Source organism: Streptomyces sp. NPDC088733 (genome assembly GCF_044751185.1).
In the GTDB taxonomy this organism is placed as follows: Bacteria; Actinomycetota; Actinomycetes; order Streptomycetales; family Streptomycetaceae; genus Actinacidiphila.
On the sequence record NZ_JBIVLH010000002.1, the window covers coordinates 568124 to 625794 of the forward strand.

A 57671-nucleotide genomic window follows, 5' to 3' on the forward strand; every position below is an offset into this window, starting at 1 on the left:
CCCGGCTGGCCGCGCTGGAGTCGACCGAGGCGTTCAACCTGTACGGTCCCACCGAGGCCACCGTCGACGCCCTCGTCGCCCGCGTCGCCGGCAGCGGCCGCCCGGTCGTCGGCCGCGCGGTCCACAACGCGCGGGCGTACGTCCTGGACGGCTCGCTGCGCCTGGTGCCGCCCGGCGTCACCGGCGAGCTGTACCTGTCCGGCGCCGGCCTCGCCCGCGGCTACCTCGGCCGCCCCGACCTGACGGCCGAGCGCTTCGTCGCCGACCCGTACGGCCCGCCGGGCGCCCGGATGTACCGCACCGGCGACCTCGCGCGGTGGACCGAGGAGGGGCAGCTGGAGTACACCGGCCGTTCCGACGACCAGGTCAAGATCCGCGGCTACCGGATCGAACTCGCCGAGGTCGAGCGGGCCCTGGCCGGACACGACGCGGTCGGCCAGGTCGTCGTCACCGCCCGCGAGGACCGTCCGCGGGTCCGGCAGCTGGTCGGCTACGTCGTCCCCGCCGAGGGCCGCGGCGCCGATCCCGCCGCCCTGCGGGCCCATGTGGCGGCGACGCTGCCCGAGTACATGGTCCCGGCGGCCGTGGTCGTGCTGGACGCCCTGCCGCTGCTGTCCAACGGCAAGCTGGACCGCAAGGCGCTGCCCGCCCCGGACTTCACCGCCGGCACGGGCGGCCGCAAGCCGCAGACCGGCACCGAACGCACCCTGTGCGGGATCGTCGCCGAGGTGCTGGGCCTGCCGGCCGGGGCCGTCGGCACCGACGACGACTTCTTCGCCCTGGGCGGCGACAGCATCGTCGCCATGCAGTTCGTCAGCCGGGCCCGCGCGGCCGGGCTGCGGATCACCCCGCGCCAGGTGTTCCAGCTCCGCGACGCGGCCTCGCTGGCGGAGGCCGCGATCCCGCTCGCCGGGGACGAGTCGGCCCGCACGCACGACGACGGCACGGGCCTGGTCCCGCTCACCCCGATCATGCACGCCCTGGGCGAGCGCGGCGGCCCCATCTGGGGCTACCACCAGGCCGCCCTGCTGCGGACCCCGGCGGACCTGGACGAGAAGGGGCTGCTGGCCGTGCTGCGGGCCGTCGCCGACCGGCACGACATGCTGCGCGCCCGGCTGGAGCGCACCCGCACCGAGTCGTGCTCCACGGGCGGGGCCGATGAGCGGTGGGCGCTGCGCGTGCCCGCGCCCGGCAGCGTGGACGTGGCGTCCTGGCTCGCCCGCGCCGACGTCGCCGGGGCGGACGACACGGGGCTGCGCGAGGCGATCGCCGCCCACGCGGTCACCGCCCGGGCCGGACTCGACCCGGACACCGGCGACATGGTGCGCGCGGTGTGGTTCGACGCCGGGCCGGGACAGCCGGGCCGCCTGCTGCTGCTCCTCCACCACCTCGTGGTCGACGGTGTGACCTGGCGCATCCTGCTCCCCGACCTCGCTGCCGCCTGGGAGGCCGTGGCCGCGGGCCGCACCCCCGACCTGGCGCCGGTGGACATCTCCTTCCGCCGCTGGTCGGAACTGCTCGCCGCCCGCGCCCAGGACCCGTCCCGCGAGGACGAACTGCCCTGGTGGGCCTCGGTCCTCGCGGACGGCGCGGGGCTGCCGCTGGCCCGCCCGCTCGACACCGCACGGGACACCGTCGAGAGCACCCGCTACCTGTCCCTGACCCTGCCCGCCGACGTCACCGAACCGCTGCTCGGCCGGGTGCCCGCCGCGTACGGGGCGAGCGTCAACGACGTCCTGCTGACCGCGTTCGCGCAGGCCGTGGCGGACTGGCGGACCCGCGTCCTGGGCGCGGCGCCCGGCAGCGCGGTCCTGGTCGACGTCGAAGGGCACGGCCGCGAGGAGGAACTGGCCGGCAACGCCGACCTGTCCCGCACCGTCGGCTGGTTCACCAGCGTCGTCCCCGTCCGCCTCGACCCGGGCGCGGCGGGGCTCGACCCGGAGGAGTCCGTCGCCCGGGTCCGCGAGCACCTGACCGCCCTCCCGGCCGCGGGCGTCGGGCACGGCCTGCTGCGGCACCTCAACCCGGTCACGGGTCCCGAGCTGGCACGCCTGGCCGAACCGCAGATCGAGTTCAACTACATGGGCCGCTTCGACGTCCCCGAGGCCGCCGACTGGTCGTACGCCCCCGAGGGCGACGCCGCCGATCTCGACGCCGACCCCGGGATGCCCATGTCCCACGCCCTCACCCTCAACGCCCTGACCGAGGACCGCCCCGGCGGCCCCGAGCTGGGCGCCCACTGGGCCTACGCCGGCGAACTCCTCACGGAGGAGGCCGTCCTGGATCTGGCACACACCTGGTTCCGGGCTCTCCGGGCCCTGGTCACACGGAAGGAATCCACCCGATGAGCAGCAACCCCTTCGAGAACGCCGACGGCGTCTACTCCGTCCTGGTCAACGCCGAGGGCCAGCACAGCCTGTGGCCCGACTTCGTCGACGTCCCCGCGGGCTGGACGGTCGCCCACGGACCGGCGGCCCGGCAGGAGTGCCTGGAGTACGTCGAGACCCACTGGACGGACCTGCGCCCGAAGAGCCTCGTCGAGGGAGCCTGACCGCACACGCCCGGACGCGAGGGGCCGGCCCGCACCGCGCGGGCCGGCCCCTCGCGTTCCCGGCCCACCCCTGTTCTGGACGGATGTTCAATCGTCTCGACCTCGACGTGCTGCCGCCGGGCCCCCGATGGCCCGCCCGGCTGCGGCTCCGGGTCGACGGTGAGGACGTCGGTGGCGGAGGCGGTCGGCGAGGGAGGCCGCGGTCCGCTCGTGGACGAGGCCCCGCCCGCCGACGGGCGCAGTCCGCTCCGGGCCACCGCAGAGGGGCGACGGGTCGTCCTCGGGGAACCCGCCTGCACGGGCGGATGCTGCGGCCCGCTGTCGGTGCTCGTGCGGCGTCACGACGGCCTCGTCGAGTGGTCCGACTGGCAGGTGCCCGCCGGTCAGGTGCGCCCTCCGGCGTTCCACTTCGATGCCGAGGAATACGACCGCGAGCTGACCCGGGCCTCGGCCGGCCGCCGCTGACGTCCCGTCAAGCACCTTGGCCCGCCCGGTCGGACGGCCGGTGGCGGGGCACGGAAAAACCAGTGGAACGGCGCCCCCCTGCGCCACTACCGTGCTGCCGACCCCGTCGTCGAGGCAAGGACGTCCCGTTGTACACCGTGTGAGACCTCCCGAGCGCTGATCTGTCGCGCGTCGCGCATGCCGTGCGCCGCGCTGCTTCCTGCTGCGGTCTTCTCACTGAAACCGGTGTACTTCTGTGCTCCAGAACTGGGTGGTCATGCCCACCTGCCTGCCGACCGTCCTCCGCCGTTGCCACACCTGCACGTCCGGACGCTTCCGGGCGAACGGCAAGTTCCGTGTCAACGCCAACCACAAACTCATCGACGCCTGGCTGCTCGTGCTCTGCACCGAGTGCGGGGACACCGTGAAGCTCACGGTCCTGGAGCGTGTGAACGTACGCTCCGTACGGCCCGCGCTGCTGGACCGGATGCACAACAACGACCCCGCCCTGGCGGCCGAACTGCTCCAGGACCCGGTCCTGCTGCGCCGCAACCGCGTCGCGCTCGACTGGGAGAGCGCCTGGCGCCTCGACACCGGCGGACCGGACAGCCCGGACCGCGAGGTGATCGACGTCTCGGTCCGTTTCGCGGCACGCATTCCCGTCCGGCCGGTGCGGCTGATCGCCGAGGGCTGCGGTCTGCCGCGGGCCGAGGTCGAACGACTGATCACGGACGGGAGTCTGGTGTCGGCGGTCCGGCTGACCGGCAAGCTCTCCGGCGACTTCAGCTTCTTGCTCAAGCGCCCCGGCGGCCGTACTCCGGATCTCGCTCCCGCGGAGGACTGCTGATGCGCGCCATGACACGTTCGACGGGCGTCCGGCTCGACGGCTGCATGGTCGGGCCGGAATTCACCGCCGGGATCCGCGGGGCGGGCTTCCACCTGCTGCGACGTCGGCTGTACGTCACGACGCTGTACGGGGGGACCGCCGGCCGGCATCCCTGGCTCGAGCAGGACGCGCTCCCGAACCCGGTGGTCTCCACCCGCCGGCGGCGGCACGGGGCCGGGCCCGCCTGGCCTCCGGTCGTCCGGCGGAGGAGGCCGAGCGGTTCCGTCCCGAGCCGGGGGACGGCGACATGGCGATCGGCGGCACGGCGCCCGCTGCCGAGGCGGTGGCGCCGGGTCTGACGGGCGGGTACCGGGCCGGGCTCCGCCCGGTACCGGTCAGCCGTGATGGCCCGTCCTCCCCCCGGCAGCAATGCCGGGGGGACCTCGGCGGGAGCCGCCCCTTCGCCTCGGGGGGCTGCGCCACCGCGTCGTGCGTCGGGGCCCGTTCCGCGAGCCGGGAGGGAGCCGTTCGCCGTAGGGTGAGTGGCGCCCGAAGGAGCAACCGGCCAGGGAGCTACGGATGACGCACTTTCTGATCTCGTTCGACGACGGCACGATGGTCATCCCCGAGGAGGAGTTGCCCGAGGTGGTCAAGGCCTCGCACGCAGTGGTGCGGGCGGCGCGAGAATCGGGCGTGTGGGTCTTCGGCGGTGGGCTGCACACGCAGCGCGCGAGCCACGTGGCCACCGACGGGACCGTCACCGACGGCCCCTACCCGGAGACCAAGGCGGTCCTCGGCGGGTTCTCGGTCATCGATGTGCCCTCGCGTGAGGACGCGCTGAAATGGGCCGCCGAGTTCGCCGCCGCGTGCCGCTGTCCGCAGGAGGTCCGGGAGATCATGTCCGACCCGGAGGCCTGACCGGCGGACGGGGGGCCGGGCGGTGTGCGCCGGGGCGCACACCGCCTGACGGTCACTCAGGAGGCGGGCTGCTCCGCCTTGGTGGCCGGGTCCCCGTCCACCGCCGCCGCGAGCTGCGGCACAAGGCGGTCGAGCACGTAGGGGATGCTGAGCACGGTCGAGAGGGACACGGCGTTGCCGTAGTCGCCGGACTCCTTGACGAAGACCTCGCGGCCCTCCTTCACCACCTTCAGGTCGGCGTACAGCTTGTCCTGGTGCAGCTTGGTGACGGCCGCGGTGGTGTCGGGCACGATCCACACGGCGACGCCCTGGTCGAGGAGGTCGGTGCGCTCCTTGCTGATGTTGGCGCCGAACTGGTCGCCGATCACCTTGTCCAGGTCGGCGGGGAGCTTCAGACCGAGGTCGGCCAGCAGGCGGGAGCGGGCGTCCTGGCTGCCGTAGACGAAGGTGCCCTCGTACGGGGTGGCCATGACCGCGGTGGCCTTGGCGAAGGCGGGGTTGGCCGTCTTGGCGGCGGCGAACTTCGCCTCGACGCCGTCCACGAGCTTCTTGGCCTCGTCGGCCTTGCCGAGCGCCTTGCCGACGGTCTCGGTCTGCTGCTGCCACGGAATGCCGTAGTCGTTGTACTCCTTGGGCTGGGCCACGACCGGGGCGAACTTCGACAGCGTGTCGTACTGGGCCTTGGTCAGGCCGGAGTACAGCGCGAGGATGAGGTCGGGCCTCAGCGCGGCGATCTTCTCGACCTGCGGCCCGGTGCCGGTGTCCTTCAGGACCGTGGGCACGGCGGCCGAGCCGAGCTTGTCCTGGGCCCAGGGGCCGATGGCGCCCTTGTAGCCGCCGATCCACTCGGTGGTGCCGACGGGCACGGTGCCGAGCGCGAGGACGGCGTCCTGGTCGGTGAGGCCCACGGTGACCACGCGCTTGGGCTCGGCCTTGATCGTGGTGCTGCCGTACTTGTGGGTGAGGGTGACGGGGAAGGCAGTGCTCACCGGCGCCTTGGCGGAGCCGGAGGAGTCCGGGGCCGGGGAGCCGGAGGCCGAGTCGGTGGAGCCGCAGGCGGCGACCGCGCCGATGAGCATCATGACGGAGGCGAGCAGTCCGGCGAACCGGGTGGCTCTGGTGGCGCGGGGCATCGCGTGATCCTTCTGTTCGTGTCGATTGGACGTACGGGTCGGACATGGGTCGGGCAAGCGTCGAGCAAGGGCCGGTGGAGGGTTACGGCCGGGCGCCGCTGCGGTGCTCCGCCCAGGCCCGCCACAGGGCGGCGTACGGCCCTCCGGCGGACAGCAGTTCGTCGTGGGTGCCGGTCTCGGCGACACGCCCTTCCTCCATCACCACGACCCGGTCGGCGGAGGCCGCCTGGCTGAGCCGGTGCGCGACGACGAGGGCGGTACGGCCCTCCAGCGCGCGTTCGGCGGCCTCTTCCAGGCGCCCGGCGCCGGCGCTGCCGGCTTCCGCGGTGGCCTCGTCGAGGACGGCGACCGGGGGATCGGCCAGCACCAGGCGGGCGAGGGCGAGTTGCTGCGAGCGGTCCGCGGTCAGCCGGTGGCCGCCCTCGCCGACGACGGTGCCGAGGCCCTCGGGCAGCGCCTCGGCCCAGCCGAGCGCGCCGACCCGCCGCAGGGCTTCGCGCAGTTCGTCGTCGGTGGCGTCCGGCCGGGCCAGGCGCAGGTCCTCGGTGAGCGGGCCGGAGAAGACGTGCACCTCCTGGGTGACCAGGCCCACCGCGGCCGCGCTCTCCGATGGTTCGGTGCCGCCGATGTCGACCCGGCCGGACGACGGCCGGTGGATGCCGACGACGATCTTGGCGAGGGTGGTCTTGCCCGCGCCGCTGGCACCGACGAGGGCGACCTTCTCCTTGGGCCGCAGCACGAGGTCCACGTCGCTCAGCACCGGCCGGCCCGGGACGTAGGCGTGCCCGACGCGCTCCACCGTGACGGTGGGGGGCACGCCCGCGGTGGCGGTGGGCAGTTCATCACGACCGGCGTCCGCGGGCGGCACGGGCTCGTCGACGACGCCGACCAGCCGGGCGAGGCCCGCGGTGGCCGACTGCGCGTCGTCGAGCAGCACCAGCGCGGTGTTCACCGGGCCGAAGAGGCTGTGGAAGTACAGGGCCGCCGCCGTCGCCGTACCGATGGACACGGAGCCGCCGCGCACCAGCAGGAACCCGGTCACCAGCACGGCGGCCAGTCCGGTGTACTCGGCCACGTGCAGCCGGCTGTAGAAGCGCAGCACGAGTTGCACTCCGCGCAGCGTCAGGGCGACCGCCGCGCGGGAACTCTCCGTGACGCGCGCGGTGTGGGCGGTCTCTGCCCGGTAGGCGCGGACCGTGGCGGCGCCGCCGATCGTGTCGAGCAACTGCTGCTGCTGGGCGCCGGTGGCGATGCGCTCCTTGGCGTACAGCGGGCCGGCGTTGCGGACGTACCAGCGGGCGGTGTACGCCTGCACGGGCGCCGCCAGCAGCGCCGCCGCCAGGAACCGCCAGTCCAGGACCGCGAGGGCGGCCAGCGTCAGCACGATCGCCAGCCCTGAGCGGACGAGTTCGGGCAGCGCCGTGCGGATGGCGTCGGCCACCCGCGAGACGTCGCGCGTGACACGGGCGTTGAGGTCGCCGGAGCCTGCCCGCTCCAGCCGGTCCAGCGGGAGCGACAGCGCCCGTTCGACGAAGCGTTCGCGCAGTTCGGCCAGTGCGGTCTCGCCGAGCCGCGACACCAGCGTCATGCCGAGTGCGGTGGCCGTTCCCTGCGCGAGCGCGACCAGGACCAGCAGGACCACGGGCAGCGTCAGTGCGCCCGCGGGGCTCCGCTCGGTCACCAGGTCGACGACGCGGCCCAGCAGGGGCTGTGTCAGCAGCCCCACCGCCGTGGCCGCCACCATCACCGCGGCCCCGCCGGCGGCCAGGGCCCGGTGCGGGCGCAGCAGTTCGCGCACCGCGGCCCGGGTCCTGGCGGGCGTCGCCGTGGGGAGGAGTTCGCGTTCCGGGGACGGGCTCTTCGTCGTCATGCCAGTACCGCCGTCCGGTAGGTCGTGTCGCCGTGCACGAGGTCGCCGTGCCGGCCGTCGGCGGTCACCTGGCCCCCGTCGAGGAGCACGACGCGGTCGGTGACGGACAGCAGCGCGGGGCTGTTGGTGACCACGAGGGTCGTCCGGCCGCGGCGGTGCTCGCGCAGCCCGGCGGCGATGCGGGCCTCGGTGACCGCGTCGACGGCCGTGGTCGGGTCGTGGACGACGAGCACCGGCCGCTCGGCCGCGAGGGCGCGGGCGAGCACGACGCGCTGGCGCTGGCCGCCGGAGAGCGAACGGCCGCCCTCGGTGATCCCGGTGGCGGTGCCCTGGGGGAGGGCCCGGGCGACCTCGTCGGCGCAGGCGGCTGCCAGCGCGCGGTCGGTGTCCCCGGTGCCGCCCAGGTTGTCGGCGAGGGTGCCCTCGAAGAGGTCGGCGTCGTGCGCGGCGACGAGGACCGCGGTGCGCAGGAGGGCCGGGTCGAGGTCCGTCAGGGGTGTGCCGTCCAGTTCGACGACACCGGTCTCGGGGTCCGCGGTGCGACCGAGGCAGTCGAGCAGCGCCTGGGCGGCGGCGGGGTCGGTGCTGGCGACGCCGAGCAGTTCGCCGGGGCGGACGTCGAGGTCCGCCCCGCGGAGCGCGCCGAGGCCGACGCCGCGCAGCCGCAGTGCGCCGCGCACGGGGGCGGGCAGTTCGGCCGGGCCGGCCGGTACCGCGGGTTCCACGGCGAGCACGGCGGCGACGCGGGCGGCGGAGGCCCGGCCTTGGGCGAACTCGGCGTTGACCCAGGCGAACACCTCCAGCGGCCCGAGCAGGAAGAGCGCGAGACCGACGGCGGAGACGAACTGGCCCAGGGTGATGTCGCCGGCCAGGGCGAGCCGTCCGCCGATCAGCGCGACGACGGCGATGAAGACGCCGGTGAGGGTGAGCACCACCCCGCTCTGCCATGCCTCCGCGCGGGCCGCCCGCACCGTGGCGCCCAGCGAGGCGCGGCTGGTGCGCCGGTAGCGTTCGACGGCGGCGGCCTGGGCGCCGATGCCCTTGAGCACCCGCAGTCCCGTCACCAGGTCGGCGGCGACTCCCGAGGCGTGCGCGGCCTGTTCCTGCTCGGCCTCGCTGCGCCGTTCCAGGGGCTTGCTGAGCAAGTGCCCGAGCCAGAGCAGCACCGGTGTGCCGAGGAGCACGACCAGGCCGAGCGGGACGGAGATCCGCAGCAGGGCCACGGCGCTCACCAGGAGTCCGGTGAGCGCCGAAATGCCGGTCATCACGGCCATGTTGACGGCGCCGACGCGCTTGGCGTCCTCCGTCGCGATGTTCGCGAGCTCGCCGGGCAGCCGGCCCTGCTCCGCGCCGCCCGCGGGGTCCAGGACGCGCCGGACGAGGGCGGTCCTGAGCTCGTGCGCGGCCTGTTCCGCGGCCCGTTCACCGGCGCGGGCGCCGAATCGGAAACTGAAGGAGAGCCCGACGTACACCACGGCGAGCACGGCGAGCCAGCCCAGCAGCGCGCCGCTGTCCCCGCCGGCCACGGCCCGGTCGACGACGACGCCGATCAGGACGGGGACCAGCGCCTCCCCGAACTGGTGCCCGGCCCCGAGCACGGCACCGGTCGCGACGTCCCGCCCGCGGCTCCTGACGGTCCGCAGCAGGACGTCACGCCCCGGTGGCACCTTCGTTCGCACTCCGCGCACCCCTCCGGAAACCCGGCCGGTCGCCGACCGGCCCCACCCAGCAATTTAGGTAAGGCTAGTCTAACTAGGAGGGCCGAGGTCAAGCGCGGACAGAGTCACCTGCGCGGAGCCCGGACGGGTATGGGGGGATTACGGCACGCGCGCGGTCCACTCCGCCGTGCCGAACTTCGTCGCGGCGAGCTCCTCGGCGCGGGCGAGTTCCTCTGCGGTGACCTGACCGGTGCTGAGCCCGTAGCGGGTGCGGAAGGAGTCGACCATGCGGTCGATGACCGTCTCGCGGGGCAGGCCGGTCTGCCGCCGCAGCGGGTCGACGCGCTTCTTCGCACTGGCGATGCCCTTGCCGGAGAGCTTCTCGCGGCCGATGCGCAGGACTTCGAGCATCTTGTCGGCGTCGATGTCGTAGGCCATCGTCACGTGGTGCAGCACCGCGCCGGCGCCGCCCTCGGGTCCCACCATGCGCTTCTGCGCGGCACCGGCGATCTTGCCGGCCTCCGTGGCGATGTCGTTGAGCGGCTGGTACCAGGCCTTGATGCCCATGTCGCCGAGCGCCTCCAGCACCCAGTCGTCCAGGTAGGCGTAGGAGTCGGCGAACGACAGCCCCGACACCAGTGACGCGGGCACCGACAGGGAGTACGTGATGGTGTTGCCCGGCTCCACGAACATCGCGCCGCCGCCCGAGATGCGCCGTACCACGGTGATGCCGTGCCGCTCCGCGCCCTCGGGGTCGACCTCGTTGCGCAGCGACTGGAAGCTGCCGATGATGACGGCCGGGGCGCCCCACTCCCACACGCGCAGGGTCGGCGGCCGCCGGCCGGCCGCGACCTCCGCGGTGATGACCTCGTCCAGCGCCATGTGGAGTTCGGGCGACTGGGGGGCCTCCCGGATCAGCTGCCAGTCGTAGTCGGTCCAGTCCGTCGCCTGCGCGACCGCCCGGCGCACCGCGACGGCGATGCCCTCGGCCGTGAGCCCGTACATCACGGTGCCCTCGGGGAGCGCGGCCTCGACGCGCGCCGCGATCCCGGCGGCGTCGGTGGTCACCGGCGTCCCTTCCAGGGCCCGGTCGATCGCGAGGATCGCCTCGTCGGGCTCCAGGAAGAAGTCGCCCGCTACCCGGACGTCCCTCAGGACTCCGTCCCGCTCCTCGAGGTCGACCAGCACCAGCTTGCCACCGGGCACTTTGTACTCGCCGTGCATGACGTTCCGCCTTGATCATCCGTAGTCCGCTGTCACGGTACCGCCCAGGCGGACCGCCCCCCTGCTGACCCGCAACGCTTCCGGCACCGGACCGATTCCGGACCCCGCCGGTGGCGCCGCGGGCCTCAGGCCCGCACGGCGGGTGCCGGGCCGGCACCCGCTCCCGTACCCGGCGGGCCGGGGCGGCGGTCGAGCCAGCCGCGCTCCGCGGCCAGCAGGGCTATCTGGAAGCGGGTCCGGGCGCCCAGCGCGGTACCGGCCTCGCTCACGTGCTTCTGGACGGTGCGGCGGCTGACGCCGAGCACCCGGGCGATGGCGTCGTCCTTCATCCCCGTGGCCATGAGGTGCAGGATCTCGCGGGTGCGCTCGTCGATGTCCGCCTCACGCGTCTGGCGCGCGACCGGCCAGTCCTGGCGGCTCTCCAGCGACATGGGCACGGCGCGCTCCCACAGCCGCTCGAACAGCGCGACCAGCACGGCGACCATGGCCGGGGCGTGGATCACCAGCGACCCGGCCGCGGGGTGGTCGCTGTCGACCGGCAGCAGGGCGGTGGTGCCGTCGAAGACCACGAGTTTGACGGGGAGGCCCGAGCTGAGCCGCAGTTCACCGCCGCCCGCCGTGCCGCGCAGCGCGGTTTCGAGCGACATCTCGTCGGTGAAGCCCTCGGTGTCGTAGACGGAGCGCAGCCGCACCCCGTCCTGGACGGCGGCCTCCCCCGCGGCCCGTTCCCGCCCTTCGCCGTAGGCGGTCTCCGTACCGGTCACATAGGGCGGCTTCGCCAGGTGCAGCACCTCGCGGCGGCTGGCCCTGAGGAGGTGGGCATAGCGTGCGGCGACCTCCTCGGCGCGCTCCAGGACCTCCACGAGGTGCGGGGCGTGCGAGCCGGAGACGGCACGGTAGACCTCGTGGAGCTGCTCCATGTACAGCTCCGCCTGGGCGAGTTCACCGCGCCTGCGGGCGAGCAGCGACCCGAGGGACGAACGCGGCGGGCCGGCCCGCCAGCGGGTCGGGCGGCCGGCGACGCGGAGGACGAGCAGTTCGTCCTCCAGCGTCCGCAACGCGCGTTCGGCGTCCTCGACGGGTACACCGACGCCCTCCGCCACCGCCTCGGCGCCGGCCGCGGGGTGGCCGACCAGGAACTCCAGAACGCGGCCGCTGAGCGGGTCCAGGCCGGTACCGGTCCATGGGCCGCCGGAGGTGATGTCCATCTGGCCTGCCCATCCGTCGATCGGGGAACGCCCGTTGATCGTACGCCCCGCATGTTTCCGCGCGTTGTCCGCCGGTCGCCCGCCGTTCGGTACGGCGCGCATGTGTGCAACTGCGCGAACCCGCGTCCGCGGACGCTTGTCCGTGCTGACGGGGCACCGACAAGGTGATCTCCGCCCCGCCAGTCCCGACGACGCAGCTGGCCCTGCACACACCCAGAAGGGCGTTGCATGTCCTCACGCCTCAGACGCACCCGGTTGACCACCCTCGCCGCTCTCCTCCTCACCCTCACCGCGACCCCGCTCGCCCACGCCGCCCCCGACGGCCCCGCCCCGCAGCGGGGTTCGGCACCGGCCGCGCACTCCCTCACCCTCGCCGACGGCTCGGTGGTGCACTGGTCCGACGACGGGACCGGCACCCTGACCCGGAAGGACGGCACCACCCGGGCCTTCCCCGTGCCGCAGCCGCAGGGCCGCACCGGGCTCGGCGAGCCGCTCGCCCCGTCCGCCGCGGTCCTCCAGCGCCGGGCCGACGCGGCCGCGCTGACGCCCTACACCCTGGGGGCCGCCTCCGGCGGAGCCCGTTCAGCGGTCCGGCCGCAGACCATGAACTCCGGCCCCGTGGCGCTGACGGACACCGTCCGCGCGTCGATCGACGGCCTCGGCTCCCGCCGCGGCGCCCGCGCCGCCGCACCCGCGGCGGCCGGGGCCGTGCCCGCCAACGAGGGCCTGACGACGTCCTTCCAGTCCTACCTCAACTCCGGTGGCGTGAACGTCGTCGGAGCGTTCCAGGACTCCGCGGACCTCCTGCACGCGCTGCCCGGCGCGGGCCAGATCATCACCAACGTCTCGCTGGGCGACCTCACCGACCAGTCCATGGCGGACGCGGGCGACGACTACGTGCGCGGCTACGGACCCACCACCGTGGTCAAGGACGGCCAGCGCTACCTGGACTACCCCTCCCTGCCGCTGATCCCGACGTACACCAGCGACAACGCGGGCAAGCTCGACCCGACCGGGTCGATCGAGGGCCAGGACCCCAACCTCGGTGAAGTGCTCCTGGACTTCTCGATGATGGCGCCGCTGCCCCACGACCGGCAGCGCCCGGAGGCCACCGGGAGCGGCGCCACCGACCTGCTGGGCATCGCCCCCGGGGCGCAGTACCGCCTCGTCGTGCCCGAGGAGCCCTCGGCCGAGGGCATCGCGACGGCCCTGCGCGCCGCCGCCGCGCAGAAGCCGCGCCCGACCGTGATCACCGCCAGCCTGGGCTTCGGCACCGACGGGTCGATCGGCTTCCCGTCGCGGTGGCTGGAGGACGACCCGGCGGTCCGGGACACCCTGCGTGCCATCGTGGACTCCGGCATCGTGGTGGTCGTGTCCTCCAACGACGGCACCCGGCTCGGGCTGCCGGTGTCGGTCGGCCCGGACGGCGGCAGCACGCCGACCGACCTGACGTCGAGCACGCACGCGCAGACGAGCATCGACGACGTCGCCCCGACCACGACCCCGTCGCTGGTCCGCGACACCGGGGTGATCGGCGCGGGCGGCACCACCGTGGACGACACGCTCAGCTCGGACGACGTGCGCACCGCCGTCTACCCGACGACCCGCTACAACGGCTCGGCCGGCTACTCCTCCGGCTTCGGCACCCGGATCGACCTGGCCGCGCCCGGCGACAACCTGCCGTCGCTGTTCCACACGTCGGACGGCCCGCAGGTGGTGCTCAACGGCGGCACCTCCGCGTCGGCACCGATGATCGCCGCCGCGGCGGCCGACGTGCTGGCGGCGGCCGAGGCGACGGGGCAGAAGTTCACCCCACGCAAGGTGCGCGACCTGCTGGTCGCCACCGGACGCCCGATCGCCCAGCCCCCGCAGGCGGACCGGGAACTGCACATGGGCACCCAGCTGGACGTGACGGCCGCGGTGGAGAAGGTGCTCTCCAAGCGCCATGACCTCTCCCCGTCGGCGGTACGCCTGTCCGTCGCGCAGCGCCAGGTCATGTCGGTCACGCCCAGCACCTCGTTCGTCGAGGCCACCGACCCGTCCGCCATCGACCTGGCCGGCCCGACGGGCAGCTGGGACGGTGTGCCGACGGGCGAGAACGCGTTCGCCCCGCTCACCTTCGGGCTCGATCTCACCGGCGCTCACGAGGATCTGACGTACCGTCTGCGGGTCGGCGAGCACGGCGTGATCCCCTCTGCCGGTCCGAGCCTGCGGGTCCTGCCGCGCGAACTGCTCGGCGCGGCGGGTCTGCCGCTCGTCTCGTCGGAGGCACGCAGCCTCCAGGTGACGTTCGAGGCGCTCGACGGCGGCAAGGTCGTCGCCTCGGCCGGCCGCAGGCTCACCCTGAGCGCGACCGACGGCACCCACCTGCAACCGCAGGCGCCCACCGCGCCCGGCGCGAGCCCGCTGGGGAAGCCGGTCACCGTCCACTACGACCTGACGGGTCTGCGCGACACCACCGACCCGGAGCTGGTGCTGTCCTCGGTCGGCCACTGGACGCCGTTCACGACCAGCGACAAGTGGCGTGCCCAGTGGCGCACCCCGCTCACCGGCACGAAGGGCTCGGTGACGATCCCCGCCTCCGCCTTCGCGCCGGGCGGCGCCGGTCTCTACGGCGTCGGGATCACCCTCTACGACGGCCAGGTCTTCGGTGACTTCCGGGCGCTGCGCGTCGGCCCCGGCGCCGACGAGCGACCGGAGGCGCCCCTGCTCGGCAACGGCGCGACGGAGAAGGCGCACGCCGTCGAACTGACCCGCTCCGACGCGCGGCTGACGGTCAACTGGGACGCCACGGCCGCCGGGCACGCCGACGGCGCGGCGATCGAGTTCCTGACCCCGGCGCCGACCCTGTACGGCGCGCTCAACACCGCCACGAACCAGAACGGCAGCGGCCGGGACGACAACGGCGTGGACCACGCGTCGACGCTGTTCCGCCCCCTGCCGTCGGTGAAGGGGAGGACGGTGCTGGACCTGAAGGCGCTGGGCCTGCCCACCGGGCTCCAGTACCCGGTCCGGATCATCGCCACCCGGGCCGGCGAGCCCGTCGGCCAGGCCTCGCCCACCTCCTTCGTCCAGTACCTCGACGGCGAGACGGTCTCGGGCACCCTGGAGAACATCGAGGTCAGCGGCGGAACCGCGCTGCTGGCGACCGATGACTTCGCGGAGGGGGACGACGGCTGGCTCCATGTCAGCGGCTCGGCGACGACCGCGTACGACCTGGCCGACGGCACCCTCGGGACCGTGGTGTCCCGCGACACCAACGGGATGATGTCCGAGGTCCTCGGGGCCGACCGCGGCACGGGCCGCACCCTGATCGCCCACCAGCCCTTCGAGGGCGGCACGTTCCCCGAGGTGGCCCTGCGGGACACCGCCACGGGCGCCGAGGTGCGGACGACCGCGCTGCGCGCGGAGGGCGGCTCCACGTCGGTCTCCTTCATGGGCGGGGCCGTCGACACGGCCCGGCACCGGGCGGCCGTGGTGACCTACGACGGGGTGTCCGGGGTCGACAGCCTCTGGACGGTCGACATGGCCACCGGCCGCGTCTCGGACCCGCTGCCGCTCAACGCCGCCCAGCCGGGGCGCGCGATGGGCAACGTCTCGGTGGACTCCTCGACGGGCACCTTCTTCGTGGCGACCTCCGGCACGATGGGGCCCTGCCTGTCCGGGCGCGTCCCGTACTTCGCGGTCTCGGTCGACCTCGGCGCGCGCACGGTGTCGCCGCCGGCCGCGATGCCCGCCTGCGTCGCCGGTCTGCTGCCGGACGGCAAGGGGGACAAGGTGTACGTCGCCGCCGGGCCCGTCACTCCCAACTACAACAGCGGCGAGTTCCCGACGAGCACCTGGCGCTCCGCGTCCCAGTCCACCCTGGCCGCCTCGGCGCCCGCGGACCTCGGGACGAGGGGCGTCATGTGGCCGGCCCTCGACGCCGACCACGGGGTCGCCCTGGTCGCGCACCTCTACGAGGAGGCCACCACGGGTGACAACAACGCCCTGAGCGAGATCACCGTGCTCGACCCGGACACCGGGAAGGTCCTCGCCCGGCATCCGGTCGCCAATCTCGTCAGCTCCACGCTCTCCACGTCCAACTTCGACTTCACCGGCCGCCGGGGCCTGTTCCTCGACACCGCCCACCGCACGGCGTACGTCGTGAATCCGTGGGCGAACGGCCTGGAGCGCTTCACCTACTAGACCCGGACCGAAGGATCCCTTCGAGGGGCGGGCCCGGCGGCCTCACCGCTGCCGGGCCCGCCCTTCGGCGTTCACCGGCGGGCAACCGCCCGCGCCCTCCGCATCGTTCACATGGTTGACGTGGTCCCGTCATCCTGTCATGGTCTAGACCTGACGAGGCGTTGTACCCGGACCCCGACCCGGGCGCGGCACCCTCCCCCCGCAGCTCCCTCCCCCACCGTCACGGCCGTGAGCCGTGTAAGGAGCGATGCCCCGATGGCCCTGATGTCCTGGTCCACCAGACCTGCCCGACGCTTCTCCTTCCGGCGTGCCGCCGTGGGACGTTCCCTGGTCACGGCCGTGCTCACCGCGATCCTCTCGGCACTGTTCGTGGCCGCGCCCCCCGCCCACGCGGCCGACGGCCAGATCTCCGGACTGGCCGGCAAGTGCGTCGACGTGGCCGGCGCGAACAGCGCCAACGGCACCGCGGTACAGCTCTACGACTGCAACGGGACCAACGCGCAGCGCTGGTCGAACTCCGGCGACGGCACCCTGCGGGCACTCGGGAAGTGCCTGGACGTCGTGGACCGCAGCACCGCCGACGGCGCGGCCGTCCAGTTGTGGGACTGCGCCGGCAGCGCCAACCAGCAGTGGGTCGTCACCGCGGCCCACGACATCGTCAACCCCGCGGCCAACAAGTGCCTGGACGTCCGCGAGAACAGCTCCGCCAACGGCACCCGGCTGCAGATCTGGACCTGCACCGGCGGGGCCAACCAGAAGTGGAACGCCCCGGCGGGCGGCGGCGGCAACCCGGGCAACCCGTCCGGATTCGTGGTCAGCGAGGCCCAGTTCAACCAGATGTTCCCGGGCCGGAACGGCTTCTACACCTACAGCGGCCTGGTCGCGGCCCTGTCGGCTTACCCCGGCTTCGCCAACAGCGGCAGCGACACCGTGAAAAAGCAGGAGGCCGCGGCCTTCCTCGCCAATGTCAACCACGAGACCGGCGGCCTGGTCTACGTGGTGGAGCAGAACACCGCCAACTACCCGCACTACTGCGACTGGGGCCAGCCCTACGGCTGCCCGGCCGGGCAGTCCGCGTACTACGGCCGCGGCCCGATCCAGCTCAGCTGGAACTTCAACTACAAGGCCGCCGGCGACGCTCTCGGGATCGACCTGCTGGGCAACCCCTGGCGCGTCGAGCAGGACTCGGCCGTGGCCTGGAAGACGGGCCTGTGGTACTGGAACACCCAGAGCGGCCCCGGCACCATGACGCCGCACAACGCGATGGTGAATCAGGCCGGCTTCGGCCAGACGATCCGCTCCATCAACGGCTCCCTGGAGTGCGACGGACGCAACCCCGCACAGGTCCAGAGCCGCGTGAGCGCGTACCAGCGGTTCACGGGGATCCTCGGGGTCAGCCAGGGGAACAACCTCTACTGCTGACCGGTACGGCGAACTCCCGCCCGTGGGCGGCCCGGAGCCACCGGGCCGCCCACGGGCTCCGTCACACGGCGGCGGGCCGGCCCAGCGCCGGCGCGAGGCGGGTGGCGATGTCCGTGAGGATCTGGACGTAGTCCTCGTGCTCGAAGCTGAACGGCAGCGCGAACGCCACCTCGTCGACCTCGCGGAAGGCCGCGTGGGCCGTCAGCCGCTCGGCGATCTCGTCGGAACTGCCCACCAGGTCCGGCGCGAACATCAGGCGCGCCGGCCCCTGCGGCGCTGCCGTGCGCGGCAGCCGCGCCTCGGCGTAAGCGGCGTACTTGGCCCGCTGCTCCGGCGTGGCGCTGTCGGTGGGGATGACGACGAGTCCCTGCGAGACGCGGGCGCCCTCGCCGTCGGGGTGGTGGGCCCGGTAGGCGCGGATCTGAGCGAGCTGGATCCCGGCGAAGTCGACGGCCTGCTCGCTCCCCTCGGCCTTCACGACGCTGCTGGTCAGGAAGTTCATGCCGTGCTCACCGGCCCACTGGGCCGACCGCAGGCTGCCGCCGCCGTACCACATGCGGCTGTGAAGCCCCGGGGAGTGCGGCTGGACCCGGTCGGAGAAGACCTCGATGCCCTCGACACCGCTGAAGTCGGTCGCGGGCTTGCCCCGGACGAAGTCCAGCAGGCGTTCGACGCGGCGGTATCCAAAATCCTCGTGTTCCGCCGTGTCGGGGTACAGGGCGTGTTTGACCTGGTCGTAATGCATGGGCGGGCCTACGCTGACGCCCGGGTTGAGGCGGCCTCCGGAGAGCAGGTCCACCGTGGCCAGGTCCTCGGCCAGCCGCAGCGGGTTCTCCCAGCCCAGCGGGATGACGGCGGTGCCGAGTTCGATGCGGCTGGTGCGCTGCGAGGCGGCCGCCAGAACGGCGACGGGCGAGGAGATGCCGTACTGGAGGTGGCGATGGCGCACCCAGGCGCTGTCGAAGCCCAGCCGCTCCCCCAGTTCGATGATCTCCAGCGTGGACTGGTGGCCGCGGCGGGGATCCGCCTCGTCGAACAGCCCGATGGTCAGGAAGCCCAGCTTGCGCAGCGGCCTGGACGTCGGCGGCACGGCGTTTCCTCCCTCGTACGCGATGTCCGCGGCACCCGAGGCCGCGACTCCGTGATTGTGCCCGCCGCCGCGCGCGGGCGGGAGGTCACCCCTGCGCCGAGGGTGCCACGACCGTGAACTCGGCGGGGCCGACGGCGAGTTCGCCGTCGGTCAGCGGGGTGCACCGGACACCGCCCTTGCCGCGCAGGGCGCGTTGCGCGCCGGGGCCGATGACGGCGTCCATCCACGCGCACGGCCGGGCCGGGCGCCGTACCGCCAGCAGGACCGGGCCGGTGCCGGTGTCGAGCGACACCGTCGCGCCCACGAGCGCGTCGATGTCGACGCCCCGGAGCAGGACGTTGCGGCGCGTCAGACGGAGGTCGACCGCCGGGTCGATGTCCACGGGAAGGTTCTCCGCGGCCATGAGTGTGACCGCGGCGTCGCGATGGGCGGGACGGCCGTAGTAGCGGTCCCCCACCAGGCCGAGGTTCGCCCGCACCTGGGCATGGAGGACGATTTCGCCGTCGTGCGCCGGGGACGGCCCGTCGGACGGCCGTCCCATGTACCGGTGCACGGGCGAGACCAGGAGCTGGACGACTTCCACCGCGGACATGATGGCCACCAGCCTACGGCCGGCCAGGCCCGGACGGTACGCCCATTGGTACAGACCTTGACGTGACCACGCCACGGGCCTACCGTCTCGACGTAACCCGACGTTCACGTCCACACACATCGTTCATGTAAGTGAACACGAACACCTTGATCCCGCAGGAGGTCCCCCCATGCGCACGCGTACGCTGCTCGCCTCCCTCGCCGTCGCCACCGTCGTCCTCGGCACCGGCCCCGCCTTCGCCGCCGATCCCAAGGTCGCGCCCGGCGGCAACTTCGACCTCTCGGTGTGGCAGCTCCAGGAGCCGGTCGGCTCCCCGGGCTCGCCGACCACCATCTCCTCGTCCCGGCTCCAGGGCCCGAACGGCTACCAGGACGCCTACTTCTACACCGACACCCGCGACGGCGCGATGACCTTCTGGGCGCCGGAGAAGGGCGTCACCACGCCCAACTCCAACTACGCCCGCTCCGAGCTGCGCGAGATGAACCGCAGCGGCAGCGCCGCGGACTGGCCGCTCAGCGGCACCCACCGCATGAACGCGACCCTGCGCGTGGTCTCGGTGACCTCCAACGTCTGCGTCGGGCAGATCCACCTCGGCTCCGGCGGCTCGTCCACCAAGCCGCTGCTGGAGCTGTACTACCGCTCCAGTGGCGACATCGTGCTCGGCACGGAGAACTCGCCCGCCGGCGGCCAGACGCTGCACACCGTCGGCCACGTGTCCGTCGGCAAGACGTGGACGTACACCATCGGCGTCTCGGGCGGCCACACCATCGACCTCACCGTCAACGGCAGCACGACGCACTACGCGATCCCGTCGTCGTTCAACCCGTACAAGCAGTACTTCAAGGCCGGCTCGTACAACCAGTCGTCCTCCGACAGCACCACCCGCGGCGCGCGCGTCGCCTTCTACGGCCTCACCGTCTCGCACAGCTGAACTCCCGCTCCCGCCGCGGGCCGGGCGCCCGCGGCGGGACGCTCACCCCTGCGGGCAGCGCTCACGCAGGACCGCGACCCCGTCGCCCGTGAGGTCGTCGCAGTACGCCGCGCGCCCGGTCATGGCCATCACGAGCGAGAGCGTCGGTCCGGACACCAGCGCCCCGGAGCCGCAGGTGAACGGGCCGTCGTCCGCGACGAGCCGCAGGCCGCCGATGCGGCCCTTGGCCAGTACCACCAGGTCGGAGCCCCCGTAGTAGCCAGCGACGTGGGTAAGCGTCCCGACCGGACGGTCGCGGCGCAGCCCCAAGGGGCGCCGGATGTCCTCCCCGTGCACGATCACCTCCCCGAGCAGGGCGACCACGGGCAACGGCGGCTTGGTCCTGCTGGACACCGTCCCCCGGAACCGCTCCAGCGTCTCCGCCGGGGTCGCGCCCAACTGCTCCGCGAGCCGGACGGCGACCATCCGGTCGAAGTCGAAGCGGCAGCGGATCACCCCGGCCATCCACCGGGCGGGATTGAGCCGCGCCGACGCGGTGAGGTGCGCCAGCACCTCCCGCACGGTCAGCCCCTCGCACAGCGACGGCGTCGCCCACCCCTTCTCGTCCAGGCCGGCCAGATCGGCCGCCAGCGCCGTCCGCTCGGCCTCGACCAGGGGCCACAGCCCGGCGCCCCTGCCCCGCTCCGCCGTCGTGTCCTTGCCGGTCATCGTGTGGAGGTCTCCCGCCGGGCCGCCCTTGCCGCGACCGGCCGGACGCCGGTCACCGTAAGGGTAGGACCGCCGGCCCGGCACGAACTCATCGCGCCGCGGAGCACGATACGCCGCGAGGACGGACACCCCCGTCAGGGATGCGGACAGGTGGCCGGGCCACCCCGCCGAGCCGCGCATCGACGGCGCCGGGTGGAACGGGCGCCCACCCTGGGCGGCCGCCGGGAAACGCCGGGCGATCGCGACGCGCCGTGACGCCGGGGACGCACTCCGCGCCGAAGTCATCACCATGGGGTGGTCGTCACCGCCGCGCGGTCAGGACCGGATTCCGGACCGCGGCGGTGCTCGCCGTGACAGCGGCGGGGCTCCGGAGCCTCCGGTGAACCCCGTACTTCGCGGAGATGTCTGCTTTGCGAACCGCGGACGCTGGCGCAAAGGTGCCATGGCCATGAAGTGACAACCCGGAACCGCCATCTGGGGCCCTGCCTGGCTGATCATCAGGTGCCTGATTCTTCAGTCGCCGTGAGGAGTAGCTGTGCCCAGCATTCCCATACCCAGACCGGGCCCCGTCGCGCTCGCCGCCGTCGCCGCCCTGACGTTGGGGGTCGTACCGGCCGCCGCCGTGACACCCGCCGGCCAGGCCGCTCCGCGGCTGCCCGCCCGCGCGGCACATCAGCCGGCCTCGCAGACCGTCACGCTGATCACCGGTGACAAGGTGACGGTGACCACCGATGCCCAGGGCAGGGTCACCCGTTCCGTCCAGGGCGCGGACGGCCGGCTCACCGGCGCCACGACCTTCAAGGTCGGCAACGACATCTACACGTACCCGGACGCCGCCCTCGCGTACGTCGCCGCCGGAAAGCTGGACCGTGAACTCTTCAACGTCACCAGGCTCCTGGCGGACGGTTACGGGGACGAGCAGCGCGCCGGCCTGCCCCTGATCGTCACCTACACCGACGCCGCTGTCCGCGCGCGGACCCAGGGGGTGCCGGCCGGCGCCGCCAAGACCCTCACCCTGAGCAGCATCCAGGGCGCGGCGATCTCCGAGTCGCGGTCCAAGGCCGGTGACTTCTGGGAGTCGCTCACCGGTGGAACCGCGGCGGCGAGCGGTCGCAGCGCCGCCGCCAAGCCCCAACTGCACGGCGGAATCGCGAAGGTCTGGCTCGACGGCAAGGTCAAGGCCGCTCTGGCCGACACCACCGCGCAGATCGGCGCGCCGCAGGTGTGGGCGGGAGGTGACACCGGGCAGGGTGTGGACGTGGCCGTGCTGGACACCGGTGTGGACACGCAGCACCCGGACCTGGTGGGCCAGGTGGCCGCAAGCGAGAGTTTCGTACCCGACCAGGACGTCGAGGACCGCAACGGCCACGGCACCCACGTCGCCTCGACCATCGCCGGCACGGGCGCCGCCTCCGACGGCAAGGAGAAGGGTGTCGCTCCCGGCGCGCGCCTCCACATCGGCAAGGTGCTGAACAACGAGGGCAGCGGCCTGGACTCCTGGGTCCTGGCCGGTATGGAGTGGGCCGCCCGCGACCAGCACGCCAAGGTCATCAGCATGAGCCTCGGCGCCGGGCCCACCGACGGGCACGACCCGCTGAGCGAGGCCGTGAACGAGCTCAGCGCCGAAACGGGTGCGCTGTTCACCATCGCGGCCGGCAACGACGGCCCGCACACCGTCTCGACGCCCAGCGTCGCGGACGCCGCGCTGTCCGTCGGCGCGGTGGACACCGCGGACACCCTGGCCGAGTTCTCCAGCACCGGCCCGCGTCAGGGCGACGCCGGTCTGAAGCCGGAACTGACGGCGCCCGGCGTCGATGTACTGGCGGCCCGCTCGCAGTACGCCGAGGACGGCAGCGGCTCGTACCAGACGCTGAGCGGGACCTCCATGGCCACCCCGCACGTCGCGGGCGCCGCCGCGCTTCTCGCCCAGGTGCACCCGGACTGGACCGGGCAGCAGCTCAAGGACGGCCTGGTCAGCACCACCCACGCGACTCCCCAGTACACCCCGTACGAGGGCGGCAGCGGCCGCCTCGACGTCGCCGCCGCCGTGAAGAACACCGTGTTCGCCACCGGCACCGTGTTCGGCGGCTACCGCGCCCCCTCGGCGCCGGCCGGCGGAAAGACCGAGAAGGAGGTGACCTACACCAACACCGCCGATGCCCCGGTCACCCTCGACCTGGCCGTCCAGGTCCCCGGTGCCCCCGCGGGCGCCTTCTCGCTCTCCGCACAGAAGGTGACCGTCCCCGCACACGGCAGCAGCAAGGTCACTCTCACCACGGACTTCGACCTGGTGCAGCCCGACACCATGACCCCGGGCCGGATCGTCGCCTCCGACGCGTCCGGCACGCCGCTGGCCCACACCGTGATCGGCGCCTACGTGCAGGCCCCGCGCTTCACCCTCACGATCAAGGGCAAGGACCGCAGCGGCCACCCGATGGGCGGCGAGGTGTTCCTGATGAGCGACAAAGTCACCATGGGCCCGCTGCTCCTGGACGCCTCGGGCACCGGCACGGTCGACGTGCCTGCCGGCAAGTACCTCGTGCACCTGGAGAGCGATGTCCGGGGCACTCACGGGCCGCACTCCAAGGGCAAGGCGATGCTGGCCGCTCCGGAGGTCGTCGTCGGCAAGAACACCACGGTGTCCCTGGACGCGTCCAAGGCCAAGCCGGTCTCCGTCCGGACGCCGCAGGAGAGCACCCTTGCCGACCTCCGCACCGACCTGTACCGCGGGTTCGCGAACGGGAACTGGCTGTTGATGCAGCGATGGCCCGCCAGTGAGTACGACAGCATCTGGGCCCTGCCCACCAAGCCGGTCACCACGGGCACGTTCGGGTTCGGCGGCGACTGGCGCATGACGGCGCCGGCCCTGAAGGTCGCGTCCGGCACGCGCGGCTTCGACGATCTGATCGTCATGCGCGGACGGACCCCGCTCAAGAAGGGGACGGGCCAGTACACGGCCGTCTACGCCGGGCAGGGAGACGCCCCCGCGTACATCGGGCTCAAGGCCGCGGGCAAGGTCGTCGTGGTCCGGCGAAGCGATGCCGTCGGGCCTGCCAAGCAGGCCAAGTACGCCGCCAAGGCCGGTGCGAAGCTGCTGCTGGTCGTCAACGACCGTGACGGCCGGCTGAACCCGTGGGACAACGACCTCGACAACCCGTACGCCGAGACCGGTAACCCGCCTCCCCTGACGGTGGCCTCGCTCACCGCGGACGAGGGCAATGAGCTGATCGCCAAGATCAAGAAAAGCCGGGGCATCGCGCTCAAGGTGAGCTCGCGCCCGACCACGGACTACCTCTACGACGTCTCCAAGCACTGGGCCGCGATCCCGGCGGACCCGACCTACCGGCCACGGAGCAGTGACCTCAACCGGGTGCAGGTCTCCTTCCGCAGCAACCGGCCCGCGCGGGCCCTGGAAACCCGTTCAGCGGTGTGGCAGACCTTCTACGGATCGAACCCGCTGCCCACCCCCGCCCAGGCCGAGCGCACCGACTGGGTGTCGCGCAACACGGACTGGGTGGAAGAGGCCCAGATCAACCAGCAGCTGCAGATCAGCAGCGACTCCGTGAAGCGGTACCCGAGCGGCACCACTTCGCACCTGGCCTACTTCGGGCCGATCCAGCGTCCCCGGTCGAACGGCACCTTCGTTCCGGTCCGGGTGGGCGACCAGGTGCTGGCGGTCATCCCCGGCTGGGCCGACTCCGAACCGGGGCACGTCGGCAGGACGCTGAACAACACCGGTGTCCGCAACAGCGTGAAGATGTACCAGGTGCTCCCCGACGGCGATCCGCTGCTGCTCAGGGACTCCACCACCGACACCCTCGGCAGCCCCCGGTACCCCCTCACCCTGGACAGTTCCGAGAAGCTGCCGTACCGCCTGGTCTCGGAGAACGCCCGCGACTTCTGGGAGAACGACTACTCGGTCACGACCAGGACCGAGTGGGGCTTCACCTCCGGGCGGCCCGCGGCCGGCACCTATGCCGTTCTGCCGCTGATCCAGCTCGACTACACCGTCAAGGGCATGAACAACGCCGGCAGGACCGACCGCCGGGCCGCTGTCACCGTCACTCCCTCGCACCTGGCGGGCGGTCCCCGCTCCGACACCATCAAAACGGTCCGCCTCGACGTCTCCTACGACGACGGCGCCACCTGGAAGCACGCGGCTCTCACCCGCACCTCGGCCGGCTGGAGCACGCACCTCAACGCTCCCGCCAAGGCGCAGTTCGTGACCCTGCGCACCAGCGCCGCCGACAGCAAGGGCGACACCGTCACGCAGCGGATCAGCCGGGCCTTCGGCCTGAGGTGAGTCCGCATCGGATCAGCCCTGGCTGACCGATCCCGGGGCGGGGCCGCTTCCAGCGGTCCCGCCCCGCTTCCGTTCCCGGCAGCGGGGCGGGACCGTCACGGGCGCGCCGGTCCGCCTCCGCGGCGTGCCGACGAACGCGTCACGTCGCGCGGCGGCGTGCCGGTCCGTGCACGATCGCGGCGACATCGGACGTCATCCCGATCAGGCGCTCGCCGTTGTGCTCGAACCCGTGTCGGGTGACCATGCCCGTCCGCTGGTCGAAGCCCTCGGCGCGGGGCTCCGCGCCGACGCCGAGCACGCGTGCGCCCAGCGCGGCAGCCCGCCGGACCAGGTCGCCCCGGAGCAGGCGCCCGACACCGGTGCCGATGAACGGCCGGTCGACCAAGAAGAGGCCGATCCCGAGGTAGTCCGCGTGCTCGTTGAGGGTGTGGAAGCCGACGGGGTCGCCGCCCCTCTCGGCGACCGTGGTGTGCCGCGTCGTGATGTCGGCCACCGTGAGCTTCGGCGTCAGGGCCGGAACGTCCTCCGCACGGCCGCCCGTCCAGTGCGACTTCGACCGCTGGACCAGCGCGTCGAGGAACGGCGGATCCACGGGCCGGGCCGGACGGATCGAGACACCCTCCATGCCGCGAGGGTGGCGGGAACCGGCCCCGGCCTCACCTGTTGGCCACTCGCGGAGCACGTCACGCGGTACGGCACCACCGGCCGCCGAAGCGGCCCCGGACCCTCAACGTCCGCTATTGGTACGAACCTTGGGCCGCACAACCGTAGCGCGAGCACCCGTTCGCCCAGTAGAAACTTCAAGCACGCTCGGCTTGCCGGGAGCGGGCGATCCCGGGCGGTCCGTCGCCCGCGGTGTCCGGTCCCGGCGTCCCTGGGGAGGGGTGTCCGCGATGACAGGGGGTCGGTCGTACCCGCCGAGAGAGCGCTCTCACTTCCCCCATGGACCCGCCTGCCCCACCCACTTCGCTCCGCGCCGCCCAGCGGAAAGGACGAACTCCATGACGACCCTGCCTCCCGGCACCGCGGGTCACCCGTCCCAGCGCCCCGCCCGCCGCCGCCTCGGCCGGGTGTTCGCGCTCGCCGTCGTCCTGGCCACCTGTGTCATGACGACCGGAACAGCCGCCGTCGCCGGGCCTCCGGGCCCAGGCGCGGCGGACGCCGGATCGACGGAACTCGGGCCCAACGTCACCGTCTTCGACCCGGGCATGCCGGTCGGCGACATCCAGGCGACCCTCGATGCCGCGAACGCCGCGCAGGTCGGCAACGAGATGGGCACGACGCGTCACGCGTACCTCTTCAAGCCCGGCACGTACGGCACGGCCCAACACCCGCTCCAGGTCAAGGTCGGCTACTACACCGAGATCGCCGGCCTGGGCGCCTCGCCCACCGATGTCGTCATCAACGGCAAGGTGGAGGTCTACAACCGCTGCCTGGACGGCGGCGGAACGAGCAACTGCATCGCGCTGACCAACTTCTGGCGGACCCTGTCCAATCTGTCGATCAGGATCAACGCGACCGGTCAGGGCGGCTGCCAGGCGTCGGCGAACTTCTGGGCCGTCTCCCAGGCGGTGTCCATGCGCCGGCTGGACATCAGCGGGGGCAACCTCTCGCTGATGGACTACTGCAGCGCCGGTCCGCAGTACGCCAGCGGCGGCTTCATCGCCGACTCCAAGCTGCCCTCCGTCACCAGCGGATCGCAGCAGCAGTGGCTCACCCGCAACACCGAGATCGCCGGCTGGTCCAACGGCGTGTGGAACCAGGTCTTCTCCGGTGTCGTCGGCGCCCCCGCGGAGACCGGCTTCCCGAACCCGCCCTACACCACGCTCGACACCACTCCGGTGAGCCGCGAGAAGCCGTACCTGTTCGTCGGCGCGGACGGGACGTACAACGTCCGCGTGCCGTCCGCCCAGAAGAACAGCCGTGGTGTCTCGTGGTCCGGCGGCATCACACCGGGCCGCACGATCCCGCTCGGCGACTTCTTCGTCGCGACCCCGTCGGACTCCGTGCACGACATGAACAAGGCGCTGTCGCAGGGCAGGAACCTGCTGCTCACACCCGGCGTGTACGACATCGCCTCGACCATCAGGATCAAGCGCGCCGACACCGTGGTCCTCGGCCTCGGGCACGCGACGCTCACCGCGGTCGGCGGCGCGACCCCGATCCAGGTCTCCGACGTCCCCGGAACGGTCATCGCCGGTGTCACGATCGACGCCGGGACAAAGGAGTCGCCGGTGCTCATGCAAGTGGGCAAGAAGCCCGGCAACAACCACAAGAGCTCGCCGGACGACCCGACGACCCTGTCCGACGTCTACTTCCGCGTCGGCGGCCCGCACGTGGGCAAGGCCGACGTCGCGCTCCAGGTCAACAGTGACGACGTCCTCATCGACCACACCTGGGTCTGGCGGGCCGACCACGGGGTGGAGGGCCTGACCGACACCCAGCGCTGGAACACCAACACCGGCCTCAACGGCGTCGTCGTCAACGGCGACCACGTGACCGCGACGGGCCTGTTCGTCGAGCACTTCCAGCAGCACAACACCGTCTGGAACGGCGACGACGGCACGACGATCCTGTACCAGAACGAGTTGCCGTACGACCCGCCGACGCAGGCCGACTGGATGAACGGCGACGTCGAGGGCTGGGCGGCCTACAAGGTCGCCGACGACGTCAGGACGCACCGCCTCTACGGCGGCGGCGCCTACGTCTACAACCCGAACAACCCGGCCGTCCACACCGAGAACGGCTTCGAGGTCCCGCAGACCCCGGGGGTCAGGCTGCACCACATCATGACCGTCAACCTCGGCGCCGGGACGCTCGACCACGTGGTCAACGGCCTGGGCGGTCCGGCGGACACGACGAGAGTCGGTTCGCCGGTGTACGTGACGGACTACCCCGCCCCGTAGGGCACCGCACAAGGGACCGCCCGCTCCGGTCGGCACCGGGGCGGGCGGTCCCTTCTCACGTCCCGCAGGGGACGGAGGGCGACGACGGCTCCGTGCGGAGCTGCGCGATGCCCAGGTCGAGGGCGGCCTCCAGATGCGTGAGCGAGCCGGTGGCCATGAGGATCGAGACGCCGCCCTGGATGCCGGCGAGCAGGGCCGCACCCGCCCGTTCGGCGTCCTGCGAGGCCGGGATCTCCCCCTGGTCCTGCATGCTGCGGATGCCGGCGGTGATGTCGGCCTGCCAGGCGGCCAGCAGTTCCCGGGTCACGGCCTGCGCGCCGGGCGTCGTGCGGCTCAGTTCGGACGTGAGCACTCCCAGCGGGCAGCGCGGCCCCTGCTCGCGGTAGCGGTCGACGACGGCGTCGCGCCAGCGCTGCCAGGCCTGCCAGGAGCTGAGGTTGCCCAGGTGCGGCTGCTGGTCGGAGAGCACGCGGGCCGCCTCGTGGGACGCCACCGCGAGCAGCAGGTCCTCCCGGCCCCCGGGGAAGTAGTGGAAGAGCTGGCTCTTGCTGGTGGCCGTGTGGGCCCGGATGTCGTCCAGGGTCGTGTCGCCGACGCCCCGCTCGCGGATCACCGTGGCGGCCCCCTCGATGATCCGCTGCCGGGTGGCGGCGCCCTTGGCCGTGAGTCGTGACGTCATGGCGTCATTCTCCGCCGGGCTTTTTGGACACGCCAGTCCAATCCCCGGTGGGGGTCACTGCCCGTGCGGGGCGCGGACCGGGTGCTTGCTCATGATGGACACGCGGTTGAACGCGTTGATGGTGATGGCCACCCAGATCACCGCGGAGATCTCGTCGTCGGTCAGCACCTCGCGGGCACCGGCGTAGGCCTGGTCCGCGGCGGCGGTGTCCGCCGGGGTGGTGGTCGCCTCGGCCAGGGCGAGCGCGGCGCGTTCCCGGGGGGTGAAGAGCTCCGTGTCCCGCCAGGCGGGCAGCACGCCCAGCCGCTGCGGGTCCTCGCCGGCGTGCAGCGCGGCCCTGGTGTGGGTGTGCAGGCAGTAGGCGCAGGCGTTGATCTGGGAGACGCGCAGATTGACCAGTTCCACGAGAGAGCGCTCGAGCCCGGCGTCCGCCGCGGCGCCCCGGATCGTCTCGGCGGCGTCCCGCATGGCGCGGTAGGCCTGCGGTGTCTGCTTGTCGATGAATATCCGCCGGCCCTCGGTGGCCTGCGTCACCTCGCTCACCTGGGCTCCTTCGGGGTGCTCTGCGCGTTGTCCTCTACGATCGAGGATGATAGTTGAACGTGGAACTTTGCGCCGAGAGGGGCGTCACACAATGAGCAGTACCGAGGCCGACCTCACCGCACCGCACCCCGAGCCCGGTGCGGAGGGGAACGGGCGTCCCGCGTCGCCGATCGACGTCCTCACCCCGAGGAACGTCCCCCTCGGCGGCCCGCGCGCGATGACCGTGCGCCGGACGCTGCCGCAGCGGGCCCGGTCCTTCATCGGCGCCTGGTGCTTCGCCGACCACTACGGCCCGGACAACGTCGCCGACAGCGGCGGCATGGACGTGGCACCGCACCCCCACACCGGTCTGCAGACCGTCAGCTGGCTCTTCAGCGGCGAGATCGAGCACCGGGACAGCCTGGGCACCCTCGCGTACGTGCGCCCGGGCGAGCTCAACCTGATGACCGGCGGCCACGGCATCTGCCACTCCGAGGTCTCCACGCCCTCGACCACCGTCCTGCACGGCGTCCAGCTGTGGGTGGCGCTGCCCGAGGCCGACCGGAACGCGCCCAGCGCCTTCCAGCACCACGTCCCGCGTCCCGTCGCCCTCGACGGCGGCGAGGCGAGGGTCTTCCTCGGCTCCCTGGCCGGCGACACCTCGCCCGTCCCCACCCACACCCCGCTGCTCGGCGCCGAACTCACGCTGCTCCCGCACGCGACCGTCACCCTCGCCGTCGACCCCGCCTTCGAGCACGGCGTGCTCGTGGACCGGGGCGAGGTGCGGATGGCCGGAACGGCGCTGCGCCCGGCCGAACTCGGCTACCTCGAACCCGGTCACGCGACGCTGACGCTCACCAACACCGGCGACACCCCGGCCCGGGCGGTGCTGCTCGGCGGGACCCCGTTCGGGGAGCAGATCGTGATGTGGTGGAACTTCATCGGCCGATCCAGTGAGGAGATCGTACAGGCGCGAGAAGACTGGGAGAAAGGCGCCTCGCGATTCGGTCAGGTGCAGGGGTACGACGGAGACCGCCTCCCCGCGCCGGAGCTCCCCTCAGTCCCTCTGAAGCCCCGCGGACGGGCGCGCTGATCTGTGAAAACGTCCCGTGAGGGGCGCGCGCGTCATCACTGATCCGGATCGTTTGGATGCCCTGTCCCGCTCCTTGGACGGGGGCGGTTCATGGTCACGTCGGCCATCTGGAGAGCGGCCCGCGACGTCTCGCTGAGTCTCATTGTTCGGACGTGTCTGTCAGGGTCCGATCGGATCGATGCTGACCTTTTGCTGACTGTCCTGATGCAATGTCAGTAAATCTTTTCTTGATCAGTTGACTTGCCGACCGTCGGCGAAAAGGGCCGCGCACCAACTCCAGGACGGCGAGCAGCGAAGCGGGTACGGTCGGGTCCGGAAGCATCGGAGGGTCCCTCCCCGATCCGATGCTTCTTTGCTGTCCCGCTCCGCACTGGCCTGGCGACGCCACATCACCCATCTGAGCGACCGACACGACGATCAACGAAAACGTCGAAAGCCGAGTGACCCAGGGCCCCGGCGAGTGCCTGGATCGTCCGGTTTGATCATGTGATGCCTTAAAGGGCAAGGACGCGGGGGCGCTCGGTTTGGGCTCGTCGTCCGGCGGCGGTGTTGACGTAGCCGGCGAGCTTGAGCGCGCTGCGGATCAGGTCGCGGAGGGCAGCGAGTACGGCGGGCGCGTTGTGGGTCCTGACTTGGGACTTGTCCTCGTTGAAGGTGACATCTCGACACCAGTGGACGGTATTTTCCACGGTCCAGTGCCCGCGAGCCCAGGACGCGATCTCGGCTGCGTTCGCTTCCTCGACGGGCAGGTCGGTGATGGCGTAGACGGTCTCGACGGACCATTTTTTCGCCCCGTAGAGACGGCGACGGCGCTGGATCCGCAGGACCTGGGCCGCGTGCGGGAAGAGCCGGCCCTCGACGGTGACGACCTGCACGAGCCGTTGCTCGTGACGGCCGTGGCCCCGGGCTCGCCGGACCCTGAGCAGGTCCACGATTAGTTCGGTGATCTGCTCCTCTGGTATAGGTCCACGATCATCTGGATGAGCTATTTCCCAACGCATCGCCCCCTCCTCTCTCTAGATTAGTCCCTTTCCCGCCGCCCTGCGTTCTTCGCCGCCGCAGAGGCAACTCCCGAACTCTCAGCGCTATCAACGAGGCCACAAAGGCCACCATAGCCCCGCTTACGAAGACGTGATGCAAGGCTGATTCAGATGCCCTCGCGAACTCCACCCGCAGCTGAGGTTCCACTGAAGCCAAATCGCTTCCCGCAATACCAGCCCCCTTTTCAGAGAAGCGATCGACGGCATCTGTCGAAACACTCTTGCGTAAGCCGTCTACGAGAACATTCGAGTAGATCGCACCAAGCACGGAGACTCCGAATGAGGCCCCGATGGTGCGGCTGAAGGTAGTCGTTGAAGTTGCAACCCCGAGATCCTCCGGTGCCGCCGCATTCTGTGCTGCCAGAACCAGCACCGAACTGTTCATCCCGAGGCCGGCGCCGATGACCACCAACGTTACGGCCAGTAAGGCATACGAGGTCGTCGCGCCCTGAAAGGAGAAGGAGAGCAGACCGCACCCGAGGAGGAAAGTACCGGTGACCGGAAGCCTACGGTAGTGGCCCGTCGCTGAGATAAACCGGCCGCAAAGCGCGGACGAAAGCCCCCAGGCCAGCCACATCGGAATCATCCGCAACCCCGATGCGGTCGGTGTCGCACCGTGGACGGTCTGCAGGAACAGTGGCACGAACGTGGTCCCGCCCAGGGTTGCGAAGCCAGCAACGAATGCAAGCGGGGTGGTCAGCCGGATCACCTCGTTGCGAAAGAGACGCAAGGGCAAGACCGGCTCCGGGGACCTGCTCTCGATGAAGAAGAAGCACGTCAGCAGCAGCGCCGCAGCACCAGCGAGGCACAGCAACTCCGGCGATCCCCAGGGGAACGTGTTGCCGCCCCAACTGACCACGAGAACCAAAGCGGTGACGCCGGAAGAAAGCAGCCCCGCACCAAGCCAGTCGATGTGCCGTGCCTGCCGACGGTGTGGAGTTGCAGTCAGCCTGATGGTGAGGGTAAGCAGTGCGACAGCACAGACCGGGACGTTGATGTAAAAGACCCAGCGCCAACCGAGGTGCTGGGTCAGGAACCCGCCGATCAGCGGGCCAGTGATAGTAGCCAGTGCGAAGGACGACTGCATGTATCCCTGGTAGGGCCCCCGCTCGGCCGGGGGGATCAGGTCTCCGATGATAGCCTGCGAGTTGACGATCATGCCGCTTGCGCCGATGCCCTGCAGCGCCCGGAAGAACACGAGTTCGGTCATTCCATGAGCAACGCCACATAACAAGGAACCGACCAGAAATGCGGCCAGAGCAAACTGCATGAGCCGTTTTCTGCCGAAGAGATCTCCAAGCTTTCCGTGCAATGGCGTCGACACGCTGATCGAGAGCACATACGCCGTCACTACCCACGATAAGTGGGTCAGGCCGCCGAGATCCGAAACAATGGAGGGAAGTGAGGTGGCGACGACAGTCTGATCAAGCGCTGCAACGAAGCTTGCAAGCATCAGCCCCGGGAAGACGATGCGCGCTTCGGGGCCCAGCCCCGCCCTCCCACTTGGCGATCCCGCCAAACCGGCCCCCCGCGAAGACGATGACGAAGACAGGATAATCAGGTATTCAACCGTAGCCTGCCGTCCAGGACCCGGGGAGTGCCTGGATCGTCCTGGCCTGGAGTGTTGATGTCGGTGGTGGGCCCCGGAAGCAGGTGAACACGGCACCTGTGGATCATGTAGTTCTCTACGCTGCAAGATCCACGAAGGTGCCGTGTTCGTTCCTCCAGCATCCCCTGTCGCTGTCTCCGTGCCTCATGCACCCTGCCTGGAAGCCCTCGGCGAGGGTGCCGCCAAGGGGCAAGTCCACTGCCTGGTCGCCGAGTTCGAGTCGGTCACCGATCCGAGAGGGGCTTGCGGAGTGCGGTACCGGCTCTCTTCGCTGCTGGCCCTGGTGGTCTGCGCGATGACCCCGTCCGGCCACGACTCGATCACCGCGGCGGCGGAGTGGTGCCGACGTGCGACGCCGAAGGAACTGGCGGCCTTCGGTCTGCCCCACCACCCACTCCTTGGCCGCTACCGGGTGCCGAGCGAGAAGACCCTGCGCAGCGTCCTGGGGCGGCTCGATCCCGGTGAGATCGGCGCGGCCGGTTACGACTACCTTCGGCCTCAGCTGTCCACACAGCCGCGCCGGCCGGAGCCGGTGATGCCCGACGGTGGCACCGAGCGTGAACAGCGCCGGGCCCACCGGGCGGCCGCCCGTGCCGAGCCGGTACGACTGCGGCGGCGGGCGATCGCGGTGGACGGCAAGTGCCTGCGTGGCGCGAGGCGCCCGGACGGTAGCCGGGTCTTCGTCCTGTCCGCCGTGCGTCACGGCGACGGTGTCACTCTCGCCTCCCGCGAGATCGGCGCGAAGACCAACGAAATCCCCGAGTTCGCACCTCTCCTCGACCAGATCGACGACGCGGATCTCGCGGGGGCGGTCGTTACCGCCCACGCCCAACGCGACCACGCCACCTAGCTGCGCGAACGCGGCGCTCACTACCTGCTGACCATCAAGAACAACCAGCGCGGTCAGGCCCGTCAACTCCACGCCCTGCCCTGGAAGGAGATCCCCGTGATCCACCGCGACGACGCCCGGGGCCACGGCCGTCACGAGCAACGGCTCGTGCAGGTCGTCACCGTCGAGGGCCTGCTCTTCCCGCACGCGGCCCAGGTCCTGCGGATCCAGCGCCGTCGCCGTCTCTACGGGGCGAAAAAATGGTCCGTCGAGGAAGCGAACGCAGCCGAGATCGCGTCCTGGGCTCGCGGGCACTGGACCGTGGAAAATACCGTCCACTGGTGTCGAGATGTCACCTTCAACGAGGACAAGTCCCAAGTCAGGACCCACAACGCGCCCGCCGTACTCGCTGCCCTCCGCGACCTGATCCGCAGCGCGCTCAAGCTCGCCGGCTACGTCAACACCGCCGCCGGACGACGAGCCCAAACCGAGCGCCCCCGCGTCCTTGCCCTTTAAGGCATCACATGATCAAACCGGACGATCCAGGCACTCGCCGGGGCCCTGGCCGAGTCGGGGATCGTGGGGGGCGCTGCGATTTGCCGTACTTCCGGTGCGCAGAATCGTTACGGTAACGGCTGTGATCAATCGATTACATACCGCATGAGCCTTGTGGTAGTCCTGGGTTTCTTCCACCCTTACGGCCGCCCTGGCCGACGCGGGGCCGGTTGAGGGGCAGGGGGCGCGGTGGTCGACGTGGCAGTCGAGACGGCAGGGAGCCGGGAGGGGTTCGAGCATCCGATCTTTCGGCTTGCGCCGAAGGAGGACGACGGCTCCAGGACATCGGGCCTGTACCGCTACCAGGCGGAGGTCGCGGCGCGTTTTTGCCTGGCGATGCTCACGCAGGAGAGCGTCGACTACATCGTCTGCGAATGGCACGAGGACTTCGTGATCGCCTTCTGCGACGGTGCGGTCGAGCTGGTCTCGGTCAAGCACCGCCAGCACGATCAGGGCCCTTGGACGTTGAGTCAGCTGTTTCAGGACGGGGGTCTTGCCCACTTGTTCGATCGCTGGGTGGGCTGCGATCGCGCAAGCAACGTGCGTCTGCGTCTGTTCACCAATGCTGCGCTGAAGCCAGCCAGGGAAAACGCGCGTGGCCTTGCCAGGATGTGCGGCCCGCAGCCGCCGCTCACCGAGGGCAGCGACGCGATGGTGAAGAACGTGGCAAGGCAACTGCTGAAGGTCCGGTGGAAGCAGCCGTACGACAACATTCCCGAGACGCCCCAGGTGAACGTTACTGACATCATCTTTCCCGAGGGCTTCCTCGACCAGGTCAGTGGCTTCCTGGCGGTACTGGCCATCGACCACGACCAGTCCGCGAATCACTCGATCACGGACACCAACATCCAGCAGTTCCTGCTGCCAGCCATCGCCAGCCTCGAACTGGTCGACGTGGACACCGAGAGCACCTACCGGGATCTGGTCAATCGCATCGAGAAGGCGAACCGGGACGAGAGTGACCGCGGGCAGCTCGCCTCCTACATCGTCGACCCTGCCCGGGTCCTGAACAACAAACAGATGTCCGCACGCATCGCCAGGCGCAGGCTGCGCCGCGCCACCGTCCTGGACGGGTTCGCCTACCTGCGCACCGTTGTGCCGACGTACGTGCGCGGCCAGGTGCCGATCAAGGCCCCCGGAGGCACGAGGCTGGGGCGCAAGCTTGCCCACGGCCAGGTGCCCTCGGACGAGGCTGCCCACGCTGAACGGCTGCGCTCAGCGTGGTATGTGACCTGGTCCCAGCAGCGCTCGGGCCTAGTAGGAGATGCCGCAGACCTGGAGAACCTGAGCCTTGAGGTGACCGACACCGCTTTCGAGTGCCGTGGAAGAGCAGAGCAGGAAACTGAGCCCGGCACGGCGTACGGCCGGCGGATGAATCAGCTCCTCATCCAGTACCTGACTCCCGAGACGGTGGCAGCAACGCCCCCGTTCAAGGTCAACAAGCAGCATCTTCGCGGCCTGGCTTACCAGCTGGCCGACGAGTGCCACTTCTACTTCTCCGAGCCGTTCGACGCCTCCGCCGAGGGCGCCCCGTGACCAACAGCACCGAGCAGGCCGCGGCCGCTAGACGGATCAGGACCGAGGGCCGCCAGGAGGAACAGCGTGAATCTCACTACCACGAGGCTCGCGTGCTGCTGCTGATCAGCCAGTTCACCACGGCGAAGAAGGGTCTGGACGGCCTGACGAAGCTGGCCAAGCTCGACTTCCTGCTCCGCTATCCAGCCCTGCTCGAACGCCTCCTCAACGAGCGGAACCTGTCCTGGCCCCCAGGTGCGGAGCCCACGGGATTCGAGCGGATCGCCGTGGAGAGCCGCATGACCCGCTACAAATACGGCCCCTGGGACCAGCGCTACTACAGCGTCCTTGGCTCTCTTGCCGCCCGTGGGCTGATCACCTATGCCGGAGGCGGCCGTGCCGAGTTCCGCGTTACCGCCACGGGGGCGATCGCCGCTGACACCCTCGCCTTAACCGACGAGTGGGCTGTCGTTGCCGTGCGGATCACCCTGCTGAAAAAGCACTTCAACAAGACCGAGTCAGCCCTGAAGACCCTCATCTACGAACGCCTGCCCGACGCGGTGGACAGGCCCTGGCGGACGGAAATCTGATGGCAGTCCACGTCCGCTTCCTCTCCCTGACGGTCACCACCGCTACTGCGGAGAAGACCTACCGGTTCAACCAGCCGGCCACCGTCATCAGCGGAGCCAGCGGCTCCGGCAAATCCAGCCTGCTCATGCTGCTCAAGCACACCATCGGCGGGTCCGCCCGGCTGACGACCACCGTGCGCGACCACGTCCACTCGGTGCGCGCCGACGTCGTCATGGGCACTCAGCACATGATCCTCAAACGGACCATCAGCGACGAGCGCTCCGACCACGTCGACATCCTCGACCCCGACACCCTGACGCTGCTCCACAGCCTCGCTGTGCGGTCCGCCAACCGACGCGAGACGCTCTCGGACTACCTCCTGCAGGCCACCGGTTTCCCCCGCGCCTCCATCCCGAGCACCCGCGACGGGAACGCGCAGTCGCTGGACCTGACGTTCAGCAACCTGTTTGCCTACACGTACATGGAGGCCCACAACATCGACAGGGAGGTCGTGGGCCACCGCGACACCTGGTTCAACCGCAAGCGCAAAGAGCTGTTCAAGCTCATGTTCACGCTGACCGATAGCGCCCTTATGGAACTGCGGCTAGCCAAGGGCCTGCTGGACGAGCAGCTGAAGAAAAAGAAGGCCGAGTACGCGAACGTCACTCAGTTCCTGCAAGCCTCCGACTCCCGAAGCGAGGAGGAACTGCGGGCTGAGCTCACCAGCCTGCGCGACATGCTCGGTCGGGCCGAGAGCACCCTGTCCTCCCTCCGGTTCGAGCTGGAGGACAATGCGGCAGCGGACACCGTCCTGCGCCAGGACCTGGGACAGGCGGTCGACGCGGCCCGCGACGCCGCCCAGGAAGTCCTCGGCGCCCGCGATCTGGTCGAAGCGCGAGCCGCGGTGGTCGCCCAGGTGACCCTGGACCTCGCCCGCCTGGAACGGTCCTCCACCGCCATCGACCTGCTCTCCCCCTTCGACTTCGTCGTCTGCCCGCGCTGCATGCAGCGCCTGGAGAACAGGCCCGTCCCCGCCGACCACTGCGTCGTGTGCCTGCAGCCTGATCCGCGCGACGCCGACGTCGACCCCGTCGTCGTACAGCAGACCCGCACAGCGCTGGAGGAACAACTTCAGGACGCCCGTGCAGTCCAGGACGCCGACGTGCAGGTCCTGCAACGTGCACAAGAGTTCGCCGAGCAGGCCGACTTCCGTGCCACCACCCTGCGCCGCCAGCTCGATGCGCTGACCCGGGACACGATCGCACCCCGCTTCGAGGCGATCGCGCAGTCCAGCGCCCGAGTGGCCACGCTCAAAGCGACCATCGACGCAGTGGCACAGCTACGCGACTTCTGGACCCGCGCCCGCTCGATCAACCAGACCGTCCGCGATATCACGGAGGTTCCCCGGGAGATGCTGGAGGCGGCGAAGGCAGTCCCGCCTCCGGAATCCGCGCCGCATTTCGTTTCCGTGGCAGACTTCCTGCCCGAGGGCGACCCGCTGGCCCCGCTGACCGCGCGTGCGGGGCGCCGGATCGGGGCCGGGCAGGTGGCCGACCTGGCCCATCGGGTCCACGGTCTGCGGCTGGCCGACGACGTGGTGTACGGCAAGGACCTGATCGGCCCGGCCCTGCGGGAGTTGCGGGCCGCAGTGCAGCTGTACCGGGAGGGCACCCACACCGAGGAGGTAGGGCGCGAACTCCTGCGGGCCATCGGTGAGTTGGCGCAGATCGCCGGGTGGGTGGCCTCGGATGCGGGCGAGCACGCCGAGGCTGAGCGGACCTACCGGCTCGGGATGAGCGCTGCCCGTGCGGCGGGAGACGGGGTGCTGTCCGGGAACGTGGCGGGCTCGCTGGCCTACCAGTGGAGCAACACCGGCCGCACCACGGACGCGGTGGCCCTGGCCCGCGCCGCACTGGAGGACGCCGGTCCGGACGCCCCGCCCAGGGCACGCGCGCTGTACCTGGACCGGGTGGCCTGGGCACACACCCGCGCCGGACAGGACCGCGAGGCAATGGCCACTCTCGGGGAGGCGGGCGAGGCCCTGGCGGGGGACTCGGCCGGTACCGAATCGCCGTCGTACCTGTACTGGGTGGATGCCGGGGAGCTGCGGGTCATGGAGGCCCGCGTCTACACCGAACTGCGCCGCCCGCTGCGCGCCGTACCCCTGCTGACCGAGGTACTCGGCCGCTACGACGCCAGCCACGCCCGCGAGTTGGCGCTGTACCTATCCTGGCTGGCCGTAGCCTATGCCGACGCCAACGAGCCCGAAACCGCAGCCGGGAAAGCGAGCCGCATGCTCGCCCTCGGACAGAGCGGCAGTCAGCGGACAGCCGAGCGCACCCGGATCGTCCTGGACCGCCTGGAGGCCTTCCGCGACGTGCCCGAGGTCGCCGAACTGCTCGCGTCCTGACCGTATCCGGTGCGCCTGGCGTGCAAGGGTCCGTCCCACTGGCCAGAGCCGCTGCCCGCGGCAGACTCCGGGCCTGAGCGGGGGTGGGTCCCTCGTCGGTCGGGCAGCTTCGCCGGACCAGGGTTCTCCGGGGGCCGCCAAGGCTCACACCGTGACGCTCGCGCTTGGCCTTGGCGGCCCCCGGGGGTTCCTGGTACGCCTCCGGTGACCGGCCGACGAGGGATTCACCCCCGCGACCCGCCACTCTCAACCACGACGAACCCGCGCCTGGGGCTCGACCCTCCGGCCCCTCGGAGGGAGGGCAAGTCTGTCAGCTCTGGCCCCGGCCCCAGGCCGAGGTGCTGCCGCCCGGCATCTCCGCCCGGGGCGAGCCGTCCGCCAACCTTGGGCAGCGAGCAGGCGACAGCGGCCCCACTGTGGGCATCACGGCGACCATCAGCGCCGTAGGTGATCCCGCGTCAGGACGGTTACACCGGGGGCCTCTGGTCTCCCGATCACGTCTTTCTGCGCGGCATGGCCGGGGTGGGCAAGCGGGGCGGCGACGTAGCGGCCGGCCCCGGCCCGGCCGCGCGCGACCCGCGCAAGCGGGTCGCCTTGATCTCGTAGAGAAACTTTGGACGCAACTCCATTACCGCTGCGCCCGACGGGACTTCGAACCGCCCGACCCATGCCGCCGACCGCCGAGCACACTGCCCACGGGCAGGCACACGGCACAGCCCAGGCGGAAGATCACCGGCCCTGCCCTGCCGGGATGGCGCCCGGGACTGCGGCTGACAGGGCAACTACGGTCCTTGACCTCGCTGTTCGAGAGGCGGTGCGGGATATTCAGCCGGTCTTGCGGCCGGGGGCCTTCCGGGTCTTGCTGGCTTCGAGGGTCTCGACGCGCTCGCGAAGTTCCGCGATCTGTTCCAGGGCCCCGGTGAGTGCGCCTTCCAGGGCCTCGACGCGCGACCGTGTGGCAGCGTCGCCGCCGGCACCTTCCGGTGGGGATGTGCGCTGGGCGAGCAGGGCGGTCATCTTCGGGTGGTGGGCGTGCTGGACGTGGATGTCCAGGCTGCGGCCGGTCTCGTCCGGGGTGAGCCACTGCTGCTGGGCCAGCAGGGTCAGGGCGGTGTCGATCACGGTGAGCGAGGTGCCGAACTGTTCGGCGAGGGTTTCGCGGGACGGGAGGAGGCTGCCGGGGGTGAGCGTGCCGGTGCGGATCTGCTGTTCCAGTGCGGTGGCGACCGTGCGGAAGGCGTCCTCGGTGTCCTTCTTCTGGGAGACGAAGGCCCCTTTGCCGGGGCGGGAGACGGCCCAGCCCTCCTCGCGGAGCAGGGACATGGCTTTCTGCACGGTGAGGCTGGAGGCGCCGTACTGCTTCATGAGCTGGCTCTGCGAGGGCAGCGGTGCCCCCGGGGACAGGGCCGCTTCGCGGATCTGCTGTCTGAGGTCTTCGGCGATGCGCTCGTAGTTCAGCAGGGTGCCGTCGGGCTGCGACACGGCTCCACCTCCACACTCTCTCGATCGCTCTCACGGGTTCCAGGCTCCGGGGTCTCGGGGCCGATCCGGTCAGGGTACCGGCGGTGTGGATGGGGTGGGAACCGATGAGATAGGGATGGGCATGGATGGGGTCGGATGGGGTGTGCTACTGTTCCCGAACCCGACCACCCCGGCGGGCACACCAACCCCCTCCCACCAGGAGTCCACCCATGCGTTCTCTTCCGATCGACACCACCGCCATGCACGCCATGCTCGGCACCCTGCGCCCCAAGGTGAAGGACTTCGCCACCGGCGAGATCGCCACCGACAAGGACACCGGCGCCCCGCTCGTGGTCGCCGACGTCATGGTCGTCCTCGACGGCCGCGCCGAAATGCTCCAGGTCACCGTCCCGGAGACCGGTATCACCAAGGGCATCAAGCCCGGCGCGACCATCACGTTCACCGCCCTGACCGCCTCGGCCTGGGAGAACACCTTCAACGGGCAGATGCGCCACGGGATCGCCTTCCGCGCCACCGCCCTCACCGCGAAGGCCGCCTGATGACCACCCTTCACGCCCTCCCGAATCCGGCGGCCGTGATGTGGTGGCTCCTCATACCCCTGGCGGCCCTGATCACCGGGCGGGTGCTGTTCACCGGCGTCCGCTGGATACGGGCCGACACCGAGACCCGCGTCAGCCTCCGGCAGGCCCGCCGTATCCGCCGCACCTGGCGCAGGCTCGCCCCCATGGCCGAACTCGCGGTCAAGGACCCCACTCCCACCCAGCTCCAGCAACTCCACAGCGACGGAACCCCGGCTCCGGCCAAGGTCCGCATCCCGCGCATCACGACCCGCGCGGACACCTTCGGCGTCACCGTCACCGCCACCGCACTGCCCCGCGTCGGACTGGAAGCCTGGCAGGACGCCGCCGACGACCTGTGCAACGGCTGGGGCATGCACCGGGTCAAGGTCACCCAGCCCCGGCCCGGCACCATCACCGCCCGGGGATTCCGCCGCGAACCCCTCGACACCCTCATCCCCTCACCCCTGCTCCACCACGACGGCACCCTCGCCCCCGCCCCCGGCACCCTCACCTCCGGTGATGATGTGCTGCTCGGGTGGGACGAGGACGGCACACCCGTCAAGGCCAATCTCGCCACCGGCGCGCACGGCCTCATCGCCGGAGTCACCCGCTCCGGCAAATCGATCACCGTCAACACCCTCCTGGCGTCCGCATCGTTGATGCGCGACGTCCGCCTGGTGGTGATCGACCCCAACCTCGCCGCCGCCGCACCCTGGTGGCGCACCGCACACCAGGTTTGCTCGGCCACTCACCCCGACGAGGCCACTGAAATCCTGGCTGAGGTGCGGGCAGAGATGCGGCGGCGCGAGGCACTGTTCTGGTCCGCGCGCACCGACCGGATCACCGCCTTCAGTAAGGACCTGCCTCTGCTGCTGGTGGTCATCGACGAGGTCGCCAACTACACCCGCCACGCCGACCGCAAGGCCCGTGAGCGGTTCGAGGCCGAGTTGCTGGCCATCGCCAGCCAGGGCGCGAAGTTCGGTGTGCGGCTCTGGCTGATCACCCAGAAGCCCTCCGCCGACGTGCTCTCGACCGCGATGCGTACCAACCTCTCCGCGCGGATCTGCCACCGCGTCGACACCGTCGAAGACTTCCTCCATCTCTTCCCCGACGGACGCGACCTGGAAGTCACCGCCGCCGACCGTGAACTCCCCGCCGGTGTCGCCATCGCCGCCATCGGCGCCATGCGCACCCCGGTACGGATGCGCTCGGTCTACCTGCCCACCGAAGCCTGCTGGCAGATCAGCGAAACCCTCTGCCACGCAGGCCACCAAATCCGCAACCTCCCCACCAGCACCAGCCCCGCCACGGGCGGCGCGGGCCTCGGTAAGGCCACCGGCTGATGCCCCCGCTCCATACACCCCCGGTGAGCAGATCCCGGCGGGATGCGCCCCGCACCAGCAGCCCCACCCCCGGCAGGGGCGCCACCACCCGGTCCTGCCCCTGCCGGGGTCCCCCACCCACCCCTCGACGGCACCCCGCGCGCCGTCCGCCGAGAGGCCATGCCCCATGCCCACCAACCCCCAGCAGCAGCCCGATTCTCTGCCCGGCGCCTTCGCCCCCGGACTGCGACCCGGCGACCTGGAAAAGCTCGCCATCGGCGGACACCTGCCCGGAATCGTCCGCCAGTTGACGACGCTCGGCGGATGCGCCCGACCGATACGCCTGGACGGCTACCGCACCGAGGTCGACTCCGCCACCGGGCTGATCCTGCGCCACCTCGACTCCCGCGAAATGCCCGCCGGCTGCCTCCTGGTCCGCTGCGGCAACCGCCGCACCACCCGCTGCCCCTCCTGCGCCGAGATCTACCGCCACGACACCTACCAGCTCATCGCCGCCGGACTACGCGGCGGCAAAACCGTCCCCACCACCATCACCCAGCATCCCCGCGTCTTCGCGACCTTCACCGCCCCCTCCTTCGGCCCCGTCCACAACCGCCCCAGCGGTGAAACGAAGCGGGATCGGCGGTGCCGCTGCGGACGCACCCACGCCGAGGGCGACCCGCTGCTCGGCTCACCACTGGACCCCGACCGCTACGACTACCGGGGCGCGGTGCTGTGGAACGCCCACGCCCCGGCCCTGTGGTCCCGCTTCATGCTCCACATGCGCCGCGCCATCGCCAGGGCTGCCGGGCTCACCCAGCGCAGCCTGTCCTCCGCCGCGAAAATCTCCTACGCCAAAGTCGCCGAATACCAGCGGCGCGGCCTGGTCCACTTCCACGCCGTCATCCGCCTCGACGGACCCGACGGCAGCGCGACACCCCCGCCCGCCTGGGCTTCGACCGAACTCCTCACCGATGCCATCCACACCGCAGCCACCCGAACCCGCGTGGCCGGACCGGAACTCGACGGCGCCACCTGGTCCTTCGCCTTCGGTACACAGCTCGACGTGCGTCCCATCCGCAGCGGCGACTTCCAGGCGGGCACCCCGGTCACCGAGCGGGCCGTGGCCGCCTACATCGCCAAATACGCCACCAAGGGAGCCGAAGGCGCCACCGGCACCCTCGACCGGCGCCTGCGCCTGATCGGCGAACTCCACGCATTCGACATACCCCCGCACGCCGAACGCATGATCCGCACCGCCTGGGACCTCGGCGCACGCCGCGACCTCGCGGACCTCAAGCTCCGGGCCTGGGCGCACATGCTCGGCTTCCGGGGCCACTTCTCCACCAAAACCCGCCAGTACTCCACCACCCTCGCCGAACTCCGCCAAGCCCGCGCCGACTACCAACGCACCCAGACCGGAGCCCCGACCACCGGTCCGGACGCAGAGTCGACGCTGACCCTCACGCACTGGGCCTTCTCCGGCATCGGCCTCACCCCCGAACTCGCCCGCCTCGCCACCGCCCTGACACCACCGCCCGGACCTCGGGCACCGGCGGCCACCCATGGCTGACGACGAACTCCTCACCGTCCCCGAAGTCATGGCCCGCCTCAAGATCAGCCGCTCCACCGTCTACGACCTCATCCGCACCCGCCAACTCCCCTCCCTCACTATCGGCCGCGCCCGCCGCATCCCCACCCACGCCCTCACCACCTACCTCCACCACCTCGAACAGGAAGCCGCCTGATGACCACCCCGAACCCCGCCTCCCGCCGCACCCGCGCCAACGGCGACGGCACCATCTACCAACGCAAAGACGGCCGCTGGGAAGCCGCCGGATACGTCCTCGCCGCCGGCGGCACCCGCAAACGCATCCGCGTCTACGGCACCACCCGCAAGGAAGCCGCCGACAAACTCACCGAAGCTGTGGCCGTCAGCAACCGCGGTCTGCCCACCCGCATCAGCGACACCACCGTGGCCCAGTACCTCACCTACTGGCTCGACACCATCGCCGTCCACCGCCTGCGCGCCACCACGCACGCCCGCTACACCACCGTCGCCCGCCTCCACTTGCTCCCCGCGCTCGGCCCCAAGAAGCTCCACCGGCTCACCATCGCCGACGTACGCGGCTGGCTGCACCAGCTCCGCGCCGCCTGCCAGTGCTGCACACGCGGCACCGACGCCGCCCGACACCCCGACCCCAAACACCCCAACCAGCGGCCCCGCTGCTGCGCGATCGGCCAGTGCTGCGGCAAACGCCTCTCCCCCCGCACCCTGCAGTACGTCCACGCCGTCCTCAACTCCGCACTCCAGCAAGCCGTCCGAGACGAACGCGTCGAACGCAACGTCGCCCGCCAAGTCCAAGTCGGACAGATACGCCACCGCCGCTTCGAACCCCTCACCGCCACCGAAGCCCGCCGCTTCCTCCAGGCAGCACGAACCGACCGGCTCCACGCCCTGTTCGAACTCGCCCTCCGCACCGGCCTACGACGCGGTGAACTCCTCGGCCTGACCTGGCACGACCTCGACACCGAAGGCCGCACCCTGAACATCCGCCGCACCCTCCAGAACGCCCCCAACGGCGGCACCGCCCTCTACCCCACCAAAACCCGCGCCGCCGAACGCCGCATCGCCCTCCCCACCGCCTGCCTCACCGCCCTCGCCCAGCACCGCCAGACACAGGACACCGAACGCCAAACCGCCGGAGACAGGTGGGAAGAGCGAAACCTGATCTTCACCACGCCCAGCGGCAACCCGCTCGACCCCGGCGGTGTCACCCAGCACTTCCGCACCCTCCTCGGCCACGCCGGACTCCGCCGAACCCGTTTCCACGACCTGCGCCACACCTGCGCCACCCTGCTCCTCGAACAGGGCGTCGAACTGGTCACCATCAAAGAACTCCTCGGCCACGCCCACATCGCCGTCACCGCCGAGGTCTACGCCCACGTCCGACTCCGCCTCCAACACCAAGCCATCGACCGCCTCGGAGACGCTCTCCGCGAACCCGCCGAAAGCGATAATCCGCCCCTTACCAAAGCGCCCGTCGGCTGACCGACAGCCCCGGAGGACCGGAGCCCCGACCGAGACTGCCTCGGTCGGGGCTTCTTCGTCCGCTGACGTTGCCGTCAGCGTTGCCGTCAAACACCACAGGAGCCCCACCGAAGGATCGCTTCGGCGGGGCTCCTATTTCCTGCGAGGCGCAACTCACGGGGAGAGACCATACGGTCGCATCCCTTTATTATCGATTAGATCGCGATATCGAATCCCAGCGCACTCGAGTATCGACTCGCCCACCCCTTGGCTGACGCCAGAACGTCCATAGCTCTACCATTTGCCAGGCGAATCGGTCCCTCTTTTAGCTGTCCCTGGATTCGGGACTCCAAGTCGGAGTCACCAATATCACGAGCCAACACCAGAGCCTGCACCAGGCGAGCCGGATAATTAGCGACGGGAAGCCATGAATAAAGGTTCCCTCGGCGCACATCCTCGGACGACGACAGCAATTCACACAGGTCGGTCCGGTCGGCTACGAACTGAACTGCTCGACCCAGTCCCTCCCGAAGAAACTCCTCCAGCAAGCTGTCGGCTGCCTGTGGCCATGGCATCTCGTTACTCGAACTGCGAATTGGAACGGACATGCGCCCGTACTTCTCCAGGGCCGAGCCGAACTTGGCATCGCCCACGTTCATGTGCCAGACCAGCAACCCTGCAGCATCCTTGGAGAGCCACCCGAGGTACGCCAGCCCTTCGGACTCCCAGCGCGCCTCACCCTTTCGCGACACATCAGCATCGGAAGAGACAACGCCGAGCTCCATGGCCGAACGCAGCACGGCCGTCGCGGTCAGCAGCTTAGCCATCCAACATCACCACTTTGTCCATCTGCGAGCCCCATTGGGCACCCGCACGAGGTCGAATGCTATCCCATCCGGCGTGTCACGATACGTCCACAGCTCACCGTAATCAACACCCATCTCATTCATGTAGCGTCGCAGTTGCCGAGTTCCGGCCTTAATGCCGCTCTTAGTGTTCGGCTTGAGCTCCACAGGGAAACCGTCTGCAGTGAATCCGTCAGGGATATTTCCTGGCGAGATTTGACTGCCACGCGAATATCCAAGAGAGTCCAAATGCTCTCCCCATTCGGGCCCATTATGAACCTGCGTCCCACGCGCGGCGGCTGCACTATTACCTGATTGGAGATTCGCCGGGCACGTTCCGCCGGAATTATGAACGAGGACGGGCGTGCCGCCCGCGAGTACATAGTACGTGTGGAGGTCGGCAACGGTGAGGTTGTAGGCGGCCTGGAGCCTGTGGAAGTGCTTGACCCTGGTGATGCGGAGTTCACGGCCCTGGTCAGTGCGCAGGGTCATGCCCGGGGCAAGGTTGCCGGCGTCGATCCAGTCGTGTTCGCTGGGTGACCACATGGGGTGGTGGTCGGTCGCAGTAAGTACGCTCTCGCCACCCCCCGTAGCATTGTTCAGGGTGATGGTGGTGAAGTCGGTGTCATCCGGGGTGAGGATTGTGGCGGTGACCGACTTGGGGGTTGTCTTGCCGCTTTCGGGATCTGTGGCGAGAACCTCGTCACCGAGCTCAAGGTCTTCTATGGGTTTGGTGCTGCCATCGGCGGCGAGTACTTCCGTGCCAGCGGGGAAGCTGTTTTTGCATGGACTGAGGAGTTTTGCGGCGAGTTTTGTGGCGCCCTTCTCCATGAGCTTTGCCGCGCCAAAGCTCATGACGCCTTCGGCTGCTCCTGTGGCGCCGCCGATTCCTTCTGCCTTGAGGTAGCCGAGGTTGCTGTGGTCGGCGTCGGGATCGAGGTAGTTGTTGGTCCAGGCGCCGGCCATGCCGCCGAGGGCGCCGCAGCCGGCTGCCAGGCCGAGTGCGGCTCCGCCGGTGGCGGCTCCGGCAGCTCCGACGGCTACACCGCAGCCTGCGGTGACGACGACTTGGGTGACGAAGGTGACGACCTCGCGGTGGTCCTGCATCCAGCCCTTGGTCTTGCACCACCAGTCACATTCGGGCTGGGGCTTGGTGACGGTGACGACCTTGGTCACAATCCCGACGTTGTCGAGGCCACCACCGGTACCGGTCTGGCGTCCGCCGTGTTTGTCCTCGTCCTCGAGTCGTGCGCTGGATCCGTCGTTCATGTAGGCGCAGGCGCCGCCGCCGCAGCCGTAGTCGGTGCCGGTCGGGTCGGTGAGGGTGACGGGGTTGTTGGCGCTGTAGGCGTAGCCGTTGAGGCTGAGAGGTCGGGCGATGTCGAGGACGGGGTCGGCGGAGATGAAGCGGCCGGTGTCGGGGTCGTATTCGCGGGCGCCGAGGTGGGTGAGGCCGGTGGTGTTGTCGTCGGTGCCGCCGAGGTAGCCGCGGTGGGATTGCCAGGTACCGGGCTGGGTTCCGCGTTCGACGCCGAAGGGATCGGTGCGCTGGCGTTCGATGGCCTGGGTGTCGTCGAGGCCGACGGTGCCTACGGCGGTGCCGTGGTTGTCGGTGACCATGGCGGTCAGCGTGCTGGTGGTGCTGCCACGGGTGGAGTGGCGCAGCACTGCGGGGGCGCCGGCCTGGCCGTAGTAGCGCTGGCAGTAGGCGGTGGCGCCGGCGGCATCGGTGGAGAATTCAGCGTCGTCGAGGTAGAGCGTGTGGGAGGCGGCGGTTGCGGCGATGATGCGGTTGCCGTTGGCGTCGTAGAGGTAAGTGGTCTGGTCGGCGAAGGCCCACTTCTGACCGGCGTCGGTCGTGCAGTTGGCCAGTTGAAGCGCGGTGGCGTCGTCACCGCTGGGGGCGTTGAGGCACTTGCCCGACGTCTGGTGCTTGATGGTGCCGCCGGTCAGGGTCCACTTCTGGTCGGTGGAACCTGTGCAGGCGGCCAGGGTGACGGGAGTGCCGTCGGTGGTGGCACCGCCAGTGGGTATGGCGCACTTTCCGAGGATCTTCAGAGCGTCGGTGGTCGGGTCGAGCTGGGCGTTCTGTGCCTTGGTGCCGTTGCACGAGAAGAGCTGGAGGGGGGTGCCGACCGTGGTTCCGGAGTTCTTCAGGTCCAGGCACTTGTTGTCGAGGCCGAGGAGCTGTCCCTTGCCGTCGGCGCCGAAGCCGGAGGCGGTTTTAATCTTGCCGTCCCAGGTCCATTCCAGCGTCTGGGTGTTGCCCCCGTAGGTGCGGGTGTGGGTGTTGCCGGTTGCGTCGTAGGTGAGCTTGGCCAGGGTGTCGACAGTGGCGGTGTCAGTGGTGATGTCGGTGAGGGTGTGGGGCTGCTGGAGGGTGCCGCCGCTGTCCTTGGTGCCGTAGCCGTAGCCGGTGGCGGTGTCGGTGGTGGTATCGACCTGGCCGCCGGTGACGGTGACGGTGGGGTTGTGCTCGATGAGTTGCTTGCGGTTGCCCAGTTCGTCGTAGCTGTAGGTCTGCCAGTAACCGTCGTTGGCGCTGGTGACGTTGGTCGCGGTGACCTTGCCGGTCGTGTCGTTGTAGACCGGTGCAATGTTCGTCTGGCCGATGGCCTTGCAACCGGGGTTGGGGGAGGTCCATGCCTCGTGGAGCTGCCCGAGCGCGTCGTAGGTGAAGCACTGGCGGTCGGTGTAGCTACTGCCGTCGGTGTCGCCGACTTGGGTGACGTTGCCGGCCGTGTCGTAAGCGTAGGTGCGGTCGTTGACGCGGGAGGCTCCGATGACCTCGCGGTCGGTGACGGCGCGGGTGAGCTGGCCGGTGTTCTCGTTGTACAGGTTGGTGGTCCACACCCGGTTCGGCATCTCACCGGTGACGGCCCGTGTCACCTCGCCGTAGGGGCTGTAGGTGGTGTCCGCGGTGTACCAGTCCAGCCCGGAGGTGGACGTGGGCAGGCCGTCGGCGTTGTAGCGGGTGATGACCTTTTCCTGGGCCAGACCTCCGACGGCCGGGACGGTGACGGACTGCAGCTGTCCGGTCTTGGTGTAGCTGTAGGCGTAGTTATAGGTGCCGGCCAAGCCGTCGGTGAACGTGTCGGTGAGGCTGTCCGGGATCGTGATGGTCTTGCCCGTGGGCCGGTATTCGGCGTCGTATCCCGTGATGGTGGTGGTGATCTTGACGCCGTCGTTGTCGCGCATGGCGGAGGCGAGCTGGCCCTTGGCGCCCAGGATGGTGTCGTAGTCGAACTTCGTCAGCAGGGTGCCGCTGGAATCGCCCAGGTGCTGCTCGATGGTGCGGCCGAGGGCGTCGTACTTGGTCCACACCTTGATGCCGCTGGCGTTCAGGGTGGTTTCCGGCCGGTCGAGGTTGTCGTACCACGTCTGGGTCGTCCCGGTGTCGGGGTCGACCGCCTTGACGGCACGGCCGCGAGCGTCGTAGACCCAGGACCAGGTGTTGCCCTTGGTGTCCTTGGCCTCGGTGCGGTTGCCGCGCGGGTCGTATGTGTAGGTGGTGGCGGTGTACGCCGCGCGCAGGGCGTCGGTGAAGGTGTCGATCTGCGTGGTCCGGCCGAGGGCGTCGGTGAAGCTGCGGGTCGCAGCAGCGCCGGTGGGCGGGATGACGGTGGTGGCGTCCCAGTTGTAGATATAGCGGGTCGTCTTGTCCGGCGACCTGGTGGTGCTGCCGTTCGGGATGGTTCCGTCCTGCGCGATGCCGCCCTCGACGGGTGTGACCGACAGGGGCCGTCCGAGGCCGTCGTAGCTGCTGAGGGTGGCGTTGGGTACGTTGAAGTCGGACTTCAGCTCGAACGGGGCGGTGGAGGGTGCGTCTTCGGCGTAGTAGCCGTTGTTGGTGCGCCGGACGGTGCCGTTGGCGTTGTAGAGGGTGTCGGTGACGACGCGTCCGCCGCCGACGGCATCGGTCTGGGTCTGACGGGTGCGTCCCAGGCCGTCGTAGAGGGCGATGGAGCGGGCGTAGGTGCCGTTGTCACGGAGGGTTTCTGTAGTCACGGCCGTGGGCTTGCCCACGGTGGTGTCGTAGGTGAACTTCGTGTCCGGGTCGTCGGTGGCCGGGTCCTGCGAGGGCGTCCATACGGCGGTGGTGCGGCCGAGGGCATCGTAGGTGTAGTGCGTGGTGCGGCCGTTGACGTCGGATACGTCCACGGCGGTGCCGCGGCCGGGTTCCACCGTGGTGGTGGAGGTGTAGTGCAGGGCGTTCTCGGCGGTCGTGGAGAACACCTGACCGGTCGGCGGACTGTATGTCGTCGTGCCGGTCTGGTTGTTGGCGTCGGTGGCGGAGTCGACGCGGCCGTAGTCGTCGTAGTGGGTCTTGCTGGTACGGATCCAGCCGGTGCCGTCCCCGTCAGAACCCCAGTCCTCGGTGGGTAGTCCCTTGGTGGGGGTGGCGCCGTAGTCCTGGTAGTCGTAGCAGGTGCGTGAGGCGGAGATGACTTCGTCGCCCGTCGCGGTGGCTGCCTGGTCGCACGTGCCGGCGGTGGTCCTGGTCTGCTGGACCAGACCGATCAGCCAGGCGGTGGTGTTGTGCAGGTAGGACGTGAGGGTGCACGTCTCGTCGCCGGGCTTGCCGGTGTCGCCGCGGGACTCCACCTGCGTGGGCAGCCCGTAGGTGTCCTCGTACTGGGTGGTCACCTGCACAGTGCGCGAGGTGCGGCTGTCGCCAGGCTTGGTGCCGCTGGCCGGGGTGACCGTGACGGTCTTGTCGACTTGGGTGCGGTAGGCCTGCAAGTCGGGACTGTCGTCGCGGGCTCGGGTTGCCAGCAGGTGCTCGGAGGGATAGGTGACGGTGCGAGAGGCGATCTCGCCGCCGCTGCCGTCGTCGTTCGCCTTGGTGTAGGTGATTTCCTCGGACGTCATCCCTTGAAAGGCGGGCAGGTCCTCGGCGATGTCGGCGCCGGTGGAGTCCTTGACAGTCACCGAGCGCGAGCTGTTGCCGGGCAGGGGGTCGCCGTCCATGCCGCGGAAGTAGCGAGTGACGCTCTTGCCGCGCACGATGCCGTTGGTGGGGTCGTTCTTGCCGGTGAGGACCGTGACCTGGGAGTAGCCGCGCCACTGGTCATAGGTGCGGGTGGCCTTCTCGGAGAACTCGGCCTGGTTCTTCGCCCAGGCCGCTCCGTCATCCGGGTACTGGTATTCGGTGACCAGGTCGGGGACGCCGTCGAAGCGCGGCTTTTGGGTGATGGAGGTGACGACGTACTTGTTGAACCAGTCGATGGTCTCCTGATCGGGGTCCGGGCTCCAGTACACCGGGTAGCAGCGGGTGCCGTTGTCCTCCGGCTTGGGGTGCGCGGAGGTGGCCATGGCCGGGCACGGGGCGGAGTACTCGACGTCGATCTCGCCGCCGGTTTCGGTGACGACCCGGCGGATGCGAAGCCGGTCGAACGCCGGCCGCGGGTCCTTGTCCCCGGTGGTGACCCGGTTCGGCATCGCCTGGTTGTTGTGGGAGAACTCCACCGCGTTCATCTGCAGCGTGTCGCCGTTGACGGTGTAGCCGGTGCGTTGAATCGACTCCAGCCACAACGGTGGGGCGGTGTCCGTCAGGGTGCGGGGGAAGGACTGGTTCAGGACGTATTTGTCGACGTTCAACGGTGTGGTCGAGCCCTGCTTCCGCTGGGCCAGGGTCGTCACGGACGAAAGGCGCTTGCGGGACCAGAACGTCGGGGACGGCACTGGGCAGCGCTTGCCCGCCGTTCCGGCGCAGTACAGGTTGACCGGCGTGTCGTACCACAGCCGGTACTTGCCGTAGTCGCGTGAGGCGAAGGCCATATCGTTGCAGGTCAGACCGCTCTCGGCCTCGTCGAAGCAGCGTTCTCCGACGGTGAACTGCACCTGGGCGAGCGGGTTGGCGGTGAACAGCGTGTTCGAGCGCTGGCCGTAGTCGATGCGGGCGAGGTAGCCGCCGCGGGTGTAGGAGACCGGGGAGGTGTACTTCTCGTTCTTCGCGTAGTAGTTGGTCTCCTTGTTCCACCACAGCGACATGGCGTTGCCGTGTACGTCCACGACGTAGTCCAGGTTCCAGCGCCAGGCTTGGGTGCAGAACGAGGACGTGAAGCTGCTGTTGTAGCAGGGCTCACCGGGTTGGTTGCCGGCGACCGGGACGGTGAAGACCGAGTCGGTGGTGTCCTTGCCGGTGGTCCAGCCGGGAAGCTTGTTCTTGCCGAAGTAGTACTGGGTGCCGTCCCTGGTGGTGACCTTCCAGTACTCCCCGTCCGCGTCACCGTTGTCGTTGCTGGTGTCCTTGAGTTTTTCGACCTTCGTGCCGTCGCCGTTGGCCGTCACCCACACGCAGCCCGCAGCGTCCGGGTTTCCGTCGGGGCAGTTCTTGGGATCGAGGACCAGTTCGGTCGTCGATCCTCCCAGGGACATGACGGCGTTGTAGGAGCCCCAGCACAGGTCCGAGGTCTTGTGGGACGCGTTGTTGGCGTTCCCGCTCGTGTCGTCCCGGCAGTTGCGGTAGGTCCGCTCGATCGAGCCGGGGTTGTAGTCCCAGCCGTCACCGATCCAGGAGGCCTGGTTGTTGGTGGCCGAGGTACGCCCGTCCACGACCTGCGAGTTGTAGTCGAAGGAGATCTTCGGCGAGGGGCCGACCGATACCGGAGGCACCTGGACGGCCTGGGACCACGTGAAGGCCCCGGCCGAGCCGCCGGCCGACCACGTACCGGCACTGGACAGCGGCGTTGCCGTGTAGTCGCCCTTCGCACCGGACCCGGAGTCGGTTGCCGCCAGCACCACCGACCCGCCACCGGCGGTCTCCCGGGGCAGCAGCGCCCGCAGGGTCCGGTCATGGCTGCTGGGATGGTAGACCGCCGAGGCGGCCGAACCGTTGTGGTCGGTGTTCAGTGATGCGGTCCGGGCCGTCGCGGAGGCCGCGGTCGCCGCGGCGACGTCAACCGTGGTCTTGATCTGCCCGGCGGTGCTGTCGTTCTGGGTGGCCAAGGAAGTGGCCTGGTTGCAGGCCTCGTCGTCCGGGTCGCTCAGGAAGCACTCGGGGTAGGCCACGAACTGCATGCGGTCTGCCCAGTCGGCACTGTAGAGCTTCTCGAAGTCCGAGTAGTCCAGCGCCACGTCCACCGCAGCATCGTCGGCCGTTGCCGGCGGGGTCACGGTCAACAGGACACCACTGACCTCGGCTGCCGACGCAGGATCGGCTGCCACACCGACCTGCCAGGTACCGGCCACCGCGGCAGCCTGTTCCGGAGTGGCGTCCTTGGGGGCTCCGAGCAGCACCGGCAGGTTGTCGGCCTCGACCAGATCGCCGGCCACCGGATTGGTCAGGTCGATGGCTTCCGGTTCACCGGACGGGACCACCGGGTCGGCCGGCTCGTACGGCTTCACCGGGACCGTCGCCTCGCCAGCCAGATCATCCAGGATGCCGGTGTCCGCGTCGGCGGCCTTCTCCTCGGGCGGGAGGTCGATCAGGTTCACCCCTGCCCGGTCCCCACCCGGCGGCGGAGCAGCAACCGCCTGCACAGGCAGCAGGCCCACCAGCAGACCGGCCATGACCGCCGCCCCGGTCCCCAGGCGGACCCGGTGCACACGACGGCGAGCAGCGGCAGTACGCGGCAAGGAGCCACGACCGGACCACGAAAGCGAACGCCAACCAAACACCGAGCAGCCCCCCAAGGCGGCAGGCAGGAATACAGCGGAAAACCGCAGAGCCTGCCCTGAAGATGCGAAGAAAGATCCGCCGAAGCCTCTGCCCGAAATAAGGCACCCGTCAATTGATTTCACGGCGCATGTGACATCCGCCACGTGCAATAGATGGAAAATTGACGCATCCAGGAAAGATCATCCAGAGATCCGCTGATCTGGCGCAAAGGGTTCCTCATTCGCATGATCCACACATCAGGACACAAGCGCGCAAGCGCACTTCGGGATGTCCACTGCTGCGCATGCGGTCAGCAACAGGGACGGGTTGACCTGCGGGGCGCGCCCGACCGGCGCGCACTCGCATTACAAGTCCCTCACGTGAAGAACTTGCCGCATTCACACCTTTTCATCCGCCATGGAATCCCACAAAGGGTGGCGCGGGGTGCATCTTTAGGGCATGATCTGGTCGCGCATTCCTGCCCTCTGGGAAATTTCTGCACTGACCCCCAAGGGTTGAACATCAGGTTAACTCCAGCCAAAGATGACGCTGGGTTCGGCGGCGGATTCATTCGTCGCCGTGCATCGCGTGGCGTTGGCTGCGGGTCGGGGAGGGGACGAGTTTCGTGGACGGACGTTGGCTGCGCTTGCCGCGCACCAGGCGGCGGGCCGGTGCCCTGCTGGCCACTGCAGTGGCCGCTGCCCTTGGCCTGACGCAGTTGCCGGCGCTGCACCACGCCGACGCCCCTCACCGCCCGGGCACCCCCTCCGCGCCGGTGCTGCTGGACGAGGACACCGCCGTGGCCCAGGCCCGCAGCTCCGGCAAACGAGTGGAGGTCACCGCGCTGCGCGACGCGAACACCACCACCTACGCCCTGCCCAACGGCTCCTTCGAGCTGACCAGTCGCGCGATCGCGTTCCGCGCGAAGGTGGGCGGGGTGTGGAAGCCGATCGACACCGACCTACGCCAGACCAAGGACGGCGGCTGGGCGCCCGAGGCCGTCAACAACCCGGCGGTCTTCTCCGGTGGCAGCCGCAGCGCCGATGACCACGCTTCCCGGTCCCAGGCACGTACAGCGCTGACCACCGGAACGGCCGGGGAGACGGCTTCCACCGACCTGGTCACCTGGAGCACCGACGGACACCAGCTGACCCTGACCTGGCCCGGGCTGCTGCCGACCCCCGTCATCAGCGGCCCGCGCGCCCTGTACCAGGACGTGCTGCCCGGGGTCGATCTGCTGCTCACCGCTCGCGACGCGGGCTTCTCCCACGTCCTGATCGTCAAGGACGCCGACGCCGCTGCCAACCCGGAACTCGCCAAGCTGTCGTACGGCCTGACCTCGCCGGACCTGGCCTTCACCCTCGACCCGGTCACGCACGTCGTCCACGCCAAGGACAGCAGCGGGCGCGAGATCGCGGTCTCCCCCACGCCGTACATGTGGGACTCCGCCGGCAAGCCCGCCATCACCGAAGGCGACGACCCGCAGCCGCCCCGCCCGTCCGAGGAGCCGCCCCCGTCGGCCGGTCCGGACGTCGACCCCCCGGCGGACGATCCCGCGGACATGCCCGATCCGAACTCCCACACTCCCTACGACGAGACCGACGCGGCCTTCCGCGACAGCACCCCCGGTGACGCCGGGTCGGCCGTACGGCCGGCTGCCTTCACCAACACCTCCGACTCGGCTTCTGTGCTGGCTCTGCCCGGGCTTGCCGGGCCGCAGCCCGGCACCCACGACGCGCTGGCCCAGGTCACCCTCAGCGAAGGCACCGCACTGAGCCTGACCCCCGACGCGAAACTGCTGACCGACGACTCCACGGTGTACCCGGTGTTCATCGACCCCTCCTTCACCGGGCACACCAACAACTGGACCACCGCCTACCAGCCCCACCCGAGCTCCAGCTTCTGGAACGGCAACAACTTCAACGACGGCACCGACACCGCCCGCGTCGGCTACGAGTCCACCACCGCCGGGCTGTCCCGCTCCTTCTTCCAGCTGGCCCTGTCCACCAAGCTCAAAGGCGCGGCCGTCTCCTCCGCCTCCTTCTACGCCCTGGAGACCTACTCCTGGTCCTGCTCCGCGCGCGGTGTCCAGCTGTGGCGGACCAGCGGCATCTCCTCGGCGACGACCTGGAACAACCAGCCGTCGTGGACCGAGCAGATCAACGCCCAGAACGTCGCCCACGGCTACAACAGCAGCTGCCCCGACAACTGGGTAAACTTCCCCGCCACCTCACTGGGCCAGGACGCCGCCACCAACGGCTGGAGCTCGGTCACCGTGGGACTGCGCGCGGCCGACGAAACCTCGTCGTACCCGTGGAAGAAGTTCGAGGCCAGCAGCAGCAACTCCCCGTACCTGAAGATCACCTACAACCACAAGCCTGTCGAGCCGACCAAGCTGGCCATGACGCCGGGCCCGGACTGCGAGGCCACTCCCAGTAGCAGCGTCGGCAACTCCGACCTGACCTTTGCCGCGACCTCCTCCGATCCCGACGGCGACCTGAAGTACCTCGACTTCGAGGTGTGGCAGGACGGCGCCACCACGAAGATCATCGACGGCAACTACACCGTCGATGCCAACGGCCACGCCAGCATCACCGTCGCCGCAGCCAAGTTCGCCAACGGCAAGATCTACAGGTGGACCGTGCGGGCCATCGACTCCACCGGCACCGCCTCCTCCTACGCGCCACCGGGCACCGGAAACTGCCTGTTCACCTACGACTCCAGCAAGCCCAACCCGCCCGGCATCGACTCCACCGACTTCCCCGAGGACGACGGAACCGGCACCGTCTGGAGCAGCAAGACCTTCGGCAACGAGGGAACCTTCACCCTGTCGCCCGCCGGCAGCAAGGACACCACGACCTACCTGTACTCCGTCAACGGCGGCTTCTACGACCACAGCAAGACCGTCGCCAAGGGCGCCAGCACGACCGTCTCGGTCGCCCCCAAGGTCGCCGGCCCCAACGTGCTGTACGTCAAGGCCGTCGACGGCGCGGGCAACCAATCGGCCGCCGCGACCTACCTGTTCTACGTCTCGCCCAGCGACCACAAGGACGCGCCCGGCGACGTCACCGGCGACGCGCTACCCGACCTGTATGTCATCGATCAGATCGGCAACCTGCGCCTGTACGCCGCGGACAAGACCGGCGACATCCAGGCATCCATCCCTGCCGCCTACAAGCCCCGCTCGACACTCGACGACGGCTACTGGACCGACCCCGCGGGAAACCCCGCCCTCATCACCCACAACGGGGACTTCCTCAAGGCCGACGGCGTCACCGACCTCATCGCCCGCATGCCCGACAAGGACAACAACCCCGACAACGGAGCCGGCCCCGGCCTGTTCATCTACCCCGGCGACGGCTACGGCAGCTTCGACATCACCCAGCGCACCGAGATCCTCCTCCCCGACAAGGCCGTCAACGGCGAGACCGTGCCCGCCCCCGGCGCCTACGACCAGATCCTCGCCGTCGGCGACATCGACAAGGACGGCCGGCCCGACATGTTCGCCACCTCCGGCAACCAGTACTGGGCCTTCCTCGGCTACACCGGCGGCGCCTTCAGCCAAGCCGTCCTCCAGAACACCGCCACCGCATGGCCCGACCGCGACTTGGTCTCCGTCGGCGACCACAACAACGACGGCGCCCTCGACCTCGTCTACCGCGTCCGCCAAGCCGGACAACTCCGCGTGCGCTACGGCATCAAGGACAGCCGCGGCGGCACCACCCTGCTGTCCCTTTCCAACGGCACCCCCTCCCTCCTCGGCGTCGACACCAACTACCCCGGCACCGCCTGGAGCGCCACCAGCGTCCCCATGATCACCGGCACACCCGACATCAACGGCGACAACATCCCCGACATCTGGGCCGTCCTCGCAGACACCAGCGTCCACGTCTACATCGCCACACCCACCACACCCGGCTCCGACACAATCGTCATCACCAGCGGCTGGGACGTCAAAAAAGCCCTCGGCTAACGCCGTTTCCAGCACGGTGGGTGCGAGGGCGAGCCTCGCACCCACCGTGGGGTCGCCAACG

The 57671-nt window shown here is 70.3% G+C and carries 35 protein-coding genes and 2 pseudogenes (1 of these 37 cut by a window edge); 21 read left to right on the top strand and 16 right to left on the bottom strand.

From position 1 onward, the window contains the following. The 5 genes from ACIP64_RS05815 to ACIP64_RS05835 all read left to right on the top strand — a co-directional run. Nucleotides 1–2348, top strand: partial view of a non-ribosomal peptide synthase/polyketide synthase gene (locus ACIP64_RS05815; RefSeq protein WP_401582295.1) — the final stretch only. Its footprint begins 19495 nt before the window's first position; only the last 2348 of its 21843 coding nucleotides appear in the window; its start codon lies off the left edge, out of view; it ends in the stop codon at nt 2346–2348. Next, entirely contained in the window at nt 2345–2551 is a 207-nt protein-coding gene (locus tag ACIP64_RS05820) for an MbtH family protein (protein WP_401582296.1), read from the top strand. Before ACIP64_RS05815 ends, ACIP64_RS05820 begins: the two co-directional genes overlap by 4 nt. 171 nt (nt 2552–2722) lie before the next feature. Beyond that, nucleotides 2723–3016 carry a hypothetical protein gene (locus tag ACIP64_RS05825; RefSeq protein WP_401582299.1) on the top strand — a complete coding sequence of 98 codons (294 nt, stop codon included), beginning with the start codon at nt 2723–2725 and terminating at the stop codon, nt 3014–3016. A 235-nt stretch (nt 3017–3251) separates the two neighbouring features. Further along, nucleotides 3252–3842: a DUF1062 domain-containing protein gene (locus ACIP64_RS05830; RefSeq protein WP_401582301.1), complete on the top strand. Its 591-nt coding sequence runs from the start codon at nt 3252–3254 to the stop codon at nt 3840–3842. 558 nt (nt 3843–4400) lie between these two features. After that, a complete protein-coding gene (locus ACIP64_RS05835) occupies nt 4401–4739 on the top strand; it encodes a YciI family protein (RefSeq protein WP_401582304.1) in 339 nt (112 codons plus the stop codon). 56 nt (nt 4740–4795) lie between these two features. Here the strand turns inward: ACIP64_RS05835 and ACIP64_RS05840 are convergent, their stop codons facing one another. From ACIP64_RS05840 to ACIP64_RS05860, 5 genes are all read right to left on the bottom strand, one after another. Beyond that, nucleotides 4796–5872 (bottom strand): iron-siderophore ABC transporter substrate-binding protein, encoded by a 1077-nt coding sequence (locus tag ACIP64_RS05840; RefSeq protein ID WP_401582305.1) that lies wholly within the window; start codon nt 5870–5872, stop codon nt 4796–4798. Between the two features lie 82 nt (nt 5873–5954). Then, nucleotides 5955–7742, bottom strand: coding sequence for an ABC transporter ATP-binding protein (locus ACIP64_RS05845; RefSeq protein ID WP_401582307.1), 1788 nt, complete (start codon nt 7740–7742; stop codon nt 5955–5957). Beyond that, nucleotides 7739–9421 (bottom strand): ABC transporter ATP-binding protein, encoded by a 1683-nt coding sequence (locus tag ACIP64_RS05850; protein WP_401582309.1) that lies wholly within the window; start codon nt 9419–9421, stop codon nt 7739–7741. The genes ACIP64_RS05845 and ACIP64_RS05850 overlap by 4 nt, the downstream gene beginning before the upstream one ends. A gap of 138 nt (nt 9422–9559) precedes the next feature. Beyond that, a complete protein-coding gene (locus ACIP64_RS05855; protein WP_401582311.1) occupies nt 9560–10624 on the bottom strand; it encodes a biotin/lipoate A/B protein ligase family protein in 1065 nt (354 codons plus the stop codon). Nucleotides 10625–10749: 125 nt separating this feature from the next. Further along, on the bottom strand, nt 10750–11832 hold the full coding sequence (locus ACIP64_RS05860; RefSeq protein ID WP_401582314.1) for a LuxR C-terminal-related transcriptional regulator: 1083 nt from the start codon (nt 11830–11832) through the stop codon (nt 10750–10752). Nucleotides 11833–12060: 228 nt separating this feature from the next. Here ACIP64_RS05860 and ACIP64_RS05865 point away from each other — a divergent pair, with 228 nt between their 5' ends. Both ACIP64_RS05865 and ACIP64_RS05870 read left to right on the top strand, forming a co-directional pair. Continuing rightward, nucleotides 12061–16020: a S8 family serine peptidase gene (locus tag ACIP64_RS05865; protein WP_401582316.1), complete on the top strand. Its 3960-nt coding sequence runs from the start codon at nt 12061–12063 to the stop codon at nt 16018–16020. A 264-nt stretch (nt 16021–16284) separates the two neighbouring features. Then, nucleotides 16285–17442 carry a lectin gene (locus ACIP64_RS05870; protein ID WP_401582409.1) on the top strand — a complete coding sequence of 386 codons (1158 nt, stop codon included), beginning with the start codon at nt 16285–16287 and terminating at the stop codon, nt 17440–17442. Between the two features lie 61 nt (nt 17443–17503). On the opposite strand, the gene ACIP64_RS05875 is transcribed toward ACIP64_RS05870, so the two are convergent. Both ACIP64_RS05875 and ACIP64_RS05880 read right to left on the bottom strand, forming a co-directional pair. Beyond that, complete coding sequence (locus ACIP64_RS05875; protein ID WP_401582317.1) at nt 17504–18532, bottom strand: LLM class flavin-dependent oxidoreductase; 1029 nt, start codon at nt 18530–18532, stop codon at nt 17504–17506. Between the two features lie 85 nt (nt 18533–18617). Next, the gene (locus tag ACIP64_RS05880; protein ID WP_401582320.1) at nt 18618–19124 is read right to left on the bottom strand and encodes a molybdenum cofactor biosysynthesis protein; all 507 of its coding nucleotides are present in this window, start codon (nt 19122–19124) and stop codon (nt 18618–18620) included. Between the two features lie 169 nt (nt 19125–19293). Between ACIP64_RS05880 and ACIP64_RS05885 the strand changes: the two genes are divergently transcribed. Further along, a complete protein-coding gene (locus ACIP64_RS05885) occupies nt 19294–20055 on the top strand; it encodes a polysaccharide lyase family 7 protein (protein WP_401582323.1) in 762 nt (253 codons plus the stop codon). Between the two features lie 42 nt (nt 20056–20097). Here the strand turns inward: ACIP64_RS05885 and ACIP64_RS05890 are convergent, their stop codons facing one another. Next, on the bottom strand, nt 20098–20763 hold the full coding sequence (locus tag ACIP64_RS05890) for a maleylpyruvate isomerase family mycothiol-dependent enzyme (RefSeq protein WP_401582325.1): 666 nt from the start codon (nt 20761–20763) through the stop codon (nt 20098–20100). Nucleotides 20764–21298: 535 nt separating this feature from the next. Here ACIP64_RS05890 and ACIP64_RS05895 point away from each other — a divergent pair. Further along, nucleotides 21299–25066 carry a S8 family serine peptidase gene (locus tag ACIP64_RS05895; protein WP_401582328.1) on the top strand — a complete coding sequence of 1256 codons (3768 nt, stop codon included), beginning with the start codon at nt 21299–21301 and terminating at the stop codon, nt 25064–25066. Nucleotides 25067–25205: 139 nt separating this feature from the next. Here the strand turns inward: ACIP64_RS05895 and ACIP64_RS05900 are convergent, their stop codons facing one another. Continuing rightward, nucleotides 25206–25691, bottom strand: a complete 486-nt coding sequence (locus ACIP64_RS05900; protein WP_401582330.1) for a GNAT family N-acetyltransferase — start codon at nt 25689–25691, stop codon at nt 25206–25208. Between the two features lie 376 nt (nt 25692–26067). Here ACIP64_RS05900 and ACIP64_RS05905 point away from each other — a divergent pair, with 376 nt between their 5' ends. After that, nucleotides 26068–27972, top strand: a complete 1905-nt coding sequence (locus tag ACIP64_RS05905) for a hypothetical protein (protein ID WP_401582331.1) — start codon at nt 26068–26070, stop codon at nt 27970–27972. Nucleotides 27973–28027: 55 nt separating this feature from the next. Here ACIP64_RS05905 and ACIP64_RS05910 read toward each other — a convergent pair whose 3' ends face one another. Together ACIP64_RS05910 and ACIP64_RS05915 are read right to left on the bottom strand one after the other, a co-directional pair. Next, on the bottom strand, nt 28028–28651 hold the full coding sequence (locus ACIP64_RS05910; RefSeq protein ID WP_401582333.1) for a TetR/AcrR family transcriptional regulator: 624 nt from the start codon (nt 28649–28651) through the stop codon (nt 28028–28030). 54 nt (nt 28652–28705) lie between these two features. Continuing rightward, a complete protein-coding gene (locus ACIP64_RS05915; RefSeq protein WP_401582334.1) occupies nt 28706–29194 on the bottom strand; it encodes a carboxymuconolactone decarboxylase family protein in 489 nt (162 codons plus the stop codon). Nucleotides 29195–29285: 91 nt separating this feature from the next. Here ACIP64_RS05915 and ACIP64_RS05920 point away from each other — a divergent pair, with 91 nt between their 5' ends. Continuing rightward, nucleotides 29286–30266, top strand: coding sequence for a pirin family protein (locus ACIP64_RS05920; protein WP_401582336.1), 981 nt, complete (start codon nt 29286–29288; stop codon nt 30264–30266). Nucleotides 30267–30760: 494 nt separating this feature from the next. Here the strand turns inward: ACIP64_RS05920 and ACIP64_RS05925 are convergent. Both ACIP64_RS05925 and ACIP64_RS05930 read right to left on the bottom strand, forming a co-directional pair. Beyond that, nucleotides 30761–31174: pseudogene (locus ACIP64_RS05925) on the bottom strand (ISAs1 family transposase); the annotation flags it as partial. 64 nt (nt 31175–31238) lie between these two features. Further along, the gene (locus ACIP64_RS05930; protein WP_401582339.1) at nt 31239–32759 is read right to left on the bottom strand and encodes an MDR family MFS transporter; all 1521 of its coding nucleotides are present in this window, start codon (nt 32757–32759) and stop codon (nt 31239–31241) included. A gap of 259 nt (nt 32760–33018) precedes the next feature. On the opposite strand from ACIP64_RS05930, the pseudogene ACIP64_RS05935 reads away from it, so the two are divergent. The 4 genes and pseudogenes from ACIP64_RS05935 to ACIP64_RS05950 all read left to right on the top strand — a co-directional run bounded on the left by ACIP64_RS05935 (nt 33019) and on the right by ACIP64_RS05950 (nt 38794). Further along, nucleotides 33019–34260 (top strand): annotated as a pseudogene (locus ACIP64_RS05935) (ISAs1 family transposase). A gap of 237 nt (nt 34261–34497) precedes the next feature. Then, nucleotides 34498–35835, top strand: a complete 1338-nt coding sequence (locus ACIP64_RS05940; RefSeq protein ID WP_401582341.1) for a dsDNA nuclease domain-containing protein — start codon at nt 34498–34500, stop codon at nt 35833–35835. Continuing rightward, entirely contained in the window at nt 35832–36404 is a 573-nt protein-coding gene (locus ACIP64_RS05945; RefSeq protein ID WP_401582343.1) for a hypothetical protein, read from the top strand. The genes ACIP64_RS05940 and ACIP64_RS05945 overlap by 4 nt, the downstream gene beginning before the upstream one ends. Then, the gene (locus ACIP64_RS05950) at nt 36404–38794 is read left to right on the top strand and encodes a hypothetical protein (protein ID WP_401582346.1); all 2391 of its coding nucleotides are present in this window, start codon (nt 36404–36406) and stop codon (nt 38792–38794) included. The genes ACIP64_RS05945 and ACIP64_RS05950 overlap by 1 nt, the downstream gene beginning before the upstream one ends. A gap of 825 nt (nt 38795–39619) precedes the next feature. On the opposite strand, the gene ACIP64_RS05955 is transcribed toward ACIP64_RS05950, so the two are convergent. Continuing rightward, the gene (locus tag ACIP64_RS05955) at nt 39620–40276 is read right to left on the bottom strand and encodes a GntR family transcriptional regulator (protein WP_401582348.1); all 657 of its coding nucleotides are present in this window, start codon (nt 40274–40276) and stop codon (nt 39620–39622) included. A 209-nt stretch (nt 40277–40485) separates the two neighbouring features. Here ACIP64_RS05955 and ACIP64_RS05960 point away from each other — a divergent pair, with 209 nt between their 5' ends. From ACIP64_RS05960 to ACIP64_RS05980, 5 genes are all read left to right on the top strand, one after another. Then, complete coding sequence (locus tag ACIP64_RS05960) at nt 40486–40815, top strand: hypothetical protein (protein ID WP_401582351.1); 330 nt, start codon at nt 40486–40488, stop codon at nt 40813–40815. Further along, the gene (locus tag ACIP64_RS05965; protein ID WP_401582353.1) at nt 40815–42179 is read left to right on the top strand and encodes an FtsK/SpoIIIE domain-containing protein; all 1365 of its coding nucleotides are present in this window, start codon (nt 40815–40817) and stop codon (nt 42177–42179) included. Before ACIP64_RS05960 ends, ACIP64_RS05965 begins: the two co-directional genes overlap by 1 nt. A 166-nt stretch (nt 42180–42345) precedes the next feature. After that, nucleotides 42346–43731 (top strand): replication initiator, encoded by a 1386-nt coding sequence (locus tag ACIP64_RS05970; RefSeq protein WP_401582356.1) that lies wholly within the window; start codon nt 42346–42348, stop codon nt 43729–43731. Continuing rightward, complete coding sequence (locus tag ACIP64_RS05975) at nt 43724–43906, top strand: helix-turn-helix domain-containing protein (protein ID WP_401582358.1); 183 nt, start codon at nt 43724–43726, stop codon at nt 43904–43906. Before ACIP64_RS05970 ends, ACIP64_RS05975 begins: the two co-directional genes overlap by 8 nt. Continuing rightward, a complete protein-coding gene (locus ACIP64_RS05980; protein ID WP_401582360.1) occupies nt 43906–45210 on the top strand; it encodes a tyrosine-type recombinase/integrase in 1305 nt (434 codons plus the stop codon). The genes ACIP64_RS05975 and ACIP64_RS05980 overlap by 1 nt, the downstream gene beginning before the upstream one ends. Nucleotides 45211–45404: 194 nt before the next feature. Here the strand turns inward: ACIP64_RS05980 and ACIP64_RS05985 are convergent, their stop codons facing one another. After that, complete coding sequence (locus ACIP64_RS05985) at nt 45405–46016, bottom strand: hypothetical protein (RefSeq protein WP_401582361.1); 612 nt, start codon at nt 46014–46016, stop codon at nt 45405–45407. Between the two features lie 6 nt (nt 46017–46022). Then, nucleotides 46023–53549: a ricin-type beta-trefoil lectin domain protein gene (locus ACIP64_RS05990; RefSeq protein WP_401582363.1), complete on the bottom strand. Its 7527-nt coding sequence runs from the start codon at nt 53547–53549 to the stop codon at nt 46023–46025. Nucleotides 53550–54262: 713 nt separating this feature from the next. On the opposite strand from ACIP64_RS05990, the gene ACIP64_RS05995 reads away from it, so the two are divergent. Next, nucleotides 54263–57610, top strand: a complete 3348-nt coding sequence (locus tag ACIP64_RS05995; protein WP_401582365.1) for an FG-GAP-like repeat-containing protein — start codon at nt 54263–54265, stop codon at nt 57608–57610. The last annotated feature ends 61 nt before the right edge of the window (nt 57611–57671 follow it).

Coding starts and splice junctions, on each gene's coding strand:
- ACIP64_RS05820 (WP_401582296.1), top strand. CDS start 2,345: ATGAGCAGCAACCCCTTCGAGAACGCCGACGGCGTCTACTCCGTCCTG.
- ACIP64_RS05835 (WP_401582304.1), top strand. CDS start 4,401: ATGACGCACTTTCTGATCTCGTTCGACGACGGCACGATGGTCATCCCC.
- ACIP64_RS05840 (WP_401582305.1), bottom strand. CDS start 5,872: ATGCCCCGCGCCACCAGAGCCACCCGGTTCGCCGGACTGCTCGCCTCC.
- ACIP64_RS05845 (WP_401582307.1), bottom strand. CDS start 7,742: ATGACGACGAAGAGCCCGTCCCCGGAACGCGAACTCCTCCCCACGGCG.
- ACIP64_RS05855 (WP_401582311.1), bottom strand. CDS start 10,624: ATGCACGGCGAGTACAAAGTGCCCGGTGGCAAGCTGGTGCTGGTCGAC.
- ACIP64_RS05860 (WP_401582314.1), bottom strand. CDS start 11,832: ATGGACATCACCTCCGGCGGCCCATGGACCGGTACCGGCCTGGACCCG.
- ACIP64_RS05865 (WP_401582316.1), top strand. CDS start 12,061: ATGTCCTCACGCCTCAGACGCACCCGGTTGACCACCCTCGCCGCTCTC.
- ACIP64_RS05870 (WP_401582409.1), top strand. CDS start 16,285: ATGTCCTGGTCCACCAGACCTGCCCGACGCTTCTCCTTCCGGCGTGCC.
- ACIP64_RS05880 (WP_401582320.1), bottom strand. CDS start 19,124: ATGTCCGCGGTGGAAGTCGTCCAGCTCCTGGTCTCGCCCGTGCACCGG.
- ACIP64_RS05885 (WP_401582323.1), top strand. CDS start 19,294: ATGCGCACGCGTACGCTGCTCGCCTCCCTCGCCGTCGCCACCGTCGTC.
- ACIP64_RS05890 (WP_401582325.1), bottom strand. CDS start 20,763: ATGACCGGCAAGGACACGACGGCGGAGCGGGGCAGGGGCGCCGGGCTG.
- ACIP64_RS05900 (WP_401582330.1), bottom strand. CDS start 25,691: ATGGAGGGTGTCTCGATCCGTCCGGCCCGGCCCGTGGATCCGCCGTTC.
- ACIP64_RS05905 (WP_401582331.1), top strand. CDS start 26,068: ATGACGACCCTGCCTCCCGGCACCGCGGGTCACCCGTCCCAGCGCCCC.
- ACIP64_RS05910 (WP_401582333.1), bottom strand. CDS start 28,651: ATGACGTCACGACTCACGGCCAAGGGCGCCGCCACCCGGCAGCGGATC.
- ACIP64_RS05920 (WP_401582336.1), top strand. CDS start 29,286: ATGAGCAGTACCGAGGCCGACCTCACCGCACCGCACCCCGAGCCCGGT.
- ACIP64_RS05930 (WP_401582339.1), bottom strand. CDS start 32,759: ATGCTTGCAAGCTTCGTTGCAGCGCTTGATCAGACTGTCGTCGCCACC.
- ACIP64_RS05950 (WP_401582346.1), top strand. CDS start 36,404: ATGGCAGTCCACGTCCGCTTCCTCTCCCTGACGGTCACCACCGCTACT.
- ACIP64_RS05960 (WP_401582351.1), top strand. CDS start 40,486: ATGCGTTCTCTTCCGATCGACACCACCGCCATGCACGCCATGCTCGGC.
- ACIP64_RS05965 (WP_401582353.1), top strand. CDS start 40,815: ATGACCACCCTTCACGCCCTCCCGAATCCGGCGGCCGTGATGTGGTGG.
- ACIP64_RS05970 (WP_401582356.1), top strand. CDS start 42,346: ATGCCCACCAACCCCCAGCAGCAGCCCGATTCTCTGCCCGGCGCCTTC.
- ACIP64_RS05975 (WP_401582358.1), top strand. CDS start 43,724: ATGGCTGACGACGAACTCCTCACCGTCCCCGAAGTCATGGCCCGCCTC.
- ACIP64_RS05980 (WP_401582360.1), top strand. CDS start 43,906: ATGACCACCCCGAACCCCGCCTCCCGCCGCACCCGCGCCAACGGCGAC.
- ACIP64_RS05985 (WP_401582361.1), bottom strand. CDS start 46,016: ATGGCTAAGCTGCTGACCGCGACGGCCGTGCTGCGTTCGGCCATGGAG.
- ACIP64_RS05990 (WP_401582363.1), bottom strand. CDS start 53,549: ATGGCCGGTCTGCTGGTGGGCCTGCTGCCTGTGCAGGCGGTTGCTGCT.